This is a genomic window from Hymenobacter montanus, from assembly GCF_014699115.1.
Taxonomy (GTDB): Bacteria; Bacteroidota; Bacteroidia; order Cytophagales; family Hymenobacteraceae; genus Hymenobacter; species Hymenobacter montanus.
In genome coordinates this window covers 115,343-173,013 of the sequence record NZ_JACXAD010000002.1, presented here as the reverse complement: position 1 = coordinate 173,013, position 57,671 = coordinate 115,343, and the positions used below count along the sequence as shown (strand labels likewise).

The window sequence follows — 57,671 nt, the reverse complement described above, 5'->3', positions numbered from 1 at the left end:
AGAGCTATTTCTTCCTGCTCCGACGCGGGTGGCGCCTTTTGCGGTATTTCCGTTGGTTGGGGCTTTTCGGCCGGTGCGGGGCTGGTGGCTGCCGCAGCTTGAGCCTGCATGGGGCCCGTACCATTAAGCAGCCAGGGCATTGATAGGTCTGGCATTGCCGCCAAGATGCGCTGTACTACATCCAGGCTGGGCTTGTTTCGGCCCGACAGGATATGGCTTACGATAGGGCGGGCTACACCAATAGCATCAGCAAACTGGGTAGGAGTAAGTTGCCGGGTTTCCAGCAGCATCCGAATACGCTCAACCATTGTCTTGAATTAGGTAACAAATGTACCAGGAATACTTGAATCAGGCACGTAGTGGGCAAAGAAGCAGAATTTATAATTGTTCATAAGCTATCAAACCCTACATCAACGAAGAACAATTGTTAATAGAAATGTTATCCTCCAAAAGGTTCCTCTTGATACATTTGTAATTACATTTGTATCGTAACACTTAGGCAAGCACACAAAAAGCGCCCACGCCCGGCCGCTTGTGGGCAGCCGGGCGTGGGCGCTTTAGTTTCTTTATCCGGTCTCACCAGCCCCGGGAGGCCGTAAACATTATAAGCGCTACTGAGGACTTAGCGGGCTTAATCGAAGAGCTCCTGGGCCAGATTTTTGTCGTGGCCATATATATCATCCCGGAAATGGGGGTGGCCATCAGCATCGGCCCAGGCCGTAAAATAGACCAGATACACCGGTAACTTGGGCTTGAGCGGGATGTATTTTTCCCGTCGGGTGGCGATGGTATCCAGGATGGTTTGCTGGTCCCACTCGGGCTTATCGCGTAGCAAGTAGGTAGCCAGCTTCAGCGGGTTTTGCACCCGCACACAGCCGTGGCTGAAGCTGCGCTGGCTCTGGGAGAAGAGCTGGCGGTGCGGCGTATCGTGTAGGTAAATGTCGTTCGAGTTGGGGAAGATGAATTTTATGTCGCCCAAATCGTTGTTGGGGCCCGGCCGGCGCCGCACGGTGTACTTGAAATTTTCCGGGGTTATTCCGGCCCAATCAATGGAGGCCGGGTCCACGACTACCGCCTTTTTACCGTAACCTTTGACGACCTCCATATCCAGGCGGTCAAGGTAGTGAGGGTTGGCAATTAGCCGGTCCTTCAGCTCATTTTCGATGATGCTGAAGGGCACGTTCCAATAAGGCGCCAGCACCACGTACTCCATTTCGTCGCTGAAAACCGGCGTCTCGTGCAGGGCCTTGCCCACAATCACGGGCATGTTGAACGCCTCTTTCCCGTTCTCGACTACGTGCAGCGTATACTCCGGAATGTTTACCAACAGGTAGTTCAGCTCGAAACGCTTAGGGAGCCAGCGCCAGCGCTCCATGTTCAGAATGATCTGGTCGATGCGCGCACCGATGGGCACGTTCAGTTGGCGCAGGGTTTCGCCGCTCACCACGCCATCGGGCCGCAAGCCGGCGTCGCGCTGGAAGGCTTTCACCGCGCTTACTAATTCGGGGTCGTACACCTCCCCCACGGCGGGCGGGGCGGCTCCCTGCCCGGGGCCGCCGCGCAACGAGACGGGGGTGGCCGCCGGCGCGCTGGGCGGCGGGCTGCCCGGACTGCCCGCGCCGCCCAGCAGCCGCTGGCGCAAAGCCGGCACGGCCGCGGAGGTTTGCCCGGGCCGTAATTTTAAGTTTGTGGGCAACAGCGGCCAGCCCCCCGCCTGCTCCTGGGCACGGTAGGCAGCCAGCGCCTTCCGCAGTTGGTCGTACTCGGGGTGCAGGGGGGCGAACTCATAGTAGTTATAGCGGCTTTTGCGCTCCCCCAGGAAGGTCAGCAGGGCCTTGTGCAGCTTAATCTTGTTGGGCTTCACCTGCCACGCCGTGTTTTTGGAGTCACGCGGGTTAGCTACCCCCCGGTAATAATCGGAGGCCCACTTCAGGTAAGTACCGGTCAGGGCAACATCAATCTTCCGCTCCAGGGCGTTGCGGCGCGTGGAGTCGTCCCGCGCCTTTTCCAGCTCGGCGAACAAAGTCTTAAAATCCTTAACCTGGTAGTCTTTAGGATCAAGCCCTTCATCCCGGGCTTTAAGAACAATGTTCTGTAAGGTTTGGGCCTGGGGCACCGGCTGATGGTTTTTAAACCACCCCAACCGGAACTGCCGCTCGCGGTAAAACCGGCGCGCTGGCAGCAGTTGCGGCTTAAAAGCCGGCTCGGCCCGGAAGGTGTTGATGAGGTAGGTGCTGTCGACCCGCGGCGGCTGGTCGACCGCCGTGGCGGTTGAATCAGCCCCGTTACGCCCCTGATCGGCCCCACAGGACGCCAGCGTGACGCAGCTGAGCATGCCAGCCAGCCACACCCCTAGCAATGAAGCAAATCGAAATAAAAAGGACATTGATTACGAAAGAAGACCTCCATCCAATTAAACGGCCGCGGGCAAACACCGACAGCCGGGCGTTGTACTGCCAAGCGTGAAGTGGGGTTGCACCGGGCCACCCGCAGGCGGTCCGGCTGCAAAGTACGCCACTACCAGGCAGAACCGGTGCCGGCAAGGGCAGCCGTCAGGTCTGCTTTGTACCTTTCTGGCTCGGGCCCACCCATATTCGGGCACCAATTGTTGAGCCCAGGCACTTATTTTCAAGAAAAATAACGGCCAGCATGGGGGCATTGATCACAAGTAGTTAGGAAGTTACGGCCTACTCCTGCCTCATTCGCTCCCTCACCATCGTGGATATGGGCGCGTCGAGCACGGACGGACTCCCGTCTCCCGTCGTCGGTGTTTTTTCGCCTTGCCTAACCTTCTGCCCTCTCCGCTCTTTCACCTTTCTGATTCGTTCGCCCATGTCCTCCCCTATTCCCTCGGCAATCGCCTTGCCCGCCGACCCACATAGCTACGCCGGTACCAGCCCGGTCCGGGTGCGGCACCTGGCCCTCGACCTCACCGTTGACTTAGCACACCGTACCCTGGCCGGGAGTGCCACCTGGCACCTGGCCAATCCGGAGGCGGCCAGCGAAGCCGTGTTCGATACCCGCGACCTGACTATTGAGCTGGTGGAGAAATTGGACAAGGATGGCACGGTCACTCACACCACCTATTCGCTGGATGCACCCGATGCTCTGTTGGGCCAGGCCCTGCGCGTGCCCCTGACGGCCGAGACCAAGGCCCTGTGCATTCACTACCGTACCGCGCCCACGGCCGCCGCCCTGCAATGGCTGGTGCCCGCCCAGACCACGGGCTCGCAGCCGTTCTTATTCACGCAGTCGCAAGCCATTCTGGCCCGCACCTGGCTGCCCTGCCAGGACTCGCCCGGCATTCGCTTCACCTACGAGGCCAGGGTGCGCGTGCCGGCCCAATTGCTGGCGCTGATGAGCGCCGAGAACCCGCGGGAGCGAAACGCCAGCGGCGAGTACCACTTCCGCATGGCCCAACCCATCCCGGCCTACCTCATGGCCCTGGCAGTGGGCGACCTGGCCTTCGCTCCGCTCAGCGACCGCACCGGCATTTACGCCGAGCCAGCCACCCTACCCACGGCCACCCACGAGTTCGCCGACCTGGAAAACATGGTGGGCGCCGCCGAGCAACTGTACGGCCCCTACCGCTGGGAGCGGTATGATTTGCTGGTGCTGCCCCCCAGCTTTCCCTTTGGCGGTATGGAAAACCCTCGATTAACATTTGTAACACCTACTATCCTGGCTGGTGACCGCAGCCTGACCAGCTTGGTGGCTCATGAGCTGGCCCACTCGTGGTCGGGCAACCTAGTTACAAATGGAACGTGGAACGATTTCTGGCTCAACGAAGGATTTACCGTGTATTTCGAGCGGCGCATCATGGAACATTTGTATGGCCGCGAGTATGCCGACATGCTGCAGGTTTTAGGGCGGGATGCCCTGCAAGCCACCATCGCGGAGCTTGGAGCCGCCAGCCCCGACACCCACCTGCGGCTGCGGCTAGCCGGCCGCGACCCCGATGAGGGCCTCACGGAAATTGCCTACGAAAAAGGATGCTCGCTCCTACTCACCCTGGAGGACCTGGTGGGCCGGCCGCGCCTCGACACCTTCATTAAGGAGTACTTCGCCCACTTCAGCTTTCAGGCCATGGACACGGCAACGTTCCTGGACTATCTCCGCACCACCCTGCTGGATGAAGCGCCCGGACGGGAAGCCCGCCTGCAACTCACCTCCTGGATCGATGGCCCCGGCTTACCGCCGAACGCTCCACGGGTCAGCGCCCGGCGCTTCGCAGCCGTTGACCAAGCCTTGGCCCGACTGCAGGCCGGCACCGCGCCGGCGGACCTCCGGCCGGCCACCGCCGAGTGGAGCAGCCACGAATGGGTGCACTTCCTGCACGGCCTCCCGCCTACCCTATCGGCGACGGAGCTGCAAGCAGTAGATGCCGCATTCCACTTTACGGATTCGGGCAACGCCGAAATTTTGGCCGCCTGGTTTCCGCACACGGTGCGAGCGGGCTACCAGGCCGCGGACCCAGCGCTGGAACATTTTTTGCGCCACGTGGGGCGACGTAAATTCCTGGTGCCGCTGTACCGGTCTTTGCTGGCCACGCCCGAAGGCCAAGCCCGCGCGCGCGCCATTTACACCGCGGCGCGGCCGAACTATCATTCGGTGACCACCGGCACGCTCGATGCGCTACTAGCCTCATAAACCTATCGGACCCGAACTTTGTCCTCGGTTCGTTCTACTTCCCGCTTCCGCCCTGCCCCGGTTCCACCTGTCTTGCATCTCCCAGTTAGCTTAATCATCCATTGAAAACCATCATCCCGCTCGGTAAGCTCATCGCCGTGGGCGGCAACGAGGACAAGGGCACCTACCCCAACCCTCGCACCCGCCGCAAGTACTACCTCAACTTTTTTGAGTTAGGCATTCTGAAACGCATTGTGCTGGAGTCGGGCAAGGCCGATCCGCGCATTGAGGTTGTTACCACCGCCTCCATGATTCCGGAAGAGGTCGGGCCTATCTATACGGGTTCGTTCGCCATGCTGAATTGCCTGAACGTGGGCATCATGGACATTCGAACGCCCGAGGACGCCCGCCAGCCCGAGTACCTGGAGCGCCTGCTGGCCGCCGACGTGGTCATGTTTTCGGGGGGTAACCAGTCGCGGCTGCGCGAAATGTTTGGCGAAACCGACTTCCTCGATCGGCTGATTCAGCGCTACTACGCCGAGCCGAACTTCGTGATTGCCGGCACCAGCGCCGGGGCCATGGCTATGTCGCAGCACATGATCCGGGGTGGCTCCGTGCCGGACGCCCTGCTGAAGGGAGCCGTGAAAATGGGGGCCGGCCTGGGCCTGCTGCCAGCCGCCATTGTCGATTCGCACTTTGTGAAGCGCGGCCGGTTTGGCCGGCTGATTGAAGCGGTGGCGCTGTACCCCAAGCTCATCGGCATTGGCCTGGGCGAAGACACGGGCGTGCTCATCACCGAGGGCAACTGGGTCGAAACCATTGGCTCCAACCTGGTTATCATCCTGGATGGGCACAACATCCAGCACAACAATGCCGCCGCGGCCAAGAAAGGGACGGTGCTGTCGATTGAAAACGTAACCATGCACGTGCTGGCCAAGGGCAACGTGTACGACATGCGGGAGCGAAAATTCTACGCCAGCAAAAATGCCCTGGCTACCCGCGTACCCGCCCCCGCTCCCCTCGACGTCGATTCGGCAGTTAGGTAAACCTGGCGGCCGCTTCAGCTGATTTCAGCCGGCGGATTAGCCCACAATTAGCCTCACAAGCCCGCTCATTATATTAGATGAGCGGGCTTTTTTGTGCCTCCATGAATGGTTTATATTTAAGGAGTGCCTTCTCGACAAAAGGCGAAATTTTCTCGGAGTCGACTATACTATGGGCTAAGCCGTGAAGAGAGTTCCCCTACCCGACTAGGCGCAGCTCGCCGGCTGGCCCGGCGTGGCGCGAGGCAGCCGCTGATGTGCCAGGATTGGTTCTAAGGAGTGTGGTACCATGAAGCCTCACGGACGATTATATCCGCGGGCCTCCGGTTCGGGGCTCCGCTTCGGGCTTGACTGCTGTGCTGGACCCAAATTCACCGCACTGCTCTGTTCGTACCCCACCTCGGTCCTGACCACCTTCCTCCTTATTTATAGATGGCCACTACCGCTTGGCCTCCTTCGATGCGGCTGGCCCGGTACATGCCTTCCGAATTGAACGGCAAGGCCACGTGGCCGGCCGCGTCCACGGCAATCAGGCCGCCTTCGCCGCCGGCCGGCGCCAGCTTGTCGTGCACCACTATCCGGCAGGCTTCTGCCAACGATAGCCCCCGGTACTCCATCAGGCAGGTGATGTCGTAGGCCGCCACGGCCCGGATAAAATACTCGCCGTGCCCGGTGCAGCTGATGGCGCACCGGTCGTCGGCCCAGGTGCCGGCCCCGATCAGGGGGGTGTCGCCGATGCGGCTGTAGCGCTTGTTGGTCATGCCCCCAGTGCTGGTGGCGGCGGCCAGGTGGCCGTGCTGGTCGCGGGCCACGGCCCCCACGGTGCCTTTTTTCCAGTTAGGGTCGGGCGCGGCGGTAAACTTATCCGGTTCATCGAGCGGGGCCGTGGCGGGCAGGTCGGGCACGGCCCCGGGCTGGGCCTGGCTGTGGTCGAGGCGCATGCGGCCTTCGCGCAGGGCCTCCTGCAATTGGTTGAAGCGGTGCTGCGTGAAGAAGTATTCGGGCGGCTGCAACGGCAGGCCGTGCTCGCGGGCCAGCTCGTCGGCGCCCGGATAGGCCAGCAGCACGTGCTCGGTTTGCTCCATTACCAGGCGGGCGGCGCGGATGGGGTTTTGCACCTGCCGCACCCCGGCGACGGCCCCGACCAGGCGGGTGTGCCCGGCCATGATGGCCGCGTCCATCTCGTGGTGGCCCTCGTGGGTGAACACGGCGCCGCGGCCAGCATTAAACAAGGGGCAGTCTTCGAGGTTGCGCACGGCGGCCTCCACAGCGTCGAGGGCGGCCCCGCCCTGTTGCAAAATGCCGTAGCCGGTAGCCAGGGCCGCTTCCAAGGCAGCGCGGTAGTCGCGTTCGGCGTCAGGGGTAAGCGAGGCGCGGGCAATGGTGCCGGCCCCGCCGTGAATTGCGAGAGCGAACATTAAAGAATAAAAAGTGGGGAAATATGCCCCCAAAGGTAGCCGGTGGGAACGGCCAGCCGATGGCTAATGTTTTTTTTCGTAGGTTTGATGTTCAAGTTTTAAAATTCCCAAACACCTTACATTTATGGCATACGACGTAACCGGCCGGCTGCACGAAATATTTGACGAACAGCAGGTAAGCGAGAAATTCCGCAAGCGTGAGTTCGTACTCGAAGTTCAAGATGGCCAGTATCCCGAGCATATCAAGTTTCAAATGGTTCAGGATAAGACGACTCTCATTGACCCCTACAAAATGGGTGATGAGGTGAAGGTCACCTTCAACCTGCGCGGTCGTGGCTTCAACAAAAACGGCCAGATGCTGTATTTCACCAACCTGGAAGCCTGGAAGATCGAGCCGGCCGCGGGCGGCAACGCCGGCAACAGCTACGGCGGCGGTCAGCAGGCGGCCCCCCGCCCGGCCGCCCAGAACCAGAATCCTACCTTGCGGGCTCAGCCTTCGGTGGCCCCCATCGCCAGCGACGACGACAACGACCTACCCTTCTAGCTTCTAGCCAGTGGCTTCTAGCCAGCGCCGAGGCTACCAGGTAAGTAACCCAAGCAGCCCAGAAAATGCCGCCCCTGAATACAAGGGCGGCATTTTTTGTGTGGCCAATACGTATAGTAGGTCATGGACTTACACAAGCTAATTGCGCGGGGCGAAGGCGAAGAGCTGGAGTTCAAGCAAAGAACCACCCACCCGCACCGGATTTCGCGCACCCTGGTGTCGTTGGCCAACACCCGGGGCGGCCAAGTGCTGGTGGGGGTCGACGATACCGGCCGGGTAGTGGGCGTGCGCGACGCCGAAGAAGAGCTGTTCGTGCTACGCGAAGCCGCCCAGCATTACATCGAGCCGCCCCTCACCGCCCTACGTTTCCGGGAGCTGGAAGAAGATGGCCGCACCGTGCTGGTCGTGACGGTGCCCGAAAGTTTCAACAAGCCCCACCGGGCCCAGGTGGCGCCCGGCGACTGGCGCGGCTACGTGCGCGTGCGCGATGCCAGCGTGCAAACCAGTGGCCTCACCGAGAAAGTGCTCGAGCGCCAGCAGCCCGAGTCACGCTTCGAAAAAATCCCCCTCAACAAGCAGGAGCTGGCCGTGCTCGAACACCTGAAAAAGCATCCGCGCATTACCCTGGCCCAGTACATGAGGCTCGTGAATTTCGGCAAGCGCCGGGCTTTCCAAACCTTAATCAAATTGGTGCTACACGGCTACATTCGCCACCACGACAAGGAAAAAGAACCTTACTATACACTCTGAACCACGGACCACGGATTCGCTCGGATTTTTCGGATTGCACGGATTTTGGACCACGGATTCGCCCGGATTTTTCGGATTACACGGATTTTGTGGACGATAGCAGTCTACCTCTTTCTTTAAATTTATTCAAAGGAAAAAGCCACTCGTTGAGTGGCTTTTTCCTTTGTGCCCTCGGCGAGCATAAGCTAATAGGTACTATCGCGCCGTTCACAAAATCCGTGCAATCCGAAAAATCCGGGCGAATCCGTGGTCCAGAATCCGTGCAATCCGAAAAATCCGAGCGAATCCGTGGTCCCTATTCCTGCTTGCGGGCGCGGGCTATTTTCTTTTCTTCTTTTTCCGCTTTTTTCTCCTTCATGGATTTAACGGGCTCTTTCTTTTTCTCTTTACGGGCGTCTTGTGCTTTAGCCATGGTTGAAAAGAAGGTTAGGTGACGAGGGTCTGAGAGGTAGCCTGAAGTACGGGCTGGGTGGTGAAAGACCCAACGCGCGGGCGGGCCGACATGGTATGTGGGGCGAAGGTAGAAATTTTGCCGTACCTCTACAAAATGGGCAGATACCGCTCGCGCAGAAGGTTGAGGTGGTGCAGCTCGTGGCCGGGCACCATGTAGACTAGGGCGCGCACCGTGGCGGGGCCGCCATTAGCGGTGCCTCTACGATCGAGCTGTTCCTCCGTGAAGCTGTCGAACAGGGCCAGGGTGGCGGCGCGGGTGGCGTCGTACTCGGTCAGCAGGCTGGCCAGGGGGCGCGCATTGGCGTTGCTGTTGGCGACGTAATCGTCTTGGTCGAATCCTGGCAGGTCCTGACCGTCGCCGCGGGCGAAGCGCATGGCGCGGTAAGCAAATACGCGCTCGGTATCAATTTGGTGGGCGAGCATTTCCTTGAGCGACCATTTGCCTGCCGCGTACCCTTTTTCGGTCTGGGCTTCGCTTAGGTTGGCAAGCTGGGTGTGCAGCTCCGGGCCTATCGCGCGCAACACGTCCCGCGGGTCGGCATTGGCTGGTACCAGGTTGATGTAAGTGGCGGCGTACGGTAGGAAATCTCCTTCCGTGGGGCGGGCAGTGGACATGCTAGTCGTGGTGATGGTTGAAGTAAGGGTAAGGTCAGCGGAAGCCGGGGCGGGTGGCGTCGGCGCGGCTCCCGGCAATAGCAGTGGGGTGGCCGCCGCCGTGGTTTCGGCGGCAGGCACGATGGACGGGGTTAAAGCAGCGTCGAACTGCAGGCGCACCACGGGCAGGGGCTTCGGCAAGGCGGCCACAGTTGCCTCCGGCCCAAACGCCCAAACCAGGAAGTCGGGCAGGACCCGTCCCCAGGTATCGGGATGGTGCCGCCCTCCTTCTACGTGCACGTAGCGAATGGTTTCCGCGGCATTCATCCCGCTCTTGATAAGCTCTTCAACCAGGTCGAGGCAGTCCTCAATGGAATCGATGACGCCGTTCCCGTTGCGGTCGTTGTGCTCGTCGAGAGTGCCGGTTTGCAGCCAGAATCGGTGGCTGGGGTGGGGCTGGCCGGCCCGTATAAGGCCGTGCATGATGCGGTCGGCGGGCGTATAGCCGGCTCCCAGGGCCCGGTGTCGCCACCAGAACGAGCCCGAAAATACCCCCGCCCGCGCAAACACCTCCGGATGGTGCCAAACCAAATCGAACGCCGACAAGCCCCCGAGGGAAAACCCCGCCATGACGGCGGCGGCCGGGTCGGGCGAGGCCTGGTGGTTGGCTTGCGCATAGGGCAGCAATTCCTGCAGCACAAATTGCGCGTACGCCCCCGCCAGGCTGCCGCGGCCATTGAAATCGGGGTAGGCCGCGGTGCCGTATTCCTGCAGCCGCCGCTCGTTGGCGTGCATGGCAACGACGAGGAAAGGCCGCACGGCCTGCCGGGCGTAAAGGGAATTGAGCGTGGCGGGCAGCTGCAAGCGTTCCAGGTCCTGGCCATCGTTGAGGTACAGAACCGGGTATGGGCCACTCGCTTCGTCCCCGGCCGGGGGCCGGAGGATGCTCAGCTCCACGTCGCGCTCCAAGAAGCTGGAAGTCAGTACTTCGCGCAAAATTCGGGGACCGGCGGAAGCAGTAGGGGTACTCAGGGTATTGGGAAGCATTAAACAAAGTAACGCAGCCCACCTGAGTTAAGACCAAAAATCTAAATAAAACGGTTTGTCCGCTACTCGTCCGTTATTTTTCACTAGTTTTCCGCACAGCTTGAAAAAGTTCCCTCTTTCCACCTCTTTTCTTTCCCATTCGTGCAGGAACAACATCGCCGCTTTTACTCCCATCACCTGGGCCAAGACATTGACATGCTGGTATTTGGCACCTGGGGCTACCCAGTCGTTATTTTTCCTACTTCGGGCGGCCACGACAACGAGGCCCGCGACTTCAAGCTCATCGAGGCGGCCCGGCCGCTGGTGGAGGCGGGCCGGGTGAAGCTTTTTTGCATCGACAGCATCGACCAGCACTCGTGGTACGCCAAGCACCTGCACCCCGCCATTCGGGTGAGCAACCACGTGCTCTACGACCAGTTTCTGAGCGATGAGCTGGTGCCCATGCTCCAGCGGGAGTGCAACGTCGACAAGATTGGCGTGAGCGGCTGCAGCTTCGGGGGCTATCAAGCCCTGAATTTTGCCTTCCGCCACCCTAACCAGGTGGCGCACCTTTTCACCATGGGTGCGGCCTTCGACATCCGCCAGTTTGTCGACGGCTACCACGACGACAACGTGTACTTCAACAACCCGCCCGAATACCTGCCCGGCGCCCACAGCGAGCATTTTCACTGGATGAACATCATTCTGGGGACGGCCGAACACGACTTTTGCAAAGAGTCGACCTTTGAGATTGCGCGCATTCTCAGCGCCAAGGGCATTCGCTATACCTTGGATGTGAAGCCTTTTGGCAATCACGACTGGCCGGTGTGGCGCGAAATGTTCCCGCAGTACCTGAATACCATTTAATCCTCGATGCTCCGCCCTTGGCGGCATTACAACCCAATGCTGAGCTCCCGAACCAACTCCTCATTTCTAGCTAACCACCTCTCAACTACCAAAATCAACTACCAAACTTCCGAGCAACCTTCACTTATTCTGCTCTAATACCCCAAACCATGAAAAAAATCGGTATTCTTTTCGGACAGGAAAACACGTTCCCCCAAGCCTTCATCGACCGCGTGAATGCAAAAGCCCCGGCTGACATTCGCGCCGAATTCGTGAAAATTGAGCAGGTCGAACAACACGTCGCCCCCGACTACGCCGTCATCATCGACCGGATTTCGCAGGATGTGCCCTTCTACCGCGCCTACCTCAAAAACGCCGCGTTGATGGGTACCGCCGTTATCAACAACCCCTTCTGGTGGTCGGCCGACGAGAAGTTCTTCAACAACGCCCTGGCCGTACGCCTGGGGGTGCCCGTGCCCAAAACCCTGCTGCTGCCCAGCAAGGAGCGCCCCACCGACACCAGCGAGCGGAGCTTTCGCAACCTGGCCATGATGGACTGGGAGGCGGCTTTCCAGCACATTGGCTTCCCCGCCTACATGAAGCCCCACTCCGGCGGCGGCTGGAAAAGCGTGTATAAGCTGCACTCGCCCGAAGATTTCTTCCGGGCTTACGACGAGACCGGCCAGCTGGTGATGCTCTTCCAGGAAGCCGTGGACTTCACCGACTACTTCCGGTGCTACTGCATCGGCGGCAAAGAGGTGCTCATCATGCCCTACGAGCCCCGCAACGAGCCGCACCTGCGCTACGCCACCGAAATGAAAACCACTGGCCCGGCCGGCGAGAAGCTACTTGCCACCATGAAAGAATACGTGCTCAAGCTCAACGAGGGCCTGGGCTATGACTTCAATACGGTGGAGTTTGCCGTGCGCGACGGTATTCCGCTGGCCATCGACTTCGGCAACCCGGCTCCCGATGCCGATATCAACTCGGTGGGTGAGAAAAACTTCGAGTGGGTGGTAGAAGCCGCCGCCAACATGGCTATTGAGCGGGCCCAGGCCCAGCGGCCCGGCCAGGACAACCTGACCTGGGGCACCTTCGTGCACCCGCACCGCGCCGCCGCGCACGAGACCCACTTTACCGTGGCTCAGTCGACTTCGGCCAAGAAGCCCGCTGCTACCAAGGCGGCTCCTAAAGCAGCTGATAAGCCCGCCCCTGCGAAGCCGGCGGCAAAGGCTGCCGCTCCCGCGGCGCCGGCCAAGGCGCCGGCCGCTAAGAAGCCGGTCGCCAAGAAGGCCGAGTAGTTTGCCGTAGTTGCTTCCCAGGTTGGGCCCGACGTGCTGCTTAGCGCGCCGGGCCCACTAGGTCCATCCTTTATTTTAGTTTTCCTTCGTCAGCTATGGCCATGCCCGCGTTTACCCTCGGCATCGAGGAAGAATTTCAGACCATTGACCCCGGAACCCGGGAACTGCGCTCGCACCTCTCGCAAATCGTAGAGAACGGCAAAATTACCCTGCACGAGCAGGTGAAGGCCGAGATGCACGAAGCCGTAGTGGAAGTGGGCACCAATATCTGCCAGAATATTGACCAGGCCCGGACCGAGGTGCTGCACCTGCGCCGCCAGGTAATCGAGCTGGCCGATAAGCAGGGCCTCCGGATTGGGGCCGCCGGCACCCACCCTTTCTCGCGGTGGCAAGACCAGCCCATCACGCCCGACGTTCGCTACGACAAAATCGTGGAAGAGCTCCAGGAAGCGGCGCGCTCCAACCTTGTGTTTGGCATGCACGTGCACGTTGGCATCGAGAACCGCGACATTGGCGTGTACATGATGAATGCCCTGCGGTATTTCCTGCCGCACTTATTTGCGCTCAGCACCAACTCGCCTTTTTGGGAAGGCCGCGAAACCGGGTATAAATCGTTTCGCACCAAGGTGTTTGAGCGGTTTCCGCGGACCGGCATTCCCGGCTATTTCCACAGCGCCAGCGACTACGACGAATTTATTGCGCTGCTGATCAAGACGGGGTGCATCGACAACGGCAAAAAAATCTGGTGGGATGTCCGCCTCCACCCCTTCTTCGACACCATCGAATACCGCATTTGCGACATGATGCTGCGGGCCGACGAAACCATCGCGGTAGCGGCCGTGATGCAGGCGCTGGTGGCCAAAATATACAAGCTTAAATCCCAGAACCTCAACTTTCGCTTGTATCGTAGCGCCCTGATCAAAGAGAACAAATGGCGCGCCGCCCGTTACGGCCTCGACGGCAGCATGATTGACTTCGGCATTCAGCAGGAAGTACCCACCCGCCGGCTCATCCTCGAGCTGCTCGATTTCGTCGACGACGTCGTCGACGATTTAGGCAGCCGGCACGAGGTGGAATACGTACTAAAAATGATGGAGATGGGTACCGGCGCCGACCGCCAGCTCAAGGTCTTCCGTGAAACCGGCGACCTGACGAAAGTGGTCGATTTTATTATCGGCGAAACTGCTTACGGACTGTAAAATAATAAATCACTTTACCTTTGCACCTGCAACGCCTGCCTCTCGGTTGGCGTTGCTTCTTTTTTGGACCGATTTTGGCGCGAGCTACGGCTTAGCTTATTTTTATTGCCGGCCCGTGGGGCCGCTTATTTTCTGGTTTATGGAGGCTGTTCGCATTGCCATTTTGGATATGTACAACAACGCGCCCAACGAAGGCATGCGCTGTATTCGGCAACTGCTGAGCCGCGGCGCAACGGAGGCGGGGGTGCCTTTTCAGGTCGACACCTTTAACGTGCGGGCCGAGGATGCTTTGCCCGGCCTCGAGTACGACCTCTACGTTTCCTCGGGGGGCCCCGGTATCCCGCTGGCTTCGGACGAAGCCTGGGAGCCTCGTTACTTCGACTTTATCGATTCGCTGCTGGCCTACAACCGGCAGCACGACCTAAAAAAGCACTTGCTGCTGATTTGCCACTCGTTTCAACTGGTGAGCCGGCATTTGGGCCTGGGTCAGGTGAGCCGCCGGAAATCCACTTCTTTTGGAGTGCTGCCGGTCCACCTCACCACTGAAGGCTTGGCCGACCCCCTTCTGCACGGCTTGCCCGACCCCTTCTTTATTGTCGACTCGCGCGATTATCAGCTCACGCACCTCAACCACACCCGCATGGAGGAATTCGGCGCCAAAGTGCTGTGCCTGGAAAAGGAGCGCCCCCACGTGCCTCTCGAACGCGCGGTGATGGCCATCCGCTTTACCCCGGAAGTGTTCGGCACGCAGTTTCACCCCGAAGCCGACGGCGAAGGCATGCTCCGCTACATGCTGACGGACGAACGCAAGCAGCAGGTAATCACGGCGTACGGCGCGGCTAAATACGAGGAAATGGTGCACCTGCTGGCCAACCCCGACACCATCGAGCGGACTGAATCCGTCATCGTGCCCACTTTCATCCGCCGGGCTCTGGCTCAGTTAGGCCAGCTCTCCGTTGCCTGAGCAACCGCGTTCATCTAAGCAACCCTGCGAATAATTAGGGGCGCGGCTTGGACAAGCGTCGCCGGCCTCCTTTCCAACGGTTCTCTCTCATAAGCTCTTCACCCTTATCTACTTGGGTTTCGTCGGCCCATTCCCTTCTATGATTCCCGAACTACGTCACACGTACAATGCCGCGTTCAGCAACGAGCGTTATCAGGAGATGCTGGCCGCCATTGAGCAGCAACTACCGGGGCAGCTGGATTTCCGATTAGCCGAAACGCCCGTGTTTATCCCGGCCGTATTGCGCGACAAACTAATCCGGGCGGGGAAGAGCATCGTGGATGTTATCCAGCAAGATAATTTCACGCAACTAACGGAAGCCGCCATTCCGCCCGGGCAGCGCGTGCCGGGCGCGGAAGGACGACCGGAGTTTTTGACATTTGATTTTGCCGTTTGCCGCGATAGCAACGGGGAGCTGGAGCCGCAGCTGATTGAGATGCAGGGCTTCCCCTCACTTTACGCTTTCCAATCCTGGCTCCCCGAAGTTTTCAGGCAGCATTTTCCCATTCCCGATACCGTTTCGGCATTCCTGGAAACCCCATCCGCAGCGGACTACCGGGCCGAGATGCGCCAGCTCTTACTCGGCGGCGAAGCTCCCGAGAACGTGATTTTACTGGAGCTTTTCCCGGAGCGGCAAAAGACCCGAATTGATTTTGCCCTGACCAAAAAACTCTGGGACATCGAGGCGGTTTGTCTGACTAAAGTGCGTAAAAACGGGCGCCAATTATTTTATGAAAAAGAGGGCCGCCAGATACCCATCAAGCGCATTTACAACCGGGTTATCTTCGACGAATTAGCGCGCTACCCGGACTTGCCGGGCGAGTTTCGGCTGACCGACGACGTCGACGTTACCTGGGTAGGCCACCCCAATTGGTTTTTCCGCGTGAGTAAGTTCACGCTGCCCTTGCTCAGCGGGCCGTTTGTGCCGCCCAGCTATTTCTTACACGAGCTGGCCACCTACCCCGCCGACTTAGAAAACTACGTTCTCAAGCCCCTGTTTTCGTTTGCCGGCGCGGGCGTACGCCTCCACGTGACCACCGCCGACCTCGAGGCGCTGCCCGATAAGCACCACTACTTATTGCAACGCAAAGTGCAGTACGAACCCGTGGTGCAGTCGCCCGATGGCTTGGTGAAGTGCGAAATACGCCTGCTTTACATCTGGCCGCCCAGCCAAGCACGGCCGCGCCTGCTTTGTGGCCTGAGCCGGCTGAGCCGCGGAGAGATGATTGGCGTTGATTTCAACAAGAACAAAGACTGGGTGGGGGGAACCACGCCGCTATTTGAGCGATAAGCGTCTCCCTACCCTTGTCCAAAGGGGCTAACTTCGAGGCGCGAAAAGTGCAGGGGCACAGCCGATGTGAGTGCATACAGGCACATCCCTGGACTTTTTCCGCACTGTGGCGCTATTTCAGGCGCCGGTGCTAGTACTCGATTCCCCAGCCCAGAGCCACCTTGGGTTGCTCTAACCAGGTCTACTTCCTGCCAGAGCATTGCTGCGGCGGGCTGTAATCAGTGCCGCCGGGGCGGGTAGGCGTGAGCTATCAGCGGCCCAGGTAAGCTTCCGTACCCTTCACCACTACTGGGCTGACTACCTAAAACTGACTGTATTCCTCTACGGTGACCGTCGGCTTGCTCGTGCCCAAATTTAATTTACCTCAGCAACTAACCAGTTCTTAACTTTTAAAATGATGGCTATCCGACCGTACAAGACCTTAAGCTTGCTGGTGGTGCTCAGCGGTTGGTGGGCGCTGCTGCCCCGAGAAGCGCAGGCCCAAAGCGCTCCGCCCGCAGCCCGGCACGCGACTGTTTTCGACCTGACGGGGGCCGTTGGCCCCACCCTGAATTACGCCTCGGCGGCGGCCTGGCGGCTTTGGGGATTAGACACGGGCGGCCGGTTTGAGGTGGGCGCGGGCTTACGAGCCTCCTATTTTTTTAACGATGGCTACGATCTGGACCGGCAAACCGGCCCCGGCGACCCCACCATTAACGTACCGACCCCGCGCCTTTATTCCCTCAACGCGGCCTTTCACCTGCGGGCGCGGGTGGCTGGTCCCGTGCGCCTGGGCTTCAACCTCGACGCGGCCGGCCTGAGCTTCGGCCCCGAGCGCAGCATCCCGGCGGCCCCCGGGCAGGTGCGCCCCACCCGCGGCAACCTGCTGCTGGGTGGCAGCCGCGACCGGGGCTCGCTCAACTCCGAGTTTTACCTGGCCGTGGCCCTGGCCCAGGGCGTGGGCCTGCGCGCGGGCTGGAGCCATATCGTGACTGGCTACGAGAGCGACGCCAGCACCTACCGCCGCTTCCGCAACCTGGCGGCTCTGGGAGTGAGCTACTCGTTGCGCTAGCCCTACCACCACCGGGGAAGTAACAATTACGCGGCGCCTGGCTCCAGAGGCCTTATAAGTTATTGTGGCGATAATTATCTAACTCATAGCAGGTACCATCCAAAAAATAAGGTATACCTTACTTCCTCGGGTGGCCGCTTATCGAAGCCTCTCTACCGCTTCGCGGCAACTACCCTGACGAAGCGGAAGCAGTGGAGAGGCTTCGGCTGCGTTTGGCAGGACGGCTTTGACAGATACAGGTATCTTTCGGGTAGGCCCTTAGGGCCCAGTGAGGTTGGTTCCGGCTATGGCAATTTTTCTCCTACTTCTTCCTTTCCCGCTTATGTCCTTCCTTCGCCCTTTGGCTGCCAAAGCCGCGCTGCTGCTCGTCCCCGCCGCCGGGCTGCTCACCAGCAGTTGGAACCTCGACCCCGGCTACACCATCAAATTTGCGGGCACCAAGGCTGAGGGCACGTTCACGGGACTAACCGGCAACGTTGCCTACGACCCCACCGACCTAGCCAGCGCCACGATGCGCGTGGCGGTGGACGCGACGACTATTAAGACGGGTAACTCACTAAAAGACAAGCATGCTCGCGGCGAGAGCTGGTTCGACGTGGCGAAGTATCCGAACATTTACTTCCAGTCCACGGCGTTTGCCCGCGCCGGCAGCGGCTACGTGGTGCGCGGCGAACTGACCCTGCACGGCGTAAAAAAACTGGTGGCCATTCCATTTCAGTTCAGCCAACAGGGGAGCAAGGGCGTCTTCACCGGCCAGTTTAAGGTGAACCGCAAAGACTTCGGCATCAACGGCAACGCCTTTGGCTTCGTCGTTGGCGAAGAGATTGACGTGACGCTGCGGGTGCCGGTAAGCCGCTAAAGCAACGGCTCTTTGCGTACTTTGCGCCCATCCGACGCAACGTTAAGTCCGCCGGGCTGGACGTGCTCCAGGCTGCCCAGTCGCTAAACAACGCGGGGCGGTACTTACGCGTAAAGCCCGACTTATTACTCTTCAGCCCCTCGTCCATGTCCTCTCTCGCCGAAAAAGGCCTTAAGCTGTCTAAGAACGCCCTGTTCTCCCTTTTTGTGGGCCGCGCGACCAAGTTGCTCGGGCGGCCTTTCAAGGTTATCACCGTGCTGAACGAAGCGGCTGACAAGCTGGCCGACAAAAAGAGCGAAACTAATAAGTTCAAGCAGCTTTTTGAGGTGGCCCTCACCCTGGTGCGGCTGGTGCGCAGCTTCGTTCGGGGCGAGTACCGCGATATTTCTACCAGCACCGTCGTGTCGGGGCTGGCGGTGTTGCTCTACGTGCTTTCGCCCCTCGACTTAGTTCCCGATTTTATTCCAGTACTCGGCTTCCTGGATGATTTGAGCCTCGTGAGCTGGTTCGTCGGCAAGTTCCAGACCGAAATCACCCGGTTTCGGGCCTGGGAGCAAAACGGCGGCCCGGTAAGCAGCGCCACGGACGAGCCCGACGCCGCAGCCCGGCCCGCGGTGGGCGATGTCAGCCAGCCTAGTGTCGCCGAGCTGGGTCATTCTTAGCAGGAGTAGCACAAGTGGCAGTGGGGAGCATTGGTGGCGCGGCGCTCGCGCCACCCTGCTTCGGACCAGGCCCGCGCCGCCGCGAAATGAACTGGCCGCACTCCGACAACACGCGCCAACTCTACCTTTAACCAGCGTTATTCTTTATCTTTAGTTGCCTCTGTATTGCCTTGCCTCTATGCCTACGTATATCGTCACCCTCCGCCTACCCGAAGCCTACGATGATGAGTTTATTGCCCTCATACCCCGCCACCGGGATTTTATTAACCGCCTACTAAACGAGAAAATTGTTGAATTCTACGCCATCAACCGCAGCCGGAGCCGGGGCTGGATAACCATGAACGGAGACGACGAGGCGGCAGTGCAGGCCGTGGTGGAGCAATTTCCGCTCTACCACTACCTGCATGACGTGGAAATTAATGAGCTCTTCATTTTTGATAGCACCGCTTCGCGCTTCCCGCACATAAGCCCGAACTGACTGGTTGCGGGCCACAATAGCTAATACGTTACAAACTACGGCTTAGCCTTCGATATTATACCTATGGTAGCGTTGCTTGCCTCCTTCCCCTCCCCTTTCCGAATCATTTGGCCCGTGGGCGCGCTGGCTTTGTTAGCCGCCACGGCTCCGCCGACGACTCCCATCACCACCGAACAACTCATTAGCCGGCTCAGCACGGCCATCACCAACCTGAAAACCCTGCGCTGCACGGTAAAGGCCCAAGAGCGGGTGGGCAACAAAATCAACCAGGCGCGCAGCATCATGAAGCTCACCTACAACCCCTTGCGGATCTACATCAAGAACCAAAAGGGAGTCGAGGTGCTGTGGCTCGCGGGCCAGAATGGGGGCGACGCGTGGGTGTACCCGGCCAGCTTTCCCTACATAACGCTGAGCTTGGCCCCCAATGGCAAGCTCATGCGCAGCAACCAGCACCATACGGTCCTGCAGGCCGGCTTCGGCACCATCTCCGATTTGCTGCGCAGCACCGGGCTGCGGCAGGATAACGCCTACAGCCGCTCGTTCCGCTACACCGGCGACACCACCTTACAAGGCCGCACCAGCCACGTGCTGCGGTCCGATTTTCCGCAGTTCCGGTACGTAAGCTACAAAGCCGGTAAGAACGAAACCATCGCCAGCGTGGCCGAAAGATTCGGGTGCGGTGAGTTTCGCATCTTCGAACGCAACGGCTTGAGCGTGGGCGAAACCATTCCGGAGGGCAAGGTGCTGCAAGTACCCAACGCCTACGGGCGCTACACCGTCGTATGCATCGACCCCAAAACCTACCTGCCAATGCTGGTACAGGTTAACGACGACAAGGGCCTATTCGAAAAATTTGAATTTTTCGACGTAGTTCCCAATCAGCCCATCCCCCTCGCCGAGTTCACCAAAGACTACAAGGACTACAAACTCTGACCACGGACCACGGATTCGCGCGGATTTTTCGGATTACACGGATTTTGTGGACGGCGTGATAGTACCCTGTTAGCACATGCTCGCTGAGGGCACAAATGAAAAGCCACTCAACGAGTGGCTTTTCATTTGATTAAAATAAATTAAGGAAAGAGGCAGGCTACTGTCGTCCACAAAATCCGTGTAATCCGAAAAATCCGCGCGAATCCGTGGTCCGTGGTTCAGCGGCGCATGGTTTTTTCGATTTGGTCCCACATTTCGGGCGTGAGCATTTCCAGCTTGTTGAACTCGCCGGCTCCGTTTAGCCACTCGCCGCCGTCGATGGTCACGACCTCCCCGTTGACGTACGACGAAAAATCAGAGACCAGATAGGCCGCCAGATTGGCTAGTTCCTGAAACTGCCCAACCCGCTTAAGTGGCACGTTCGCGGCGGGATCCAGCTTGCTGGCCACGGGCTCGGGGAAGAGCCGGCTCCAGGCACCCTCCGTCGGGAATGGGCCCGGCGCGATGGCATTCGAACGAATGCCGTATTTGGCCCACTCCACCGCCAGTGAGCGGGTAATCGCCAGTACCCCCGCCTTAGCGGCGGCCGAGGGCACCACGTACGCCGACCCCACAGAGGCATACGTGGTCACGATGTTGAGAATGGTGCCCGGCTTTTTGTCGGCAATCCAGCGCTTGCCCACCGCCAGGGTGCAGTTATAGGAGCCACGCAGCACAATGTCTACAATCACGTCGAAGGCCTTGGACGACAACCGCTCCGTGGGACTAATGAAGTTGCCGGCCGCATTGTTGAGCAACACGTCGACTGCGCCAAACTCCTGAATGGTTTGTTCGAGCATGGCTTCGACCTGGTCGTATTTCCGGACATCGCAAGCAATAGCCAGCACTTTACCACCCGTCTGCTGACGCAGCTCATCGGCCGTTTTTTCCAGTACCTCGAGCTTGCGGCTGGTTATGGTTACGTTGGCCCCCAGTTGCAGAAAGTAGGTGGTCATGGCCCGGCCCAGGCCAGTACCGCCCCCGGTCACGATGATGGTTTTGCCCGCCAGCGCGTTGTCGCGCAGCATGGGTTGGGTGAAAGAAGTCGTCATGCGAAATTTGACTGTAGAAGTGGAAAGCGCGGCTTAATCCGCGCCCCGAAGGTACACTTCCGTCGGCCCGATTGCTGACTGCCCCAAGCTGGTTGCGCGGATTGTTCGTTTTGGTTGCGAACCACCAATGAGACGGCGCTACAAAGTCCTATAATTGGATACTTCCTCGTTCGCTAAAGCCCCCGGTTTTGGGCTGCGGAATAGGTTACCCAATTTATTCGCACCTTCGTGCTAATTAAGCAGACAAACGCATTGATTTTACATGACTAGTTCCATCACCGGGGGCTCCACGAGCGCTGCTTCGGGAGCGGAACCCTTAACCGTATTAATACTTGGCTGTGGGTGGCTGGGCATGGCCTTGGCGCGCTCGTTGGTAGCCGCGGGGCACCGCGTACTGGGCACCACCACCTCGCCCGAAAACCTGCCCGCCCTGACGGCCGCGGGCATTGAGCCTTATCTCTTGCGCCTCGGAGCAGATTTTAGCACGGCGTCCGACGAATTGCTACAGCAACTGCTGCGCATTGCCGATGTGCTGGTGCTGAACGTGCCACCCCGGGCCGCCGCTACCGGGGCTTACCCTAACCTGTTGCGGCCCGTGCACCGGGCCGTAGCCGCCGCCGGCACCCCGCATGTGCTCTTCGTGAGCTCCACCAGCGTGTACCCCAACGAGCCCCGCCTGATGCGCGAAACCGATGCCGTGAGCACGCGCGACGCGGCCTCCGACGTGCTCCGGGCCGAGGGGCATTTCGTGCCCCGCTACGGGCAGTGGAAAAGCACCGTAGTGCGCCTGGGCGGCCTTATTGGCCCCGACCGGGCCCCGGGCCGCTTCCTAGCGGGCCGCCGCGAGCTGGCCCAAGGCAATGCCCCCGTCAACCTGGTACACCTGACCGACGTGGTGGGCGTGCTGTTGGCCATTATCGAGCACAACGCGTGGGGGTACACCCTGAACGTATGCGCCGAGCAACACCCGCTGCGACGCGACTTTTACCCGACAGCGGCGCAGCACCTCGGCCTGGAGCCGCCCACGTTCAAGGACGAACCCGGGGTCAGTGGCAAAACCATCGACAGCAGCTTGGTGCGCAGCATCCTACCTTACCAATTTCAGCACGACGACGTGTTAGCCGCCCTGGCGCACTGCTAAGCCATCGGCGGCCCCCGGCGGCCGTACCTTTGCCGGGTGAAAACTGATGCAACTCAACCCCTGGTGGCCGTGCTCGGCGGCGGGGCGGCCGGTTTTTTCGGCGCGATTAGCTGTGCCGAGGCCAACCCGCGTGTTCAGGTTGTTTTAGTGGAGAAGACGGGCAAGCTGCTCAGCAAAGTTCGAGTTTCGGGGGGTGGGCGCTGCAACGTAACGCACGCCTGCGATACCCCGTCTCAGCTGGTAGCTCACTACCCGCGCGGCAGCAAGCACCTGAAAGCGGCATTTCAGCAATTTGGAGTGGCCGAAACCATTGCCTGGTTTGCCCGGCGCGGCGTGCCGCTCAAGACCGAGGCCGACGGCCGCATGTTTCCCACCACCGACTCCAGCGAAACCATTGCCCGGGCCTTGGAAGACGCTGCCCGGCAAGCCGGCGTTCGCATCCTGCTCAACACCAGTGCCGACGAGGTTCAGCCGGAACCCACCGGGGGCTTTATCCTGAAGCTCAGCGGCAGCGGCGCGGCGGCCCTGGGCAGCACGCTGCACGCCTCCGGCCTCCTGGTTGCGACCGGCGGTAACCCCAAGAGTGCCAATTATGACTGGCTGCGCGCCCTGGGCCACACCATTGCCGAGCCGGTACCTTCGCTTTTCACCTTCAACGTTCCCGATTCGCCTTTGAGCGAGCTGATGGGCGTGAGCGTGCCCCACGCCCGCGTAGTGCTGGCCGGCGAAAAGCTTCAGTACGAAGGCCCCTTGCTGGTGACCCACTGGGGCGTGAGCGGCCCGGCCGTCCTCAAACTCTCGGCCTGGGGTGCCCGGCGGCTCAATGAGCTCGGCTACGTGGGCACGGCCCTCATTAATTGGACTCCCAGCTTTACCGAAGAAACCCTGCGGCCCTGGCTGCAGCAGTTTCGCCAGGAGAACGGCAAGAAAACAGTGGCTTCCAACCCCCAGTTTGGCCTGCCCCAACGCCTGTGGCGCAACCTGACCGAACAAGCCGGCATCGCCCCGGAAATGCGGTGGAGCGACTTGCCGGCCAAATCGCAAAACCGCCTGCTGGAGCTGCTGCTGCGCAGCCCCCTGGCCGTCCGCGGTAAAACCACCTACAAAGAAGAGTTTGTAACCTGCGGTGGCATTTCCCTGGCGGAAGTCGACCTGAAAACCATGCAGAGCCGCCGCGTGCCCGGCTTATACTTTGCCGGCGAAGTGCTCGACATCGACGGTATCACGGGCGGCTTCAACTTCCAAGCCGCCTGGACCACCGGCTTTCTGGCGGGTCGGGCGCTGGCGGCGAGTAATGAACGCTGAGCCTTTTTGGCTATTAATACCTAGAGCCGTTTTTGCATTAGGAGAAAGGAATTAAAAATGAAGAATTAAAAATCAGCTGGTCCATTTTTTAATTCTTCATTTTTAATTTTTAATTCCTAAAAAACGGTACACGGAGTTGAGAACCGCTCTGACTATTTATTGCCCACTGCTCTGCAAGGACCGCCGCTGTAACCTTCGCCCGGTTGAGGCAGTAAAGGGGATACATTATTTTCATTCTTACTTATCCCTTTCCCAATGGAAGTCAAAGCCACCACCGCCCTGCTCAACGAACTAGTCGAGACCCTCAAGGATGGCCAGAAAGGCTACGCCGACGCCATGACCGACGTTGAAGACGCTACGCTGAAAGACACCTTCAAAAAATACGCCGTTCAGCGCGCTGGCTTTATCACTGAAATCGAGGACCAGATGTTTAAGCTGGACCTCAAGCCGGATGAGAGCAGCTCTATCACCGGCACGGTACACCGCGCCTGGATTGACTTGAAATCGGCCCTCACCAGCAAAGACAACAAGGCCGTCCTCAACGAGTGCGAGCGCGGCGAAGACTACGCGGTGAAAGCCTACCAAACCGCGCTGAAAGCCCAGGACCTGCCCAGCGCCCTGAAATCGGTAATCGAGAAGCAGTACCAAGGCGTGCAGGAGGCCCACAACACCATCCGCTCCTTGCGCGACTCGTCCAAGTAAAGCCCCGACTACTCTTCGTTTCGCTAATTCCTAATTAGCACAAAAAAGCCGCTCAATTGAGCGGCTTTTTTGTGGTTAGCTGTTTATAGTTTTTCAGCTTACGGCAATTCAACGGGTGAATCCGAGTTCCTGCTGTTTATTCATCAAAGCTTTCGTTGCGGGGCGTCCGGGGCGTTTCGTACTCACGCGGGGTGCCGTAGCTGGGCTTGCTGCCATAGCCGGGCTTGCTGCCGTAGCTGCCGCGGTTGCCGTAGCTCGGCTTGTTGCCGTAGCCGCTGCCGCCTTCCCGGTTGCCGTAGGACGGTTTGTTACCATAGCTGCTGCCTCCGCCGTCGCGGTTGCCTTTGTAGCCGCCCTCGCGGCGCTCGCCGCCGCCGTAGCTGCTACCGCCGCGGTTGCCTTTGTAGCCCCCGCCGAAACCGCCTTCGCGGCGCTCACCGCCGCTGAAAGGACGCCGCTCACGGTCGCCACCGAAGCCGCCGGGCCCGCCGCCGGAGCGGCTGAAGCCTTCCTCCTTAGCCGCTCCCTCCTGCACCGGCGTGGCAATGCTGAAGCTAACCGGCGTACCCTGGATGCTGGTACGGCCCAGCTTACTTACAATCTCGTCGGCGTAGTCCGACGGGACTTCCACGAAGCTGAACTTGTCGTAGAGCGCGATGTCGCCCACTTTAGAACCGGTCAGGTTGGTTGATTCGGCAATCAGGTCCACGATGTCGCGGGGGTGAATCCGGTCCTTCTTGCCCATCGTGACGAACAGGCGAGTGAAGCCGGGCCGGGCGGTACCGGCCGCCTTGCTGGCGTCGAGGCTCTGCTGGGCGCTCTTGTCCTCCTTCATCGTCATCTTCAGCAGCGCGGCGGCGATGTCGAGCGAGGTGATTTCATCGCCCTGGTCGAGCAGGCGCTGCACGCGGCCCACGTACTTGTCGAGGTTGCCCTTCTCGATAATTTCCTTGATTTGATTCAGGAACAGGGTGGTTTTTACTTCCGACACGTCGGCAAACGACGGCACCTGCTCCAGCTTAATCTGCGCCTTGGTGAAGCGCATGATGTCGCGCAGCTTGTAGATGTCGCGGCCGCTCACGAACGTGAAGGCCTTGCCCGACTTGCCCGCCCGGCCCGTGCGGCCGATGCGGTGCACGTAGTATTCTTCGTCGGCGGGCAGGTCGTAGTTGATAACGGCTTCCACGTTATCTACGTCGATGCCACGGGCGGCCACGTCGGTTGCCACCAGTACCTCGAGAGTCGACTTGCGGAATTTATCCAGCGTGTTCTGGCGCTGCTGCTGGCCCATGTCGCCGTGCAGGCCCTCGGCGAAATAGCCTTTAGCTTGCAGGTCGGCCACGATTTCGTCCACCATGCGCTTGGTGTTCGCGAACACGATGGTCGACTTCAGGTTATACATGTCGAGCAAGCGGGTCAGCACGTCCTTTTTCTGGGGACCGCGCACCTCGAAGTAGCTCTGCTCGATGTTGGTCACCGTCATGGTCTGATGGTTCACCTTGACAATCTGCGGGTCGCGCTGATATTTCTTGGTGAGCTCCATGATGGGCTTGCTCATCGTGGCCGAGAAGAATACCGTCTGGCGCTCATTCGGCATTTTGCTCAGAATAAACTCGATGTCGTCGCGGAAGCCCATGTCGAGCATTTCGTCGGCTTCATCCAGAATAATCTTGGTGGTGTTCTCAAGCTTGAGCGTGCCCCGCTCGATGTGGTCCATCACCCGGCCAGGGGTACCGATAACAATCTGTACGCCCCGCTCGAGGGCGCGGAGCTGCCGTTCGTAGGGGCTGCCGCCGTAAATGGGTACCACCATCAGGCCACGCTTGTATTTGCCGAGCTTCTGGATTTCGCCCGAAACCTGCACCGCGAGTTCGCGGGTGGGGCATAACACCAATACTTGTACATCGCGGCTGTTAGCATCTACGCCTTCGATGGCAGGGATGGAGAACGCCGCCGTTTTGCCGGTACCCGTCTGGGCCTGGCCAATAACGTCGCGGCCGGAGAGCAGCATGGGGATGGCCGCCGACTGAATGGCCGAGGCTTCTTCGTAGCCCATCTCGGTGATGGCGCGTTGTACTTCCTCAGAGAGGTTTAGTTCGTCGAAACGAACCACAATTTTTTCAGCTTCCATGAATGTGGAATAGATAAAGGGATAAGAGACTCGCTCCGAAAACAGCCGTACTCAGCGACGTTTCCCCTCCTTCTACCTTGTCACAATCAGGCGGGAAAAACAACCAAAAAACTATGCGGCCAATGCGTTATTGCCTCTCTCAGGCTTGCGCGGACTTAGGGCCGTCCTCAAATGCGGGTGCAAAGGTACCGGTTATATTTTGCAAAAGCTAGGATTGGTCTAAAAAAACATCCTGTCGCGGGAGAACGCCACACTGAGCGAACATCCTAAGAGACCGTCCTGCTGAGCTTGCCGAAGTATCTCGCCTGTGGCAGTAACTCAATCATTCAACGATACACGCGAGGTGTTGGCCGACGGCGATCTTGGGTTCGGCTGCGCGGACGCCAAATGAGTATGACGTTCGGGAGTAACTCAATCGTTCAACGATGCAGCGAGATGCTTCGGCAAGCTCAGCAGGACGGTCTGGAGTAAGTGAATCGTTTAATCATACGGGCGCGATGCTTGCCGACGGCGACCTTCGGCTCGGCTGCGCGGGCACCAGAGGAGCATGACGTTTGGGAATATCCGACCGTCTGGCGTAAGCCTGGGCGACCACCATTGCGGCTGAAGCAAAAAAAAGCCCGCCAAAGGCGGGCTTCCTTGTTACAAAGCTAAAGCGGAACTAAACCAGCGATACTTTTACAGCGTTCGGGCCTTTTTTGCCTTGGGCTACTTCAAATTGAACTTTGTCGTTTTCGCGAATCGAGCTTACTTGCAGGTCGCTGATGTGTACGAAAATGTCTTCGCCAGTTTCGTCGTTTTTGATGAAACCAAAGCCTTTGGTCTCATTAAAGAATTTTACCGTTCCGGTGGGCATGGTGGTTGGTTGTGGAGTTTCCCTAAGTTTTTGGGCCACCGTGGCTTGGTTTCTTAGGTTGCGTCAAAGATAGGCAGAATTTCTAGACCACCAAGTCGGGCCTTATTTTTTTCCACCGGTGCCGACCTTTGCCCGCTCCCCCGTTGTTGAGCACTCATGGCTGATGTTCCCGCGCATTCTTTCTCCCACGAATTTCCAGTACCGGAAAGTGCCATCGACGCGCTGGGCCACGCCAACAACGTGGAATACGTACGCTGGGTGCAGGATGTAGCCGGGGCGCACTGGCTGAGCATCTGCCCGGCCGAAGCGCGCGAACGGTGCGTGTGGGTGGTGCGCGAACACCGGATCCGCTATAAGCAACCGGCTTACGCGGGCGAAAAGCTTCGGGCCACTACCTGGGTGGGCGAGACCAGCGGCGCTACCTCGCTGCGCCTCACCCACATCACCCGCGTGAGCGACAAGGTACTGCTGTGCGAAGCGGAAACAACCTGGGTGCTGCTCGACCCGCAGAGCGGGCGGCCGGTACGGGTGACGGCGGAGATGGTGGAATGGCTGAGAGCGACGATTTGAATTTTGAGGATGGCATTTCTATCAATTGTCAGGTGACTACAAGTCTAATCAACAGGAATCCATTAATCTGTTTCGGGCGTCCAAGACTTGAGGGCAGGTGTTTGACTGTTTATGGATGTAGTAAGAGGTATTCACAGAGAAGGTCAAGAGGGATATAAAATCTACTCCGATGCCTTTGATGTAAGCAATGAGGAAATAAATGCTTGTCTGGAATACTGCGCAAGTCTGGAATGTAAGAAGAAAGTGGATGGAGACAGATTCTGCGACTGCTGCGTATTAGATGAGGAACCAGGAATTGATTACAATGACATTGCTGAAATCACACTTTCCGCTGGCAGCACCGTGGTACAGCTTGGCCTCAATAGCGTATTCTTAGGAAGCCTCGATGAGTATTGGGAATCTGAAGAAAAAATAAAGGGCTGGTTAATCGCCCAAGAAATCATATTCGGAAATCTTGATAAGTTCAAATAAAATACTTCATCGTGGTGCTTGAAATAAGTATCAGAATCAATTTGTAATTGACTTAAATGCCTCCCTCCTTCCGCATTTACTCCTCCTCTGCCGGCTCGGGCAAAACGTATCAACTAACGAAAGAATACCTGCTGCTGGCCCTGGGGGCCGACGACCCGGCGTATTTCAAACGCCTGCTGGCCATTACCTTCACCAACGATGCGGCGGGGGAAATGAAGGAGCGAATTGTAGGGGCGTTGCGGCGGTTTGCGTACCCGAAAAATGGCCCCGTAGACCAGCTCCTGGCGGAAGTGGCGGCGGAGCTGGGCAAAAGCGGGCACCTGCCCCCGCACGCTCGCACGGCCGAGGAGCAGCAGCGGGAAGTGCAACGGCGGGCGGCGGCTACCTTTCGGCTGGTGCTGTACCACTACGCCGATTTTGCGGTGAGCACGATTGACTCGTTCGTGCAGCGCATTGTGACGGCGTTTACGCGGGAGCTGGGCTTACCGGCCACGTTTGAGGTGGAGCTGGATACCGACAGCGTGCTGCAAAGCGCCGTGGCCACCCTGCTCGACAAGGTGAACCGCGACCCGAACAGCCGGCTGCTGTCGCAAACGCTGGCCGAGTACGCGCTGGGGCAGGCCGAAGAAGGCAAAAGCTGGAGCCGGCTGCCCGAAGAGCTGGCCAGCTTCGGCAAGGTGCTGTTTAATGAGACGGTGCAGGAGGCCGTGGCGCAGTTGGGAAAGCTGACCTTGGCCGATTTCCGGCGGCTGGATAAGCAGATTCAGGCGAAGCGCACGGAAATTGAGGCAGCTTTTGTCCAAACCCAAGAAGTGGCGGCGGCCGTGCTGGCGGCCGCCGACGCCACGGAGGCTGACTTTTTTCAGGGCAAGCGCGGCATTTTTGGCTACGTGCAAAAAGGCACGGATTTATTGGCGCCCGATGCCGGGCCTAACAGCTACGTGCAAGCCACTCTGATTGACGATAAATGGTACAGTGGCAAAATCAAAACCGCCGCCGATAAAGCCCGGATTGACGCGGTGAAAGAGCCGTTGCGCGAGGTAACGGCAGCCATTGACCGGTTGCGGACTAACTACCTGCCCGACTATTTACTGCTCGCGGCCATGCAGCCGTATTTATTTCATGCTTCGCTGCTGAGTGAGTTAAATAAATTGGTGGAGCAAATCAGCCAGGAGCGCAACGTGGTGCTGATTTCGGAATTTAACCGGCGCATTGCCAGCATCGTGCTTACGGAGCCGGTGCCCTTTTTGTACGAGCGACTGGGCGAGCGGTACGAGCACATTCTGATTGACGAATTTCAGGATACCTCCGTGCTGCAGTGGAACAACTTGCTGCCGCTGGTGGAAAATACCTTGGCCAACGGGCACTCCAGCCTGGCGGTGGGCGATGCCAAGCAGGCCATTTACCGCTGGCGCGGCGGGGAGATGGAACAGATTCTGCGCTTGCACCAGGGCAACACGCAGGCCTTGGTGGCCCGGGCGCGCGACGAGGACATGCGGGAGCTGCTGCGGCTGCGCTACGAGACGCTGACCCCGGCGTTGGAGGCCCAGGCGCTGCAAGTAAATTATCGGTCGGCGCGGGAGATTGTCGATTTCAACAACGCCTTTTTCGCGGCCGTGAGTGGCCGACACTCGGCCCTGGGCCTGGTGACGGGCATTTATGACGACAAGTTTGGGCAGGAGGTGCCGGGGGAAACAATTAAAAATGAAAAATTAAAAATTAAAAGTCTTGACCAGACGGAAGGCTGGGAAGCTCAATCTTCTGGTTCTTCCTCTCCAATCCACGCGGCTGGCCACGTGGAGTTGCTGTTCACTCAAAAAGACGCTCCTGCGCTCCGCTATGACCCCGGCGCGGGCACCTACACCCAGGAGCCCCTGCCGGGCCACGCGCCCGAAGCAGTGCTGAACTACGACGAGAGCACTTGCTACCTGACCCTGCGGCTGGTAGAGCAAGCCTTGCGCGACGGCTACGTCCTGAGGGATATTGCCGTGCTTTGCCGCACCCGCTACGCCAGTAAAATCATTGCCAAGTTCCTGAAAGAGCGAGGCTACGCCATTATCTCGGCCGACTCGCTGGCGCTGGAATTCGCGGAGGTGGTAAACTTGCTGGTGAGCATCCTGCGGGTGCTGCACCAGCCGGCCGACACGCTGGCCCGCGCCGAGGCCCTGCTGCTGCTCGACAAAGTGGTGCGCGGGGTGGCGCCCACTCCGGCCCGCGCCCGGCACATTGCCGAAATAGCCAACGAGCGCCACGGCAAGTCGTTTTTTGATGAACTCCGGGCCCTGGGTTACGACGTGCGGGAGGAAGAAACCGGCAACCTGGGCCTCTACGAACTGGCTGAGCGGCTGCTGAATCTGTTTAACCTCTTAGGCCGCAATGGGGAAAGTGACTACCTGTTCCGCTTCCTGGATTTGACACTGGAATACAGCCTGAAATTTGGCAACAACCTGGGCAACTTTCTCACGCACTGGGAAGAGCGCAAGGGCCGCATCAGCATCAACGCGCCGGGCGGGCGCGACGCTATTACCATCACCACGGTGCACAAGGCCAAAGGCCTGGCGTACGGAGTGGTTATCGTACCATTTGCCGACTGGAGCCTGGAGCCCCACCGCGGCACCCTGCTCTGGGGTCATTTGGAAGCTTCGGAAAAGCCCTTCGACACCATGCCCGACGTGGCGGTAGTCGGCTTGAGCAAGGGCATTCAGCAAACGGCATTGGCGCGGCAATACGAGGAGGAAAGGGAGAAAACCTTCCTCGAAGGGCTCAATACGCTGTACGTAGCCTTTACCCGGCCGCGCCACCGCCTGTACGTCATCAGCAAACGGCCGGAGGAAAAGAAAACGGGCAAGGGCGGCGAAGACCTTGAGCCAGCGGCCCCCTCAGCCCCGGCGCGCAACGTGGCCAGCTTGCTGCACGGCTACCTGCTGGGCCGCGGCGACTGGAACGCCGAGCAGGTGTCGTACGTGCTATCGAGGGGAACTCCCGCCCCGCCAAGCACCAACAACCAAGCACCAACAACCAACAGCTACGCTCTCACCAACCTGGCGGCGGCGCCCTGGGAAGACCGACTAAAGCTGCGCCGCCACGCCACGACGCTGTTTGATTTTGATGAGCAGAAGGCCCAAGGCGAGTGGGACCGCAAGCTGCACTACGCCCTGCGCCGCCTGCTGACCGCCGCCGACGTGGGCCGGGTGGCCAGCCAACTCGTGGCCGAAGGCATTCTGAGCGCCCGCGAGCGCCCGGCGCTGGTGGAAAGCCTCGAAAAGCTGGTGAGCAACCCGCAGCTGGCGCCCTACTTCGCCCCGCACCTGAGCGTGGAGACGGAGCGCGAAATCCTGGTCGGCGGCGTGCGGCTCCGCGACTACAAGCCCGACCGCGTGGTGCTGGCGCCGTCTTTGGAGATAACCGACCGCACCGGGGGCCGGGTCACGCTGCTCGACTTCCGGCTGCCGGCACCGCAGGAGAAGCACAAGCGGCTGCTGCGCAATTACGCGACGCTTTTTGAGCAACTGGGGTACGCGGAAGTACGCGGGGTTATCTATTATTTTGGAACGGGAGAGGTAGTGGAGGCCTGAGAAATTGATTGAAAATGTAATTGATGATCAAACACGCCTCTCTGCTTTGTGAGCAGACTTTTAAACTACGCTGAGCGAAAGTGGACCCAAACCAAGCATCTTTTCAAAGAAGCAGTTTACCCACGTTTCGCCACTTCGATCTTCGGAAGTAGCCAATGCCACAAACAGCCTCAGCTAGATGCTTCCAGCACAGGCACCACGGATGGCACAGTGCCGGCGGGATGGGTGCTGAGCAGCATTGGTAGCATTCTGCCTATTGGCCCTTAGCTGGCTCCGGGGCGATGCGGGTGGGCGTTTGCCGGCCGGCGACCATCCCTCGGGCGCTTTGCGCAATGGCTTGAATCACGGCCCGCATGTTGGTTAGATTCAGGCTTTCCACTTCATCATCGACCGAGTGGTAGAGCTTATCAGTCGGAATTTGGTCGGTACTGATGGTGTGAGCCGGAACGCCGAGCTTGGCCAGGGTGGCGTTGTCGGAACGATAAAAGAGATTTTGCTCGGGGTACGGGTCGGGCTCGAACCGGAATTTGCTGCCCATCAGGTTCGCTTGGAGGAGCGGGCCAAAATTCGATTTGTCAAACCCGGTAATGAACGCGGTATTGGGGCCAAATTTGGCCACCTTCCCAATCATTTCGATGTTGAACATGGCCACTACCTGCTCGGGCTGGAGGCCCTGCGAGAAGTAGCGGGCGCCAAAGCCGCCGACTTCCTCAGCGGCAAAGGCCACGAAAATGAGCGGACGGGCGTTGTCGTTCTTCTTCTGAAAATATTCGGCCAGCGCTACCACGGCGGTGGTGCCGCTGGCGTCGTCGTCGGCCCCGTTGGCAATAGAGTCCCCGTTGATGGCGGGCTTTACCACGCCCAAATGGTCGTAATGGCCTGAGAACACAATGTTTTCGCGGGCTCGGGCCGGGTCGTGGCCGGGCAGCAGGCCCACCACGTTGCGCAGCTCGATGGGGCGCACGGTGGCGCTGGTGCTGATGCGGTAGGTAAGCGTGGCGGATGCCGGGGCCAGCACGAATACTGTGGAATAAGGCCCCGGCTTGTCCATGCTCGTGGTGCCGTGGCGCAATTCGCTGGCGACCCGGCCAAACATTTTGGCCTGCGAGGTGTCGACCAGTACCAGGGTGTTGGCTTTGGGGGCAAATAACTCACGATTGAACTTGCGCTGCTCCGCCGCGCCCGGCCCAATGGTTATGACGGTGGCCCGCTGGGCGTCCTCACTCGTCCAGGTCAGGGTGGGCTGAGCTGACAGGGCTACGGCCTGGTCCGGGGCCACGGCTTGCCCGTTGAGCACCACGCTGATGGGGCCCGGCTGGGTTTGATAGGCTGTGAACACTTGCTCAAAACCCGACGCGCCCGGCAAGGGCCGGAGGCCAATCCGCCGAAACTCGCCGGCCAGAAACTGCGCTGCTTTCAGTCCCCCGGGCTGGCCGGTGCCCCGCCCCTGCATGTCGTCGGCCGCCAGGGCGCGCACGACGCGGGTAACTGTGGCCGACGATACTTGCGGAGCCGCCGAGGCTTTGGCGGCTTTGCGCGTCTGGGCCGGGGCCATGAACACGGCCAGCACGCAGACGAACGTAAGAAAAGCTGATTTCATAGGTTGAAGTAAAGACGTTACGAGTAGTTATAGCAGTTTTCAGCTCCGTGTACCGGGCGCAGGCAGGAAAACCTCCCGGGACCCCTACAGGGCGAACCCTCCCGGGTACGACCCCGGTTCGCGGGAGGCGCGAAGCCCCAGCAGAGGGGAGCCTGACGGCGGGTACACGGACCAGGAAACGGCTCTAGTAGCTTCCCGAATGCCAATCGGATGCTACCAGCGAGGACGGGCGGGATGGGCGCAAAGCAGCTAATTTACCCCAAAATCAAAGGAGTGGGCTTTCAGCCATACCGGCGCCGGGCTGATGCAAGCAATCAGGAGACCTTTGGGTGCGCGTCCAACTGGGAGAAAACGGTTTCGGGAGGCTGGGAATCAAAGTACAGCTTACTACATCTCAGATTTTTCCCTATTGCTTGGTCAGCCACCCGTTGGCGTCGAGCCAGTTCTGCAGGCGGTCCAGCCACTGGTCTTTGGTGGTTTTGTTTTGCAGGCCAAAGCCGTGGCCGCCGTGAGGGTACAAGTGCATTTCGGCGGGCACGCCATGATGGAGGCAAGCCTGGTAAAAGACAATGCTGTTCTGTACGGACACCACCTTATCGTCCTGGGCGTGGACCAGGAAGATCGGGGGCGTCTGGGCCGTCACCTGCTTTTCGTTGGAATATTGCCGCACTTCCTCCGCCGAAGGAGTTTTGCCCAGCAGGTGCTCACGCGAGCCGGCGTGCTGCAAACTGTCGCTGAAGCTGATAACCGGGTAGATCAGCACTGAAAAGGCCGGGCGTACCGAAACGGGGTCGGAGTTCCCCCCGAGCGGACGAGCAAACCGCGTGGCCGCCGCAGCCGCCAAATGGCCACCCGCCGAAAAGCCCATTACCCCAATTCTTTCGGGGTTAAGGCTGTATTTCGCGGCTTGCTGACGCACTAGGCGCAGGGCCTGCTGGACATCGAGCAGCGGGGCCGTGCTGGGGTCGGGCTGGCTCTGCTCGTTAGGCAGGCGGTACTTTAGCACAAAAGCCGTGATGCCCATTTGATTGAGGCGCCGGGCTACTTCGCTACCTTCGTTATCAATAGACAAGCACGCATAGCCACCGCCGGGGCAAATAATGACAGCCGTGCCATTGGCCATGCTGGGCGCCGGCAAAAAGGCGGTAAGGCTGGGCTGCACCACGTTAGCAATAATCACTCCCCCATTGGGCGGCGTGTTGCTGGTTTCCGTTAGCTCGCTGGGCTTGGCATTGGGGATAATACCGGTATAGAGCGGAAAGGTTTGCTGGGCGGGAGCGGAGCAAGCGGCTCCCCAAACCAGACTCGGGACCAAAAGCAGTTGGAGTATTTTCATAAGTCTGGCGTTGGTACGCCTGGTTGAAGCGGCCGGATAGTTTGGCGCCATGTAGCCGGCAACAATGTTCAAATATGGCGTGAATATCGCTCAAAATGCAAGCAAAAGGAATCACGCTACGCCACCTGGAAACCGCCATGATGGGGTTCCGATATCATTCTATCGGGAACCCCACCCCCGACCCCTCCCCGCCGGGGAGGGGTGCGTTCTGACGGGTTTTGTTCTGCTGGCCCTGCCTTCTTCCCAGGGGAGAGGCTGGGGGTGAGGTGCTTGGGCTAGTGACCTAAAAGTTGTGCTAGTCCAGCGTCAGCACCAAGTCGTCGGCTTGGACCCGGCTGCCTTCGGCCAGGACGACGGCGGCCACGGTCAGGTCTTGGGGGGCGGTGATGGTGGTTTCCATTTTCATGGCTTCGATGACGAACAGCGGGGTGTTTTTGGGGGCGGCCTGGCCTGGCTTCACCAGTACTTTGCTGAGCATCCCTTGCAGGGGCGCCCCCAGGTGGCGGGGGTTGCCGCGGTCGGCTTTGGCGTTGCTGACTTTGGTGACGGCAACGGACTGGTCGCGCACTTGCAGGTTGCGCGTCTGGCCGTTGAGCGTGAAGAAGATGGTACGCTGGCCTTCTTCGTTAAGAGTGCCGACCGATTCCAGACGCACGATAACCGACTTGCCCCGGGCAATTTCGATGATGGTTTCTTCGCCGGGCTGCAGGCCGTAGAAGAACACGGAAGTCGGCACCTTGCTCACGTTGCCGTACTTCAGGCGATGCGCCCAGTACTCTTCGAACACCTTCGGGTAGAGGAGCGACGACAGCAGGTCGGTGAACTTCGCGCCGGGAAACTTCTCCTGGAAGGCCGTCCATTCCCGCTCAAAGTCTATGGGCGCCAGGTGTTCGTTGGGGCGGTCGGTAAAGGGCGCTTCGTCCTTGAGAATCAGCTTTTGCAGCTCGGCGGGCCAGCCGCCCTCGGGCTGGCCGATGTCGCCGCGGAACAGCTCGCGCACCGATTCGGGGAAGTTCAGGGTTTCGCCCTTCTGCAGGACGTCGGCGGGAGCCAGGCTGTTAGACACCATGAAGAGGGCCATGTCGCCGACCACCTTGCTGCTGGGCGTGACCTTCACGATGTCGCCAAACAGGTCGTTGACATCGGCAAAGCGCTGCTTCACTTCCTCAAATTTATCGAGCAAGCCCAGCGAGGCGGCCTGGGGGCGCAGGTTGGAGTACTGCCCCCCCGGGATTTCGTGCTGAAACACCTCCGACGTGCCCGCTTTCAGGCCGGACTCGAACGGGTAGTACATTTCGCGCACCGCCTCCCAGTAGTTGCTGAACTCGTTGAGGGAAGCCTGGTTGAACTCGCGGTGGCGGGGCGTGTGGCGCAGCATTTCCACGATGGCATTGAAGTTGGGCTGCGAGGTGAGGCCGGAGAGGGCCCCCAGGGCCACGTCGATTACGTTGACGCCCGCCTCCACGGCCTTGGCGTAGGTGGCGGCCTGCAGCGACGACGTGTCGTGGGTGTGCAGGTGGATGGGTAGCTTCACGGTATCGCGCAGGCCGGTAATAAGCTCGGTGGCGGCGTAGGGCTTCAGCAGCCCGGCCATGTCCTTGATGCAGAGGATGTGGGCTCCCGCGTCTTCGAGCTGCTTCGCCAGCTTCAGGTAGTAGGCCAGGTTGTATTTAGAGCGGCGGGGGTCGAGGATGTCGCCGGTGTAGCAGATGCACGCCTCGGCCAGCCGGTCGGTTTTGTCGCGCACGAACCCAATGCAGGCTTCCATGCCCTTGAGCCAGTTCAGCGAATCGAAAATGCGGAACACGTCGACGCCCGTTTCGGCGGCCTGCTGCACGAAGCGCTCGGTCAGGTTATCGGGGTAAGCCTTGTAGCCTACGCCGTTGGCCCCGCGGATGAGCATTTGCAGGAGGATGTTGGGCACGGCCTCGCGCAGCCGGGCCAGCCGCTCCCAGGGGTCTTCGTGCAGGAAGCGCAGGGCCACGTCGAAGGTGGCGCCGCCCCAGACTTCGAGCGAGAAGATTTGGGGGTGCTGCCGGGCGTAGGCGCCGGCGACCTTGAGCATGTCCCAGGTGCGCATGCGGGTGGCCAGCAGGCTCTGGTGGGCATCGCGCAGGGTGGTGTCGGTGTAATGAATCAGGGGCTCATCGCGCAGCCAGTGCGCGAAGCCCGTGGGGCCAAGCTCCTGAAGCTTTTGCCGGGTGCCGGGGGCGGGAGCAGCGTGGTCGGCCAGGGGCAGTTGCGGGCGACGCGGGCGGTGGCGCGGGTCGAGCAGGTTTTTGACGTCGGGGTTGCCGTTCACCACCACCTCACCAATGAAGCTGAGCAGGCGCGTGGCGCGGTCCTGCCGGGTTTCGAACTGGAATAGCTCGGGGTGATCTTTGATGAAGTCGACGGTGGCCCGCCCCTGCTGAAATTCTTCGTGGCCGACGATGTTCTTCAGGAACTGGATGTTGGTTTGCACGCCGCGCACCCGGAACTCGTCCAGGCTGCGCAGCATTTTCTGGGCCGCGCCGTACAGGGTGGGCGCATGGGCCGACACCTTCACCAGCATTGAGTCGAAGAATGGCGACACCACCACGCCCTGGTACACCGAGCCCTCGTCGAGCCGGATGCCGAAGCCCCCGGCCGCGCGGTAGGCCACGATGGTGCCGTAGTCGGGCTTGAAGTCGTTTTCGGGGTTTTCGGTGGTGATGCGGCACTGGATGGCGAAGCCCGTCCGTAGCGGCACCACTTCGGCCCCGAGGCCAATCTCCGGGTCGCTGAGCTTGCTGCCGGCGGCGATAAAAATCTGGGTCTTGATTAAATCCACCCCCGTAATCATCTCGGTCACGGTGTGCTCAACCTGAATACGGGGGTTGACTTCGATGAAGTAAATCCGGTCCTGCTCGGGGTTGACCAGGAACTCGACGGTGCCCACGTTGTCGTAGCCCACAGCCCGGCCAATGCGCAGGGCGTATTCGTACAGGAGGTGGCGCTGGTGGTCGGGCAGGCTCAGGGCCGGAGCTACCTCCACTACTTTCTGGAAGCGCCGCTGCACCGAGCAGTCGCGCTCGTACAGGTGGACGAGGTTGCCGTAGTGGTCGCCCACGAGCTGCACCTCGATGTGCTTGGGCCGCTCCACAAACTTTTCCAGGAACACGGTATCGTCGCCGAAGGCGTTCAGGGCCTCGTTGCGGGCCTCAAAAAAGCCTTTCTCCAGCTGCTCATCGTCGCGGATAACCCGCATGCCGCGCCCGCCGCCGCCGCTGGCCGCCTTCAGCATCACTGGGTAGCCGATGCGGTTGGCCTCGACTTTGGCGGTTTCGATATCGACTAGGTCGGCCTCACTGCTTTCGATCTGGGGCACCTGGCACTGCTGGGCTACTTCCTTGGCCCGCACTTTGTCGCCGAGGGCTTCCATCACCTCGGGCCGGGGACCGATGAACACGATGCCCTCCTCGGCGCAGCGGCGCGAGAGGGTGGCGTTTTCGCTCAGGAAGCCGTAGCCGGGGTGAATAGCGTTGGCGCCGTTTTCCTTGGCCACCCGCAGCAGGCCTTCGATGTCGAGGTAGGGCTTGAGCGGCTCGTCGTCGCGACCGATCTGATAGGCTTCGTCGGCCTTGTAGCGGTGCAGCGAGTAGCGGTCTTCGTAGGTGTACACGGCCACCGTGGGAATGTTGAGCTCGGTGGCGGCCCGCATGACGCGGATGGCAATTTCACCGCGGTTAGCGACCAGAAGTTTGATTATGTTCATAGAGTAAGGGTGGGATAGGCGCGCTGGCGGCGAAGCTACGCGAAAGGCGGCAGAATAAGCCCCGGCCCTTTCACCAGCCCGCAGAGGGCACCAGTACCCACTGCCTCCAGGTAAACGTTAAGCGTCGGGCGGGTACTGTATGGCCCAAGCGATGCGGGTGGCTGGGCTAAGCACCGGTAAAATTCTATTATTTATATATTTTTACATTAAGCATCCCATTATTCGCCCTTCCTTTCTACCCTACCCCGCTTCCACCTAATGGCCTCCTTCTCCGCCGAGCTGCGCGTGGCCGGCCACGTCTTCCCCATCCAGCACTGCACCTACGAGGCCACGCAGGCCACCGACACCCGCGGGCGGGTGGTGAGCAAGGTGCGCCGCACGTCGGCCGAGTTCGTATTCGACGTGCCCGACGGCTCCTTTCTGGTCGACTGGGCCAACAACCCGGCCAAGCGCCTGCCGGCCGAATCCGTGTTCTTCGACGAGCAGCGCCGCCCGATCGAAACGCTGAGTTTCGGGGCCGCCTACTGCGTGGGCTACCAGGAGTTCTTCGCCAGCGGTGACGCTGCAGGCGGGGCCTACCAGTGCCGAGTAACCCTCTCCGACCCCGACGGCTGGCACTGGCGACCCGGCGGCCCCCGGCCACCCCGCAGGCGCTCTTGCAAAATCCGTTTGGGCTCCCCCAGCCGCCCCCGCCCCCGGTGCTGCCCCCGGGTTACTCCTCCGTTGCCGTATTTCCTGGGGCATCTCTGCCCCATGGCAAACCTTCCTACTCTGGCGGGGTTAGCAAAACATTCGTACCGCTTAGCTTTTCCTGCATGGATTTTACCGACAAAAACATTCTGCTTATTGGCGCCTCGTCGGGCATTGGGCTGGCCACGGCGCAGCTGCTGAGCAAGCTCAACGTGAACCTGTTTACTGCCTCGCGCCACCTCTCGCCGGAGCTGGCAGCGCTGGGCACCTCGCACCTGACCTACGACGCCACCCAGCCGGTGGGCTCAGCTTTCGAGGCGCTGCCCGACGTGCTTCACGGCGTGGCCTACTTTCCGGGCAGCATCAAGCTGCGGCCGTTCGAGCGCATCCCGACTGAGGATTTTCAGACTGATTTTGACCTCAACGTGCTGGGCGCAGTGCGGGTGCTGCAAGCTACCATCAAGCGGCTAAAAAAAGCCGATGCAGGGGCCTCAGTGGTGCTTTTCAGTACCGTGGCGGCCGAAACGGGCATGAGCTTTCACGCTAGCATCGCCACCGCGAAGGCGGCTGTTGAAGGGCTCACCCGGGCCCTGGCAGCCGAGTACGCTGCCAGCGGCGTGCGCGTGAATTGCATTGCCCCCTCCCTTACCAATACGCCCCTGGCCGCGGCCCTGCTTAACTCCCCCGAAAAGGCCGAGGCCGGCGCCAAGCGTCACCCCTTGCAGCGGATCGGCCAGCCCACGGACTTGGCGTACACGGCCGCCTTCCTGCTTTCTGACCACAGCTCCTTCGTGACTGGGCAGGTGCTGGCCGTGGATGGAGGCATGGGCAAATTGAAATAGCGTTTTAATTACCCCTGGCCAAACTGGCGGCAGTCTTTTTAAGGAGCATAGCGACTAAGACTGCTAGCTACGGGCACGGATGCAGTCTCCAGACTGCCATGTTTATGTCCATTCAACGGTTAACGCGGCAGTCTGGAGACTGCATCCGTACTCGTGGCTGGCAGTCATGCTGTCTGCGACAGCTTAAGACTGCCGCCAGCAAACAGATGCTAAACAACTTCTGACACCTATCATGAAAATCTGTCTGTTCTGGCACCGGCGCGACCTGCGCTTCCACGACAATGCGGGGCTGGCTGCCGCCCTGGCTAGCCAGTTGCCCGTGGTGCCGCTCTTTATTTACGACCGGGACATTCTGGACCATCTACCGAACAAAGCCGATGCCCGGCTCACCTTCATCTTCGATGAAGTGGAACGGCTGGCCAGGGCAACCGAAGCGGCAGGCGGCACTTTCCTGGCGCGCTACGGCAAACCGCTGGAGGTGCTGGCAGCTTTACTACAAGAATTCGACGTGGCTGCCGTATACACCAACGAGGATTATGAGCCCTACGCCACCGCGCGCGACACCGCCGTGGGCCAGCTGCTGCACCAGCACGGCGTTGACTTCCGCCGGTACAAGGACCAGGTCATCTTCGCCAAGGACGAGATAATGACTAAATCGGGTACGGTGCCCAAGGTTTTTGGAGCCTACCACAAAAGCTTCCTGGCCAAGCTGACCGACGACTTACTGCAGCCCTACGGCTCGGCCCGCGATTTTACGGCCCGCCACCTGCACCGCCTCGACCCCGAAAAGGCGGGCCCGCGCCCCACTTTAGCGAGCATGGGCTTCGAGCGACGGGAACAGTACGTGCCCACCGCCGACCTGCCCGACCAGGACGTGGTGCGCAACTACCACAAAACCCGCAACACGCCCGCCCTGCAAAACGGTACCACGCGCATTTCGGTGCAGCTGCGCTTCGGCACCCTCAGCGTGCGGCAGGTGATGCAGCAGGCCAAAGCCCTGAACCCGAAGCTGCTGGCCGAAATTATCTGGCGCGACTTCTTCATGATGCTGCTCTGGCATTACCCCAACACCGCCAGCGAGGCCTACGACCCTAAGATGCGGAATGTGCCCTACCGCAACAACGAGGACGAATACCGAGCCTGGTGCGAAGGCCGCACTGGCTACCCGCTCGTCGACGCCGGTATGCGCGAGTTGAATCAGACCGGCTACCTCCCGAACCGCGTGCGGATGACGGTGGCAGGCTTCCTGGTCAAGCACTTGTTTATCGACTGGCGCTGGGGCGAAAAATATTTTGCCGACCAGCTGCTCGATTACGAACTGGCCAACAACGTGGGCAACTGGCAGTGGATGGCCGGTACCGGCGTCGTTTCGGCGCCATGGTTTCGGGTGTACAGCCCGGAAAGCCAACTGGCGCAAGTCGACCCGGAGCTGCAATACGTGAAGCGCTGGGTGCCTGAGGTGGGCACCCCGGCCTATCCGGGCCCCATCGTGGAGCACAAGTTTGCGCGGGAGCGGGCGGTGGAGGCTATCCGAACAGCTCGCATCGCGGCTGGATAATGGATGCGGGACGCCACCTTGGCGGCACCGCTTCCGCAGATACGCTGCGTTTGTATGGATTGCTAAACCGCCGCGGGATGACACCTTGGCAACACTGCTGCTCCGCCAAGTATCAGCCCCGGCCCGCCAAAGGAGGTGCCCCGCCTGCTTGGCGGAGCGTTTTACAAAAGGTGGCGGCTCCTTTCCCCGAACCTACCGCCTGGCACGGCGGTTATCACTACATGGAAAAAGACCGCATCAAACAAGCTTATCTCGACTTCGTGCTCAACGAAGGCCGCCCGCCACAATCGGTGTTCAAGCTTACCCAACAGCTGGGCATTGCCGAGCAGGAGTTCTATAAGCTCTACGCTAATTTTGAGTCGATTGAGCGCGAGCTGTGGGCTGACTTTGGCCGGCAGGCGCGCGAAGCCGCCGCTACCGAGCCGGTGTGGGAAGGCTACGGCAGCCGCGAGAAGTTGCTGGCGTTTTATTACACGCTGCTCGAAATTCTTAAGCAGAACCGCTCCTACGCCCTCATGAGCCTACGCCGCTCCCTCCACCGCGTGCCGGCCCTCACCCCGCAGGTGCTCGATGATTTTCGGCAGGACTTCGAACGGTTCGTGGGCGACTTGCTGGCCGCCGGCCGGGTGAGCGGGGAAATTGCCAACCGCCCGCTGGTGCAGGAGGGCTACCCGCGTTTTTTCTGGCAGCAGGCTCTGTTCGTGCTGGGCTTTTTTGCCAAGGACGACACCGTAAACTTCGAGCGCACCGACGCCGCCGTCGAAAAAGCCGTAACCTTAAGCTTCGATCTGGTTGGCCGCAACACCCTGGACTCGGCCGTGGATTTCGTACGGTTTCTGGTGGGTAAGTAAGCTCCGACTATAGTCTAGAGCACCGCCCGCTGAACTACTCTCCTCTCCCACCCAATCTTTTTTAACCATACTCCAACCCTGGGTTGGAGGTACGGCATGTCTGACGAACCCCAAACTTCCCTGCCGACCACGAAAGTGGCCCGCGCGGCCCGCTTTGCCAAAACCGGCTTCAACGTCGGCGCCAACTACGTGAAGCACTACGCTAAGCGGGCCGTGGGAGCCGAATCAACCACTGCAGACTTGCACGCGGCCAACGCCGCCGAGCTTTACGGCACCCTGAGCGAGATGAAAGGCTCGGTGCTGAAAGTAGCCCAGATGCTGGCTATGGAGAAAAACATGCTGCCTACGGCCTACGCCGAGCAGTTTGCCAAGGCGCAGTACCAAACGCCGCCGCTGTCGGGCCCGCTGGTGGTGAAGGCCTTCCGCGACGCTTTCGGCCAGTCGCCGTTTCAGCTCTTTGATGAGTTTGAGGCCGAAGCCCGCCAGGCCGCCAGCATTGGGCAGGTACACTTCGCGCGTAAAGACGGTAAAGATCTGGCCGTGAAGGTGCAATACCCCGGAGTGGCGGCCAGCATCAAGTCGGATATCAACCTCGTGAAACCTATTGCCCTGCGCGTTATGGGGCTGAGCGAAGCCCAGGTCCGCCCCTACTTAGCGGAAGTAGAAACGCGACTGCTGGAAGAAACTAACTACGAGCTGGAGCTACGCCGCGGCCAGGAAATAGCGGCTCGCTGCCAAGGCCTGGCACATTTGGAATTTCCCGCCTATTACCCCGCGTACTCTACTGCCCGCATCCTGACTATGGACTGGCTGCCGGGCCAGCACCTGAAGGAATTTCTGGCTACCGACCCCGCCCAGGAAGTGCGCAATCAACTAGGCCAGGCGCTGTGGGACTTCTACCAGTTTCAATTCAACACGCTGCACCAGCTACATGCCGACCCGCACCCGGGCAATTTTCTGCTGCGCACCGAACACGGCGGCACCCTGGGCGTGCTCGATTTTGGCTGCGTTAAGGAGGTGCCGACGGAGGTGTACCGGCTGTTTACGGCCCTGCTAGCCCCGGAAACCATTGCCGATGAAACTCGCCTGGCGGCGCTGCTCACCGAAGCCGGCGTGCTGCGCGCCACCGATGCCCCGACCCTCCGGGCTCTGTACCTGCGCACTCTGCAGGTATCGTTGGAGCTGGTAGGCCGCCCCTTCCGGCAAGCTACGTTCGACTTTGGCGACCCGGCCTACCTGGCCGCGCTCTACGCCTTGGGCGACGACATGATGGCCGACCCCGAGCTGCGCAAGCAGCGCGAGCCACGCGGCTCCGAGCATTTCATCTACCTCAACCGGACCTATGTAGGCCTGTTCGCCCTGCTCACGGAATTAGGCGCTATAGTACGAACTGGGCAATAGCACGGCCCCCTTTGTAACCAGCTACTGAATGAATGGTAGTGACTTTTCTTATTGCTTCACGAGTCGGTGCGCAATGGGCACGCCATCTACGTTCAGAACTATTTTAATAAATCTGAATACTAATTAGGCAAGGTTATATTTTCTAACAGATCTGACGAAATCAAAAATATGTAACAAGCAATTGATTTCTTGCGAAGAGCCAAGGTGGGCCTGGCAGCAACTTTTGCCACCACGGCTGATTTCATGCCCATAGATTTTCAAGGGGAAGCCGGCAGGAGCGTTATTGAGCAGGTAGTGCATAAAACATTTCTGGCAGTGGATAAGCAGGGTACTGAAGCCGTAGTGGTCATGGCCCTATACGGGTTACTGCTCCCGGCCACCGCGTTACGATAAAGGCCAACTCGCCCTTTTTCTATGCCATTGTCGATGATCACAGTAGGAACCTGCTTTTTGCGGAAACTGTCAGCGGCCTAGCGTAACTGCCTTGCCGGGCGCAGATTCCTTGTACTCACTCTATATCTACTTTTGGGCAACTATACTCATCACCTTGCCCCTTGCAATGTCTTCTCTCTCCCCGGTGCAGGCCAGTGCTTCCCGAACGGCCCAAACTACCTTCAGTCTGGCCCTGGTCCGTCGGGTGGCGCAACTCTCTGATAACTCTACTGTGGTGCTGTCCCCCTTAGGCATCCTGGCGGCATTGGCCCTGGTCATGAGTGGGGCGGGCGGGGCAACCCAGGCGGCCTTGGCCGAAACCCTTTTTGGCAGCTCTCAGGATTCTGCCGCTTCGGCGACCGGCTTTGCGGACCAGTTGCGACAGCTCCTCCAGCCGGATAGTCCGGAGGACGGGAACCCGATACTCCACCTGGCTACTGGTATGTGGATGGACCACAGCTTCGCGCTGGCGCCCGCCTTCGCCAATCAGGCCCGCACGCTTTACCAAGCGGAGGTAGCCAGGCTGCCCTTGGCCGGCCCAGACGCGGCCTCCACCATTAACTCCTGGGTGCAGCAGCACACCGCAGGGCTTATTGCTGAGATAGTGTCAGCCGAAGTGCTGGCGGCTCCGCTACTCAAGGTCGTGCTGGTGAACGCGGTGTATTTCCAGGCCCGCTGGGCGAGTGAATTCGATCCAGGTGACACCCAACCTGGCTTGTTTAGACGGGCCGATGGTACAGCACAGCCGGCTGACCTGATGCGCCAAGTCAGCCGAGAAATTGGCTACCTGGCTGGTGATGGCTGGCAGGCCGTGCGACTTCGTTACGACGGCTACCCCAGCGACTTTTCCATGCTCGTGTTTGTGCCGGACGAGCCCAGTGGCCTGCCCGCTTTTTTGACCACTCTCAATGCCACTAGCTGGGATTCTTGGCACGCGGCCCTCAAGTATCCGGCTCAGCAATTGGAAGTCGAATTGACTCTGCCCCGCTTTCGAATAGAATGGAACGGCGACCTGGCACCCTACCTTCAGCAGATGGGCCTGACCGCCCCTTTCGCGCCCACGGCTGATTTTACCGCTATGGGTTTCCAAGCGGGCGGGGGTGCTATCGAGCAGGTAATACATAAAACGTTTCTGGCAGTGGATGAGCAGGGCACTGAGGCCGCAGCGGTGACCGCCATAATGTGGATGGGCTCGGCTAGTGATACTGCTCCTCTTCGCCGCGTTACGGTCAAAGCGGACTCGCCCTTTTTCTATGCCATTGTCGATGATCAGAGCGGGAGCCTGCTTTTTGCGGGAACCGTCGGCGACCTAACGTAATTGCCTTGCTGGCAGGCGGCGAGTCAACTACTTCCCGTACTTTGGTGCCCGGCTACCTCTGACTTCTTATTTTAGCTGGTATGGACATTCAAGCGGAACTACTGCGGGAGCACTCGGCCCGGCAAACGCGCCGGCTGACTGACTATGCCTGCTCGCACCCCCGTTGCTTCGCCGCCTTGCTCAAGGTGTTTTGGTACGGCACCACCCGGGAGCGGCAACTGGCGGCTGATGTGTTGGGCTGGGTTGGTGAGCGGCGGCCCCAGTGGTTGGTGCCGCATTTGGCCGGCTTGCTGGCGGCTACGCAAGCCGGCGCCGAACAGCACCCGGCGGTACGCCGGGGCGTGGCCCGCGCGCTGCAGTTTGTGACGGTGCCCGAGGAATGGCAAGCCGCCGCCTTTGATACCTGCCTGGACCTGCTGCTAGCCCCGGCCGAGCCCGTGGCCGTCAAAGTTTATGCCCTGACCGCGGCGGCCCGACTGGCGGCGCCCTATCCGGAGCTAGCGGCCGAAGTAGTGGAGGCAACCGAGAAAGCCTTGAGTGCCAGCAGTTCGGCGGCGCTGCACCACCGGGCAGCGCAAGAATTGCCGAAACTACGCCTCGCCCAGCGGGAAGTTTTGCCAGGTTAGCTGTTGACGTTGCTCATTCATTTCCCTTTTTCTGTCCTTCATGAAAAAACTTTTCACCCTTACTGCTGCGCTATTTAGTCTTACGTTCTCGGCCACGGCCCAGAAAATGGCGAGCTGCTGCGCCCGGCCCGCCGGTCATTCGTCGGCTTCGGCCACCGAGGCGTTTGCTATGCTCGCGACCAACAAAGACTTCTCGGGCGGCCACGACGCTCCCCTGCCCTACACCTACGCTGGCGAAGGCCAGAACATCGAGTTCAAAACCGCCGACGGTACGCCGGGCCGCGGCTTCGAGATTAAGAGCGCCACGCCCAGCAATCAGTACTTGTTCGTCATTCACGAGTGGTGGGGGCTGAACGATTACATCCGGAAAGAGGCCGCCACTTTCGCCCGCGAGCTGCCCGGCGTCAACGTCATTGCCGTGGATTTGTACGACGGCAAAGTGGCCACCACGCCCGAAGAGGCCGGCAAGTACATGGGCGAAGTGAAAACCGAGCGCGCCGCGGCCATCCTCAAAGGGGCTCAGCAGTACGCGGGGCCGAAGGCAAAGTTCGCCAGCATCGGCTGGTGCTTCGGCGGCGGCTGGAGCCTGCAGGAAGCCCTGCTCGGCGGCAAGCAAACCGTGGGCTGCGTGATGTACTACGGCATGCCCGAGAAGGATGTCGCTAAGCTCAAAACCCTGAACACCGACGTACTGGGCATCTTCGCCAGCCAGGACAAATGGATTAACCCCGAGGTTGTGGGCCAGTTTAAGAAGGACATGGCTGCGGCCGGCAAGAAAGTAACCATTGAGACCTACGAGGCCGACCACGCTTTCGCCAACCCTTCGAACCCCAAGTTCAACCAGGAGTACGCCACCAAGGCGCACGCCCGGGCCCTGGCCTACCTGCGCGGTAAATTCAAGGTGAAAGCCTAAGCCGGATGGGATGAATACCAGAAAGCCTTCCCCGCCGGGAAGGCTTTTTTTTATTGCTAACTTGTTAGCCGCTAGCGCCTCCTTCCTCTGCTTCACCTCCTCACTCCTTCCACCATGGCCCCACTTGCTGCCCTCCTCGTCGAATACGGCGAAAGCCACCAGAATCCTACTAATAAGCTGGTACACTGGGTTTGCGTGCCGCTAATCATGTTCTCGCTGCTGGGTTTGCTGTGGTCGGTGCCCGTACCGGGGGCCATCCAAAGCATCAGCCCCTGGCTGAATTGGGGTACCCTGATAATGGCGCTGACGCTCGTGTACTACGTGCGCCTGAGCGGGCGGCTGGCCCTGGGCATGGTGCTGGTGTGGCTGGCCATGGCCCTGGCCCTGCGCATAGTGGTGGGGGCCACCGCCTTGCCACTATGGGCCATTTGCCTCATCATTTTCGCCCTGGCCTGGGTCGGGCAGTTCTGGGGCCATCAGGTGGAAGGCAAAAAGCCCAGCTTCCTCAAAGACCTGCAGTTTCTGCTGATTGGCCCGCTGTGGCTGCTGCACTTTGTGTACCGGCGCCTTGGCTGGCGGTATTAACCGGACCGGGTTACGGGCTGCGTCCGGCCGACTCCGTAACCAGGGCGGAATACACTGCTTGGACTATCGCTCATCCATCGGCTCGTAATTCATGCGGAGGGCCCCTGTGTCGCCCGTCACGGTTAGGTCTAGGTTGGCCAGGGTGGAGCTGGAGTTGAGCAGCACCGCGGTAGAGCCCGCGGCAAAACGGATGACGCCTCGCTGACCCGGCTGGAGGGTAGCCTTACCGAAAATGCCGCCGGCCCGGGGGCGCTCCTTGATTTCTACGGCGACCTTGCCTTTATTTTTTGCCACTACTTTAAATGCCCCGCGCTGGCCTCCCCCGAGCAAAAACTGTTTGCCGGGCTCAATAGATAAATCGGAATGAAGGTGCCCGGAAAGACCACCCGACACGACCGGCCCGGCTAGCAATACGGCGGCCAATACGGCCACCGAAGCAGCCAAAGTGGTCTTACTAAATAGCCTCTGCCGCACGCCGGGCAGCCAGGTCCGGAGGCGATTGCGGAACCAGCCATCGACCGACCAGCGGCTTGCTCCCATCGCCAGCAACAGCACCAAGCCCCCGAATAGCTCCTGCTGCAAGTGCATGCCCCCGAAGAATGCCGACCCGACCTGCTTGGTAAGCCAATCGGAGGCTTCCAGCGTGGGCCAGCCGGCTTCGACTGTAAGTACACCCAAGTGCAGGCAAAAGGCAAGTAGTCCCAGAGTGACGGTGGCGCGCCAAGTAGTTAGGGCGGTGGAAGTAATCGCGTTTTTCATGAAGTAAGACGGCCGGGGCCATTGGTGAAACGATGCCCAAAAGTCCCCTTACGAAGCCGCCATAGCGCTTCATATTACGACTTGGGCCGTCTCAGCTTATGATTTGAGCCGACTCACTTCCCCAGGGGTACGTCCGGTGAGCTTTTTAAACACCCGGTTAAAGGTGGACTTCGAATTAAAGCCGCATTCTAACGCGATGCCTACCAACGAGTAATGGCTCAGGTAAGGGTCTTGTAGCTTACGCTCGGCCTCAGCGACGCGGTAGCTATTCACAAAATCATTAAAATTCTGTCCACAGCCGGTATTGATGACGTGCGAAAGCAGGGAAGTATTGGTGCGAAGGCGGTGCGCCAGCTCCGACAGGGTCAGCTCAGGCTCTAACCAGGGCTGCTCTTCCTCCATTAAGCGCAACAGTTTTTCGCGCCAAGGCTGCAACTCCGGCGCCAGTATAGTCGCCGAGGCCCGCGTTTCCAATACGTTGATGCCGCTGCCTGCCGGCATTGCGAATGGAATCTCCTCCACGGGAGGGTCCCCCGCTGCTACCGGGGTAAGCGGTGGGCGGTTGAGCAGCGAGGGCGCTTCCGACTCGGCCTCAAATCGCAAGGGTACTATTGCCGCATAGTTGGCCTGCAGGCCGATCACACTGAGGTAATAAATCAGGACGCCATTGGCCAGGTAAGCATACCAGGAATCGCCGTAGCCCAAGGGCCCAACGAGGGCATCGAGCGCAACGAGCCCCAACCATACCAGCAGAGCCAACAGGGCCGCCAGTAACAAATCGCGCAAGCCCCGAAACCGGAGGCGAGTCGTGTCCGAAAAATGGTCGTCGAGGTAGCGGCGGTAGCGGCGGTAGCGGCGCAGGGTAGCAAGGCCGTAGCCCAGCATGGAGGCGTAGCCGATTAGTTCGTTTAGCGCGTTCAGCTCATCCAAAAAGGCTGCGCCACGGCCCTTAGTGCCAAAATGATACGGCAGGGCCTGGCCGAGCAGTTTATGCCCCCAGGCGATATCATAGACGGCCATGGCCACGTGCGCCCCCACGTACACCAGCCACGGCGCCAAGTGCCACCAGTGCCGCCGCAGCCCGAAGGCCTGGTTGGTTAAACTGCGGAAGTAGAGGTAAAATACCGGCCCCCAGGCGAGCCAAGGCCGCCACGGCACGTAGAACATGAGCGTGGAATAGTGGTCGTGGCTGTCGTACCACCCGGCAAATCCGAGCATCCACTGCGCCACCGGTAACACGTTGAGCAGCAGCAGCAGGCCCAGCAGGCCATCGGCTAGCGTACCCGTGCGGATCGCTCGTATCAGCAAATGGCCCGCCAGCACCAACCCTGGCACGACGAACGGCAGCAACAACGCGCTTTGGGGCCTGAACTCAAATAGCACGGTGCGAAGCTACGAACGCTAGCTATTCGCCCCGGGCCGGCCAGCAAGCCCGCTTACGTCGCCTTACGCGACGGCCAGCAAGCCGGCCAGCTCGGCCACGCAATCCGTCAGCTGCTCCCAGGCGGGCAGCATGAAATACTGGTTTTGGTAGCGCGTGCCCGTTACCGGCGTGTGCAGCACCGTAGCCAGGTCGAATACCGGCCGGGGAGTGTTCTCGTTCACGCAGTGGTGTATTTCGCCGGCTGAGGAAAGCAGGCCCGCGCCGTACAAGCGCGGCTGGCCTTCGTGCTGCACCAGGCCAAACTCGGCAGTGAAGAAATACAGTGCCCACAACTGTTCCCGGGCTGCTGAGCCCACTGGCTGCGCCTGGTAGGCCTGGCCCAGCGCGTGCAGAAAATTAGCCAGTCCTTCGTCGAGCAGCATGGGCACGTGCCCAAACAAATCATGAAACAAGTCGGGCTCGGGGCTGAAGTCGAACGCCCGCATGGGCCGGATGCGGGTCACAACCGGAAACTGACGCTCGGCCAGCCGGGCAAAAAACGCGGCGGGCTCGAACGGCCGGCCGACGGGCGCCAATTGCCACCCGCTGTATTTCGACACGTTGGCGCTCAGCTCGTCAATGTCCGGGATGGCTTCCCGACGGAATCCCAACCGAGCCAGGGCCTGGCTGAAGGCCGGAGCCGCCCGCCGGTGCAGCAGCGCGGTTTGGCGGTCAAACAGAATCTTCCAAATCAAGTGGTCCTGGCCTGTAGCGTTCGCAGGGTCGAGCTTAGTAAACATCGTAATAGGGCAAAAAAAAGGCCCGACATCCTGGTGGATTCGGGCCTTTGAAGGTTGCTAGTGAAGAGGGGGCTTCATGCCTTGTTCTTCCTTAACGCCAATTGCAGCCCAGGCTTGCCCGATTTGGGGCAAGTAATTAGGGTATTGACACAATTGACGAATTGGGAGCGCATGAGTGGGACGAATTTAGGAATTGCTTCCGAATAACCAAGCATCTGCCCGATTAAAAAATCATGAAGCTCCGCGGTTAGAGCGGGCTACTCCAGCTCCCCACGCAGCGCAAACACCCGCCGCAGGTTCCGAATCAACCTGGCCGATTCGTCGAAATTCAGGGTCTGCTGGCCATCCGAAGCTGCTGTTTCGGGCGTTTCGTGCGTCTCATACACGATGCCGTCGGCCCCGGCGAGCACGGCGGCCAGGGCCATGGGCGGCACGTAGTCGCGCAAGCCGATGCCGTGCGAGGGGTCCACGATAACGGGCAAGTGGCTTTTTTCCTTGAGGATGGGCACGGCGTTCAAATCCAGGGTGTTGCGGCTGGCCGTTTCGAACGTGCGGATGCCCCGCTCGCACAGAATCAGCTTTTCGTTGCCACCCGAGAATACGTACTCGGCCGACGACAGCAGCTCCTCAATGGTGCCGGAAATGCCGCGCTTGAGCAGCACGGGCTTGTCGACGCTGCCCAAGGCGTCGAGCAAGTTGAAGTTCTGGGTGTTGCGCGCGCCCACCTGGAACACGTCGACGTAGTCGTGCATCTCCTCCACCTGCGACACTTGCATAACCTCGGTCACGATCTTGATGCCGCGCGCCTGGGCCATACCATGGAATAGCTTCAGCCCCTCCATGCCCAGGCCGCGGAATGAGTAGGGCGACGAGCGGGGCTTAAACACGCCGCCGCGCATCAGGCGCACGCCGTGGTCCGTGAGGTGGGCCATCACCTTTTCCATCTGGGCCTCGCTCTCGATGCTGCACGGGCCGGCGCACAGTGCCAGCGTGCCTTCCCCGATGGTCACGCCGTCGCCCAGGTCGAGCACGGTGGGCTGCACGCGCCATTTGCGGCTCACCAGCTTATAGTCGTCGGACACGTGGTGCACGTCGCGCACGCCGGGCAGCTGGCCGATGGTGCGGATGTCGAGGTCCTTCTTCCCAATGGCCACCAGGTAGTGGGCATGCTGGGTGGTGACTTCGGTGGTTTTGTAGCCCTGTTGCTTCAGGTGCTCGGTAATGACCGGCACCACGGCTGCTTTTTCAAGTTGAATTATCACGGAGGTAAGGGATTGCGCTAGAAGTAGGGATAAAAGGCTGGGCTCCGGTGCAAGACCGTCGGCCAAAGGCTCGCTGTTCGGCTAAAAGCTTATCAGACTGAGCGGGCTACCGGACTCTTGATGCCCCGGACAAACCGGGCCGCGGTAGCCGGCGCATCTTCGGCGTCTTGCAGCGCCCGGATGAGGGCGGAGCCGATAATGGCCCCCTCGGCGTGCTCACAGGCGCGGTCGAAACCCATTTTATCGGCAATGCCAAAGCCGATGAGCCGCGGGTTTTTCAGGTTCAGGGCCGCAATGCGCTCAAAGTACTGCTGCTGCGCCTCCGCATCGGGCAGCGTGGTGCCGCCGGTGGTGCCGGGGCCCGATACCAGGTAGAGAAAAGCATCTGATAACGCATCGAGCCGGCGAATTCGGGCTTCCGAGGTTTGGGGGGTGACGAGGAATACGGCTTTCAACCCGTATTGCTGGAATAGCGGGTGGTACCTTTCCTCGTACTCATCCAGCGGCAGATCGGGCAGAATCAGGCCGTCGACTCCCACGGCTGCCGCTTGCCGCAGAAAGGCTTCCACGCCGAATTGCAGCACAGGGTTAAGGTAGCCCATGAGCAGCACCGGGGTTTCGGGCACCACGGCGCGCAGCTCGCGCAGTTGCTCGAAAAGCACGGGTAGGTTCATGCCATTGGCTAGAGCTGCTGAGCTGCTACGCTGAATAACCGGGCCATCGGCCAGGGGGTCGGAGAACGGCATGCCGATTTCGAGGATGTCGGCCCCGGCTTCGACTAGTGCTTTGGCGAGCGGTAGGGTGTCGGGCAGGCGGGGGTAGCCGGCGGTGAAGTACACGTTGAGCAGGTTTTGCTTGCTGGCGAAGGCGTTTTTGATTCGGTTGTTCATGTTTTTTATGGTTTTTTCACCGCAGAAGGCGCAGAGGGTTTCGCAGAAGGGACGCAGAGGACGTTCTTCTGCGTCCCTTCTGCGAAACCCTCTGCGTCCTCTGCGGTGAAAAAAAATCAAACCAGCTTATCCAAGTTCTTCAAATAGGTTTCCAAGTCCTTATCCCCCCGCCCAGAGAGATTCACCACCACCACGTCGTCGCAACCAGCCCCCAGCTGCCCCAGCGCCGCCAAAGCGTGGGCCGTTTCCAGCGCCGGAATAATGCCTTCCAACCGGCTGAGTTCGCTTACCGCTTGCAGCGCCTCCTCATCGGTAATAGCAATAAACTCAGCCCGCCCCGACGCCCCCAAGTGAGCGTGCAAGGGCCCGATGCCCGGATAATCGAGCCCGGCGCTCAGCGAGTACGGCTCGGTAATCTGGCCGTGCTCGTCCTGCATCAGCAGCGTGCGGCTGCCGTGGATGATGCCCGGCGTGCCCAGCACCGACGTGGCCGCCGAATGTCCGGAGGCAATACCGTGCCCGGCGGCCTCCACGGCAATGAGTCGCACCGACGGCTCGTCGAGGAAATGATAGAACGCCCCCGCCGCGTTGGAGCCGCCACCCACGCAGGCCACCACAAAATGGGGCAGCTCAGAACCGGTTTTCTCCAGCAGTTGGGCCCGCATTTCTGCGCTGATAACGGCCTGTAGCCGCGCTACCAGGTCCGGATACGGGTGCGGCCCCACCACCGAGCCGATGATGTAGTGCGTATCCACGGGGTTGGCAATCCAGTCGCGGATGGCTTCGTTGGTGGCATCTTTCAGGGTTTGGCTGCCGCTGGTCACGGCCCGCACTTCGGCCCCGAGCAGGCGCATGCGGGCCACGTTGGGGCTTTGGCGCTCGATGTCGGTGGCGCCCATGTACACCACGCACGGCAAGCCCACCAGGGCGCACACCGTGGCCGTGGCCACCCCGTGCTGGCCGGCCCCGGTTTCGGCGATGATGCGCTTCTTGCCCAGCCGCTGGGCCAGCAAAATCTGTCCGACCGTGTTGTTAATCTTGTGAGCGCCGGTGTGGCAAAGGTCCTCGCGCTTCAGAAAGATGCGGGCTCCATAGCGCTCCGACAAGCGCCGGGCCTCGAACAAGGGCGTGGGCCGGCCCACGTAGTCGCGCAGCAGGTGCTGCAAGTCGAGTTGGAAATCGGGGTCAGCCAGGATGTCCAGGTAGCTGGTGCGCAGCTCCTCCACGTTGGGGTAGAGCATTTCGGGGATGAAGGCCCCCCCAAATTCGCCGTAGTAGCCGCGGGCCGTAGGTTGCTGATAAGAAGATGGAGTCATAAGTTATGATTACTTGATAGTTAGTACCTAATGCCGACGGCGGGGTAGCTCAGCTCGGCCGGACGTTCTTTTTATGGGTTTACCGGGGGCCGCAGGACCGCCAGCAGCTGCCTTACTTTTCCCACATCTTTCACTCCCGGCGCGGTTTCAAAGCCGCTGTTCAAATCGACGCCGGCCAGGCCCGGCAGGCGCAGGGCCGCCAGCTCGGCGGCATGCTCCGGGCCCAGGCCCCCGGCCAGGAAATAGGGCACGGGCAGGTGGTAGCGCTTCAACAAATTCCAGTCGAAAATCGCCCCATTGCCGCCGGGGGCTAAGCCTTTGGTATCGAAGAGGAAGAAGCCGCAATGCGGCACGTAAGGCTGCAAGGCCACGAAATCCACGGCGTTGCCCACCGCGAAAGCCTTCATCACCAGCAGACCGGCCGCGCTTAGTTCTTCGCACTGCGCCGGGGTTTCCTGGCCGTGCAGTTGCACGGCACCCAGGCCGAAGCGTTGAGCGGTGGTCAGCATGTTGCCGGTGGTTTCATTGACGAAGACGCCCACCTTCCCGATCGTTGGCGGCAGCTTTTGCACCAGCTCGGGAGCCAGCGCCTCGCCCACAAAGCGGGGCGAAGCCGCCGCGAAGATGAAGCCCAGAAAATCGGGCGCCAGGGCGGCCACGCCGGCCAAAGCCCCAGCGTCGCGCATGCCGCATACTTTCACGAGCAGCCGCGCCGGCGGGCCGCCCGCGCCGGGCCAGCCGGCCGCTAGGGCAACTTCAACGGGTAAGGGGCGGGACGTTTTCACGGGCAGCATCAGGCCACGACGGCCGTTTTGGATAAGGCGGCAATTTCCTGCACCAGGGCCGCGCAGGCGCGCTCGGGCCGGGCGTGGCGCATGAAGGCCTCGCCGAGCAGAAAGCCCCGGTAGCCGGCTTCGCGCAGTTGCTTAATAGTCGCCGCCGTAGAGATGCCGCTTTCCGAAACCTTCACCAGATCACTTGGAATAGCTGCCGCCAGCTCCAGAGAAGTGTCCAGGCTCCAGCTGAAATCGTGCAGGTTGCGGTTGTTCACCCCCACCAGGTCCACAGCCTCCACCTGGACGGAGCGGGCCAGCTCGGCCGCGTTGTGCACTTCCAGCAGCACTTCCAAGCCCAGCGACCGGGCCAGACGGCCCAGTACGCCGATTTCCTCCGGCGTGAGCACGGCGGCGATGAGTAGCACGGCATCGGCTCCCACGCTTTTCGCTTCGAGAATCTGGTACTCATCCACCACGAAATCCTTGCGCAGGATGGGGCAGAAATTAAAGCGGCGCGCCGTGGTTAAGTCTTCGTTTTTGCCCCCGAAAAACTCGGTATCGGTAAGGATGGACAGGGCTGCGGCGCCGGCTTGCATATAGCCCAACGTGGTGCGCTCCACCGGGGCGTACTGATTAATCCACCCTTTCGAGGGCGACTTGCGCTTGAACTCGGCAATGAGGCCGCTGCCGTGCGGGCGCAGCAGGTACTGCCGCAACGACAGCGGCTGCGACTTAAAGTACAAACTGCTCTCCAGCAGCTTGACGGGTACCAGCTCGCGGCGGGCGGCCACCTCTTTCCGCTTGTGCGCGATGATGGTTTGGAGAATGGTGGACATGAGGAACAGGAATAAGCGGTAAAGGATGAGCGGTTTGGCAGAAGCTGAGAAAGGCGGGGCCGATGACCAGGCCCAGGCCGGGGCCTATTTCTCGTGGGCCCTTCCTCATTCAGGGTAGTTGCAGCATGGTTTCGAAGGCCCGCTTCGCCGCGCCCGAATCCAGGGATTCGCGGCTGCGAGCCAGGGCTTCGTCCCACCCCAGGCCCGGACGGGCACACTGCAGGGCCAGGGCGGCGTTGGCCGTCACCACGTTGCGCTGGGCGGGAGTGCTGGTGCCGTCCAATATTTGCTTGAACAGCCCGGCGGCCGCCGCTACCGTGCTGCCCCCGGCCAGGTCGGCGGCGGCGCAGGTGGCGAGGCCCAGCGTTTCAGCCGTCAGCAGGCGTTCCCCCTCAAACGAAGAAACCACCTTGGCCGGCCCGGTGAGGGCCAGCTCGTCGTAGCCGTCCAGGGCGTGCACCACCGCGTAGCGGATGCCGGTGGGCTGCATCAGGTAGTGGTAGATGCGCTGCAGTTCGAGGTTGAATACCCCCAGCAGTTGGAACCCCGGCCGGGCCGGATTCACCAGCGGGCCCAGGATGTTGAAGAACGTGCGCAGGCCTAACTCGCGGCGCACGGGCCCGGCGTGGCGCATGGCCGGGTGGAAAGCCGGGGCGTGCAAAAAGCAGATGCCCGCCCGGTCGAGCTGCCGCCGCAGCTGGTCGGAGCTCGCCTCAAAGTCGTAGCCGAAATGGGCGAGCACGTTGGAGGCACCCGACACCGACGACACCCCGAAGTTGCCGTGCTTGGCCACGCGCACCCCCGCCCCGGCCACCACGAAGCACGCCAGGGTGGAAATGTTGAGCGTGTTTTTACCGTCGCCGCCGGTACCCACGATGTCGAGCACCTCGGTGGTGCCCAGCGCCGGGTCGCGGCTCAAGTCGAGCAGGGCCTGCCGGAAGCCGGCCAACTCCGCCACGGTGATGGGCCGCATGCGGTACACGGCCAAAAAAGCCGCCGTTTCGGCCGGGTTGGCTCCCCCCTCGCCCAGCTGGCGCATGGCAGCGTGGGCCTCGGCGTGCGTCAGGGGCTGGTGGTCAAAAAGCTTGGTGAGAATCTGTTTCAACATCGAGGGGTAGCGCGGAGCCTTCACTCCGTATCATAAGAACAACTGTAATTCAGGGGGTTTGCAACACTCGAGCGACTTCGTCCTGCCGGGTGCAAAGGCTCCGCGCTACATCAACCAATTTTCCAGCATTTTGGCCCCGTGCTCGGTAAGAATACTTTCGGGATGAAACTGCACGCCCCGCACGTCGAACTGCCGGTGGCGAAAAGCCAGTACCTCGCCGGTGGCATCCCGCGCCGTGGTTTCCAGCTCGGCGGGCATGGTTTCGGGCCGCACCGCCCAGGAGTGGTAGCGGCCTACCTGAAACCGGGGCGGCAAGCCCGCGAACAAGCGCTCCCCGGGCACCGTTACCTCGGCTTCGTTGGCCACCCCGTGCAGCACCGCGGGCAGGTTGTAGAGCGTGGCGCCGAAGCTTTCGGCCAGGCCCTGATGGCCCAGGCACACGCCCAGAATGCGCTTGGTGGGCGCGTATTGCTCGATGATTTGCGGCATCAGGCCCGCTTCGGCCGGAATGCCCGGGCCCGGTGACAGCAGAACCGCATCGTAAGCGGCCACGGCCTCGAGCGGCAGCTGGTCGTTGCGGATCACGGCGAGGCCGGCGCCGTGGCCGAGCTCGCGCAGCAGGTGCACCAAGTTATAGGTGAAGGAATCGTAGTTATCGAGAACGAGAATTTTCATTGGGTTTAACGCTTAACTATGAGCAGTAGACCAAACACTCTAACCAACACTCGTGGCCGCCCGCAGGGCCTCCCGC

Annotated in this window: 49 protein-coding genes and 1 pseudogene (1 of these 50 cut by a window edge); 29 read left to right on the top strand and 21 right to left on the bottom strand. The window is 60.4% G+C overall.

Features of this window, described 5'->3' with window-relative positions; translation table 11 throughout:
- Positions 1-140: 140 nt before the first annotated feature.
- Positions 141-290: pseudogene (locus tag IC235_RS22725) on the bottom strand (helix-turn-helix domain-containing protein); the annotation flags it as partial.
- 341 nt (positions 291-631) lie between these two features.
- Positions 632-2,386, bottom strand: coding sequence for a L,D-transpeptidase family protein (locus IC235_RS02465; RefSeq protein WP_191003578.1), 1,755 nt, complete (start codon positions 2,384-2,386; stop codon positions 632-634).
- A 446-nt stretch (positions 2,387-2,832) separates the two neighbouring features.
- Between IC235_RS02465 and IC235_RS02460 the strand changes: the two genes are divergently transcribed.
- On the top strand, positions 2,833-4,650 hold the full coding sequence (locus tag IC235_RS02460; protein WP_191003577.1) for a M1 family metallopeptidase: 1,818 nt from the start codon (positions 2,833-2,835) through the stop codon (positions 4,648-4,650).
- A gap of 101 nt (positions 4,651-4,751) precedes the next feature.
- Complete coding sequence (locus IC235_RS02455; RefSeq protein WP_191003576.1) at positions 4,752-5,675, top strand: cyanophycinase; 924 nt, start codon at positions 4,752-4,754, stop codon at positions 5,673-5,675.
- Between the two features lie 419 nt (positions 5,676-6,094).
- Here IC235_RS02455 and IC235_RS02450 read toward each other — a convergent pair whose 3' ends face one another.
- On the bottom strand, positions 6,095-7,090 hold the full coding sequence (locus IC235_RS02450; protein ID WP_191003575.1) for an isoaspartyl peptidase/L-asparaginase family protein: 996 nt from the start codon (positions 7,088-7,090) through the stop codon (positions 6,095-6,097).
- Positions 7,091-7,214: 124 nt separating this feature from the next.
- On the opposite strand from IC235_RS02450, the gene IC235_RS02445 reads away from it, so the two are divergent.
- Positions 7,215-7,634 carry a DUF3127 domain-containing protein gene (locus IC235_RS02445; RefSeq protein ID WP_191003574.1) on the top strand — a complete coding sequence of 140 codons (420 nt, stop codon included), beginning with the start codon at positions 7,215-7,217 and terminating at the stop codon, positions 7,632-7,634.
- Between the two features lie 123 nt (positions 7,635-7,757).
- On the top strand, positions 7,758-8,384 hold the full coding sequence (locus IC235_RS02440; RefSeq protein WP_191003573.1) for an AlbA family DNA-binding domain-containing protein: 627 nt from the start codon (positions 7,758-7,760) through the stop codon (positions 8,382-8,384).
- A gap of 540 nt (positions 8,385-8,924) precedes the next feature.
- On the opposite strand, the gene IC235_RS21940 is transcribed toward IC235_RS02440, so the two are convergent.
- Positions 8,925-10,478: an alpha/beta hydrolase-fold protein gene (locus IC235_RS21940; RefSeq protein ID WP_223847038.1), complete on the bottom strand. Its 1,554-nt coding sequence runs from the start codon at positions 10,476-10,478 to the stop codon at positions 8,925-8,927.
- A 141-nt stretch (positions 10,479-10,619) separates the two neighbouring features.
- Between IC235_RS21940 and IC235_RS02425 the strand changes: the two genes are divergently transcribed.
- The 10 genes from IC235_RS02425 to IC235_RS02380 all read left to right on the top strand — a co-directional run bounded on the left by IC235_RS02425 (position 10,620) and on the right by IC235_RS02380 (position 20,080).
- The gene (locus IC235_RS02425) at positions 10,620-11,324 is read left to right on the top strand and encodes an alpha/beta fold hydrolase (RefSeq protein ID WP_191003572.1); all 705 of its coding nucleotides are present in this window, start codon (positions 10,620-10,622) and stop codon (positions 11,322-11,324) included.
- A gap of 149 nt (positions 11,325-11,473) precedes the next feature.
- Positions 11,474-12,604: an ATP-grasp domain-containing protein gene (locus tag IC235_RS02420; protein WP_191003571.1), complete on the top strand. Its 1,131-nt coding sequence runs from the start codon at positions 11,474-11,476 to the stop codon at positions 12,602-12,604.
- 101 nt (positions 12,605-12,705) lie between these two features.
- Positions 12,706-13,803 carry a carboxylate-amine ligase gene (locus IC235_RS02415; protein ID WP_191003570.1) on the top strand — a complete coding sequence of 366 codons (1,098 nt, stop codon included), beginning with the start codon at positions 12,706-12,708 and terminating at the stop codon, positions 13,801-13,803.
- Between the two features lie 139 nt (positions 13,804-13,942).
- Complete coding sequence (locus IC235_RS02410; protein ID WP_191003569.1) at positions 13,943-14,767, top strand: type 1 glutamine amidotransferase; 825 nt, start codon at positions 13,943-13,945, stop codon at positions 14,765-14,767.
- Positions 14,768-14,906: 139 nt separating this feature from the next.
- A complete protein-coding gene (locus IC235_RS02405) occupies positions 14,907-16,097 on the top strand; it encodes a hypothetical protein (protein ID WP_191003568.1) in 1,191 nt (396 codons plus the stop codon).
- Between the two features lie 394 nt (positions 16,098-16,491).
- Positions 16,492-17,148 (top strand): hypothetical protein, encoded by a 657-nt coding sequence (locus IC235_RS02400; protein ID WP_191003567.1) that lies wholly within the window; start codon positions 16,492-16,494, stop codon positions 17,146-17,148.
- A 322-nt stretch (positions 17,149-17,470) separates the two neighbouring features.
- Complete coding sequence (locus tag IC235_RS02395; protein ID WP_191003566.1) at positions 17,471-18,007, top strand: YceI family protein; 537 nt, start codon at positions 17,471-17,473, stop codon at positions 18,005-18,007.
- A 146-nt stretch (positions 18,008-18,153) separates the two neighbouring features.
- Positions 18,154-18,669 (top strand): YkvA family protein, encoded by a 516-nt coding sequence (locus tag IC235_RS02390; RefSeq protein ID WP_191003565.1) that lies wholly within the window; start codon positions 18,154-18,156, stop codon positions 18,667-18,669.
- Positions 18,670-18,847: 178 nt separating this feature from the next.
- Entirely contained in the window at positions 18,848-19,147 is a 300-nt protein-coding gene (locus IC235_RS02385; RefSeq protein WP_191003564.1) for a hypothetical protein, read from the top strand.
- 63 nt (positions 19,148-19,210) lie between these two features.
- The gene (locus IC235_RS02380; RefSeq protein ID WP_191003563.1) at positions 19,211-20,080 is read left to right on the top strand and encodes a DUF1571 domain-containing protein; all 870 of its coding nucleotides are present in this window, start codon (positions 19,211-19,213) and stop codon (positions 20,078-20,080) included.
- 218 nt (positions 20,081-20,298) lie between these two features.
- Here IC235_RS02380 and IC235_RS02375 read toward each other — a convergent pair whose 3' ends face one another.
- The gene (locus IC235_RS02375) at positions 20,299-21,171 is read right to left on the bottom strand and encodes an SDR family oxidoreductase (protein ID WP_223847037.1); all 873 of its coding nucleotides are present in this window, start codon (positions 21,169-21,171) and stop codon (positions 20,299-20,301) included.
- Positions 21,172-21,433: 262 nt separating this feature from the next.
- On the opposite strand from IC235_RS02375, the gene IC235_RS02370 reads away from it, so the two are divergent.
- The 3 genes from IC235_RS02370 (at position 21,434) to IC235_RS02360 (ending at position 24,319) form a co-directional block, all read left to right on the top strand.
- Positions 21,434-22,312 (top strand): NAD(P)-binding domain-containing protein, encoded by an 879-nt coding sequence (locus tag IC235_RS02370; RefSeq protein WP_191003562.1) that lies wholly within the window; start codon positions 21,434-21,436, stop codon positions 22,310-22,312.
- A gap of 36 nt (positions 22,313-22,348) precedes the next feature.
- Entirely contained in the window at positions 22,349-23,617 is a 1,269-nt protein-coding gene (locus IC235_RS02365) for a BaiN/RdsA family NAD(P)/FAD-dependent oxidoreductase (RefSeq protein ID WP_317173517.1), read from the top strand.
- Between the two features lie 255 nt (positions 23,618-23,872).
- Positions 23,873-24,319, top strand: a complete 447-nt coding sequence (locus IC235_RS02360; protein WP_191003561.1) for a PA2169 family four-helix-bundle protein — start codon at positions 23,873-23,875, stop codon at positions 24,317-24,319.
- Between the two features lie 136 nt (positions 24,320-24,455).
- On the opposite strand, the gene IC235_RS02355 is transcribed toward IC235_RS02360, so the two are convergent.
- Both IC235_RS02355 and IC235_RS02350 read right to left on the bottom strand, forming a co-directional pair.
- Entirely contained in the window at positions 24,456-26,450 is a 1,995-nt protein-coding gene (locus IC235_RS02355; RefSeq protein ID WP_191003560.1) for a DEAD/DEAH box helicase, read from the bottom strand.
- Between the two features lie 661 nt (positions 26,451-27,111).
- On the bottom strand, positions 27,112-27,306 hold the full coding sequence (locus tag IC235_RS02350; RefSeq protein ID WP_035564390.1) for a cold-shock protein: 195 nt from the start codon (positions 27,304-27,306) through the stop codon (positions 27,112-27,114).
- A gap of 156 nt (positions 27,307-27,462) precedes the next feature.
- Between IC235_RS02350 and IC235_RS02345 the strand changes: the two genes are divergently transcribed.
- The 3 genes from IC235_RS02345 (at position 27,463) to IC235_RS02335 (ending at position 31,922) form a co-directional block, all read left to right on the top strand.
- Complete coding sequence (locus IC235_RS02345; protein WP_191003559.1) at positions 27,463-27,876, top strand: acyl-CoA thioesterase; 414 nt, start codon at positions 27,463-27,465, stop codon at positions 27,874-27,876.
- 111 nt (positions 27,877-27,987) lie between these two features.
- Positions 27,988-28,347, top strand: coding sequence for a hypothetical protein (locus IC235_RS02340; RefSeq protein WP_191003558.1), 360 nt, complete (start codon positions 27,988-27,990; stop codon positions 28,345-28,347).
- A 56-nt stretch (positions 28,348-28,403) separates the two neighbouring features.
- Positions 28,404-31,922 (top strand): UvrD-helicase domain-containing protein, encoded by a 3,519-nt coding sequence (locus IC235_RS02335; protein WP_191003557.1) that lies wholly within the window; start codon positions 28,404-28,406, stop codon positions 31,920-31,922.
- Between the two features lie 253 nt (positions 31,923-32,175).
- Here the strand turns inward: IC235_RS02335 and IC235_RS02330 are convergent, their stop codons facing one another.
- From IC235_RS02330 to IC235_RS02320, 3 genes are all read right to left on the bottom strand, one after another.
- On the bottom strand, positions 32,176-33,522 hold the full coding sequence (locus tag IC235_RS02330) for a M20/M25/M40 family metallo-hydrolase (protein WP_191003556.1): 1,347 nt from the start codon (positions 33,520-33,522) through the stop codon (positions 32,176-32,178).
- A gap of 406 nt (positions 33,523-33,928) precedes the next feature.
- The gene (locus tag IC235_RS02325) at positions 33,929-34,858 is read right to left on the bottom strand and encodes an alpha/beta hydrolase (RefSeq protein WP_191003555.1); all 930 of its coding nucleotides are present in this window, start codon (positions 34,856-34,858) and stop codon (positions 33,929-33,931) included.
- 295 nt (positions 34,859-35,153) lie between these two features.
- Positions 35,154-38,594 (bottom strand): pyruvate carboxylase, encoded by a 3,441-nt coding sequence (locus IC235_RS02320; protein ID WP_191003554.1) that lies wholly within the window; start codon positions 38,592-38,594, stop codon positions 35,154-35,156.
- Between the two features lie 258 nt (positions 38,595-38,852).
- Between IC235_RS02320 and tssD the strand changes: the two genes are divergently transcribed.
- From tssD to IC235_RS02270, 9 genes are all read left to right on the top strand, one after another.
- Positions 38,853-39,485, top strand: a complete 633-nt coding sequence (gene tssD / locus IC235_RS02315) for a type VI secretion system tube protein TssD (protein ID WP_191003553.1) — start codon at positions 38,853-38,855, stop codon at positions 39,483-39,485.
- On the top strand, positions 39,410-40,126 hold the full coding sequence (locus IC235_RS02310) for an SDR family NAD(P)-dependent oxidoreductase (RefSeq protein WP_191003552.1): 717 nt from the start codon (positions 39,410-39,412) through the stop codon (positions 40,124-40,126). The genes tssD and IC235_RS02310 overlap by 76 nt, the downstream gene beginning before the upstream one ends.
- Before the next feature lie 232 nt (positions 40,127-40,358).
- Positions 40,359-41,684, top strand: coding sequence for a cryptochrome/photolyase family protein (locus IC235_RS02305; RefSeq protein ID WP_191003551.1), 1,326 nt, complete (start codon positions 40,359-40,361; stop codon positions 41,682-41,684).
- A gap of 221 nt (positions 41,685-41,905) precedes the next feature.
- Positions 41,906-42,535 carry a TetR family transcriptional regulator C-terminal domain-containing protein gene (locus IC235_RS02300; protein ID WP_191003550.1) on the top strand — a complete coding sequence of 210 codons (630 nt, stop codon included), beginning with the start codon at positions 41,906-41,908 and terminating at the stop codon, positions 42,533-42,535.
- A gap of 96 nt (positions 42,536-42,631) precedes the next feature.
- A complete protein-coding gene (locus IC235_RS02295; RefSeq protein WP_191003549.1) occupies positions 42,632-43,936 on the top strand; it encodes an ABC1 kinase family protein in 1,305 nt (434 codons plus the stop codon).
- Between the two features lie 559 nt (positions 43,937-44,495).
- Positions 44,496-45,686 carry a serpin family protein gene (locus tag IC235_RS02285; RefSeq protein ID WP_191003547.1) on the top strand — a complete coding sequence of 397 codons (1,191 nt, stop codon included), beginning with the start codon at positions 44,496-44,498 and terminating at the stop codon, positions 45,684-45,686.
- 80 nt (positions 45,687-45,766) lie between these two features.
- Positions 45,767-46,312, top strand: coding sequence for a hypothetical protein (locus IC235_RS02280; RefSeq protein ID WP_191003546.1), 546 nt, complete (start codon positions 45,767-45,769; stop codon positions 46,310-46,312).
- Between the two features lie 40 nt (positions 46,313-46,352).
- Complete coding sequence (locus IC235_RS02275) at positions 46,353-47,225, top strand: dienelactone hydrolase family protein (protein ID WP_191003545.1); 873 nt, start codon at positions 46,353-46,355, stop codon at positions 47,223-47,225.
- A 114-nt stretch (positions 47,226-47,339) separates the two neighbouring features.
- Complete coding sequence (locus IC235_RS02270) at positions 47,340-47,810, top strand: Mpo1 family 2-hydroxy fatty acid dioxygenase (RefSeq protein WP_191003544.1); 471 nt, start codon at positions 47,340-47,342, stop codon at positions 47,808-47,810.
- A gap of 63 nt (positions 47,811-47,873) precedes the next feature.
- Here the strand turns inward: IC235_RS02270 and IC235_RS02265 are convergent, their stop codons facing one another.
- The 11 genes from IC235_RS02265 to IC235_RS02215 all read right to left on the bottom strand — a co-directional run.
- A complete protein-coding gene (locus IC235_RS02265) occupies positions 47,874-48,569 on the bottom strand; it encodes a hypothetical protein (RefSeq protein WP_191003543.1) in 696 nt (231 codons plus the stop codon).
- A gap of 96 nt (positions 48,570-48,665) precedes the next feature.
- Positions 48,666-49,952, bottom strand: coding sequence for a helix-turn-helix domain-containing protein (locus IC235_RS22550; RefSeq protein ID WP_191003542.1), 1,287 nt, complete (start codon positions 49,950-49,952; stop codon positions 48,666-48,668).
- Positions 49,953-50,015: 63 nt separating this feature from the next.
- Positions 50,016-50,732, bottom strand: a complete 717-nt coding sequence (locus IC235_RS02255) for a phenylalanine-4-hydroxylase (RefSeq protein WP_191003541.1) — start codon at positions 50,730-50,732, stop codon at positions 50,016-50,018.
- Between the two features lie 257 nt (positions 50,733-50,989).
- Complete coding sequence (gene aroF, locus IC235_RS02250; RefSeq protein ID WP_191003540.1) at positions 50,990-51,994, bottom strand: 3-deoxy-7-phosphoheptulonate synthase; 1,005 nt, start codon at positions 51,992-51,994, stop codon at positions 50,990-50,992.
- 92 nt (positions 51,995-52,086) lie between these two features.
- Entirely contained in the window at positions 52,087-52,884 is a 798-nt protein-coding gene (gene trpA, locus IC235_RS02245) for a tryptophan synthase subunit alpha (RefSeq protein WP_191003539.1), read from the bottom strand.
- Positions 52,885-53,000: 116 nt separating this feature from the next.
- Complete coding sequence (trpB, locus tag IC235_RS02240) at positions 53,001-54,200, bottom strand: tryptophan synthase subunit beta (RefSeq protein WP_191003538.1); 1,200 nt, start codon at positions 54,198-54,200, stop codon at positions 53,001-53,003.
- Positions 54,201-54,271: 71 nt separating this feature from the next.
- Positions 54,272-54,985, bottom strand: coding sequence for a phosphoribosylanthranilate isomerase (locus tag IC235_RS02235; RefSeq protein ID WP_317173516.1), 714 nt, complete (start codon positions 54,983-54,985; stop codon positions 54,272-54,274).
- An 8-nt stretch (positions 54,986-54,993) separates the two neighbouring features.
- Positions 54,994-55,812 carry an indole-3-glycerol phosphate synthase TrpC gene (gene trpC, locus IC235_RS02230; RefSeq protein ID WP_191003537.1) on the bottom strand — a complete coding sequence of 273 codons (819 nt, stop codon included), beginning with the start codon at positions 55,810-55,812 and terminating at the stop codon, positions 54,994-54,996.
- A gap of 109 nt (positions 55,813-55,921) precedes the next feature.
- Positions 55,922-56,920 carry an anthranilate phosphoribosyltransferase gene (trpD, locus tag IC235_RS02225; RefSeq protein WP_317173515.1) on the bottom strand — a complete coding sequence of 333 codons (999 nt, stop codon included), beginning with the start codon at positions 56,918-56,920 and terminating at the stop codon, positions 55,922-55,924.
- Positions 56,921-57,025: 105 nt separating this feature from the next.
- Entirely contained in the window at positions 57,026-57,595 is a 570-nt protein-coding gene (locus IC235_RS02220) for an anthranilate synthase component II (protein WP_191003536.1), read from the bottom strand.
- 39 nt (positions 57,596-57,634) lie between these two features.
- Positions 57,635-57,671: the 3' end of an anthranilate synthase component I family protein gene (locus IC235_RS02215; RefSeq protein ID WP_191003535.1), read on the bottom strand. 1,388 nt of this gene lie beyond the right edge of the window; only the last 37 of its 1,425 coding nucleotides appear in the window; its start codon lies beyond the right edge, outside the window; the stop codon is at positions 57,635-57,637.

What these genes read in the sequence shown, in the direction of transcription:
- IC235_RS02405 (WP_191003568.1), top strand. Translation starts at nt 14,907, where the DNA reads ATGATTCCCGAACTACGTCACACGTACAATGCCGCGTTCAGCAACGAG.
- IC235_RS02275 (WP_191003545.1), top strand. Translation starts at nt 46,353, where the DNA reads ATGAAAAAACTTTTCACCCTTACTGCTGCGCTATTTAGTCTTACGTTC.
- IC235_RS02350 (WP_035564390.1), bottom strand. Translation starts at nt 27,306, where the DNA reads ATGCCCACCGGAACGGTAAAATTCTTTAATGAGACCAAAGGCTTTGGT.
- IC235_RS02420 (WP_191003571.1), top strand. Translation starts at nt 11,474, where the DNA reads ATGAAAAAAATCGGTATTCTTTTCGGACAGGAAAACACGTTCCCCCAA.
- IC235_RS02390 (WP_191003565.1), top strand. Translation starts at nt 18,154, where the DNA reads ATGTCCTCTCTCGCCGAAAAAGGCCTTAAGCTGTCTAAGAACGCCCTG.
- IC235_RS02360 (WP_191003561.1), top strand. Translation starts at nt 23,873, where the DNA reads ATGGAAGTCAAAGCCACCACCGCCCTGCTCAACGAACTAGTCGAGACC.
- IC235_RS02450 (WP_191003575.1), bottom strand. Translation starts at nt 7,090, where the DNA reads ATGTTCGCTCTCGCAATTCACGGCGGGGCCGGCACCATTGCCCGCGCC.
- trpD (WP_317173515.1), bottom strand. Translation starts at nt 56,920, where the DNA reads ATGTTGAAACAGATTCTCACCAAGCTTTTTGACCACCAGCCCCTGACG.
- IC235_RS02330 (WP_191003556.1), bottom strand. Translation starts at nt 33,522, where the DNA reads ATGAAATCAGCTTTTCTTACGTTCGTCTGCGTGCTGGCCGTGTTCATG.
- IC235_RS02255 (WP_191003541.1), bottom strand. Translation starts at nt 50,732, where the DNA reads ATGTTTACTAAGCTCGACCCTGCGAACGCTACAGGCCAGGACCACTTG.
- tssD (WP_191003553.1), top strand. Translation starts at nt 38,853, where the DNA reads ATGGCCTCCTTCTCCGCCGAGCTGCGCGTGGCCGGCCACGTCTTCCCC.
- IC235_RS02270 (WP_191003544.1), top strand. Translation starts at nt 47,340, where the DNA reads ATGGCCCCACTTGCTGCCCTCCTCGTCGAATACGGCGAAAGCCACCAG.
- trpC (WP_191003537.1), bottom strand. Translation starts at nt 55,812, where the DNA reads ATGTCCACCATTCTCCAAACCATCATCGCGCACAAGCGGAAAGAGGTG.
- IC235_RS02375 (WP_223847037.1), bottom strand. Translation starts at nt 21,171, where the DNA reads ATGACGACTTCTTTCACCCAACCCATGCTGCGCGACAACGCGCTGGCG.
- IC235_RS02410 (WP_191003569.1), top strand. Translation starts at nt 13,943, where the DNA reads ATGGAGGCTGTTCGCATTGCCATTTTGGATATGTACAACAACGCGCCC.
- trpB (WP_191003538.1), bottom strand. Translation starts at nt 54,200, where the DNA reads ATGACTCCATCTTCTTATCAGCAACCTACGGCCCGCGGCTACTACGGC.
- IC235_RS02220 (WP_191003536.1), bottom strand. Translation starts at nt 57,595, where the DNA reads ATGAAAATTCTCGTTCTCGATAACTACGATTCCTTCACCTATAACTTG.
- IC235_RS02380 (WP_191003563.1), top strand. Translation starts at nt 19,211, where the DNA reads ATGGTAGCGTTGCTTGCCTCCTTCCCCTCCCCTTTCCGAATCATTTGG.
- IC235_RS02355 (WP_191003560.1), bottom strand. Translation starts at nt 26,450, where the DNA reads ATGGAAGCTGAAAAAATTGTGGTTCGTTTCGACGAACTAAACCTCTCT.
- IC235_RS02465 (WP_191003578.1), bottom strand. Translation starts at nt 2,386, where the DNA reads ATGTCCTTTTTATTTCGATTTGCTTCATTGCTAGGGGTGTGGCTGGCT.
- IC235_RS02285 (WP_191003547.1), top strand. Translation starts at nt 44,496, where the DNA reads ATGTCTTCTCTCTCCCCGGTGCAGGCCAGTGCTTCCCGAACGGCCCAA.
- trpA (WP_191003539.1), bottom strand. Translation starts at nt 52,884, where the DNA reads ATGAACAACCGAATCAAAAACGCCTTCGCCAGCAAGCAAAACCTGCTC.
- IC235_RS02320 (WP_191003554.1), bottom strand. Translation starts at nt 38,594, where the DNA reads ATGAACATAATCAAACTTCTGGTCGCTAACCGCGGTGAAATTGCCATC.
- IC235_RS02310 (WP_191003552.1), top strand. Translation starts at nt 39,410, where the DNA reads ATGGATTTTACCGACAAAAACATTCTGCTTATTGGCGCCTCGTCGGGC.
- IC235_RS02400 (WP_191003567.1), top strand. Translation starts at nt 16,492, where the DNA reads ATGATGGCTATCCGACCGTACAAGACCTTAAGCTTGCTGGTGGTGCTC.
- IC235_RS02295 (WP_191003549.1), top strand. Translation starts at nt 42,632, where the DNA reads ATGTCTGACGAACCCCAAACTTCCCTGCCGACCACGAAAGTGGCCCGC.
- IC235_RS02325 (WP_191003555.1), bottom strand. Translation starts at nt 34,858, where the DNA reads ATGAAAATACTCCAACTGCTTTTGGTCCCGAGTCTGGTTTGGGGAGCC.
- IC235_RS02335 (WP_191003557.1), top strand. Translation starts at nt 28,404, where the DNA reads ATGCCTCCCTCCTTCCGCATTTACTCCTCCTCTGCCGGCTCGGGCAAA.
- IC235_RS02415 (WP_191003570.1), top strand. Translation starts at nt 12,706, where the DNA reads ATGCCCGCGTTTACCCTCGGCATCGAGGAAGAATTTCAGACCATTGAC.
- IC235_RS02305 (WP_191003551.1), top strand. Translation starts at nt 40,359, where the DNA reads ATGAAAATCTGTCTGTTCTGGCACCGGCGCGACCTGCGCTTCCACGAC.
- IC235_RS02460 (WP_191003577.1), top strand. Translation starts at nt 2,833, where the DNA reads ATGTCCTCCCCTATTCCCTCGGCAATCGCCTTGCCCGCCGACCCACAT.
- IC235_RS02385 (WP_191003564.1), top strand. Translation starts at nt 18,848, where the DNA reads ATGCCTACGTATATCGTCACCCTCCGCCTACCCGAAGCCTACGATGAT.
- IC235_RS02265 (WP_191003543.1), bottom strand. Translation starts at nt 48,569, where the DNA reads ATGAAAAACGCGATTACTTCCACCGCCCTAACTACTTGGCGCGCCACC.
- IC235_RS02395 (WP_191003566.1), top strand. Translation starts at nt 17,471, where the DNA reads ATGTCCTTCCTTCGCCCTTTGGCTGCCAAAGCCGCGCTGCTGCTCGTC.
- IC235_RS02445 (WP_191003574.1), top strand. Translation starts at nt 7,215, where the DNA reads ATGGCATACGACGTAACCGGCCGGCTGCACGAAATATTTGACGAACAG.
- IC235_RS02370 (WP_191003562.1), top strand. Translation starts at nt 21,434, where the DNA reads ATGACTAGTTCCATCACCGGGGGCTCCACGAGCGCTGCTTCGGGAGCG.
- IC235_RS02340 (WP_191003558.1), top strand. Translation starts at nt 27,988, where the DNA reads ATGGATGTAGTAAGAGGTATTCACAGAGAAGGTCAAGAGGGATATAAA.
- IC235_RS02300 (WP_191003550.1), top strand. Translation starts at nt 41,906, where the DNA reads ATGGAAAAAGACCGCATCAAACAAGCTTATCTCGACTTCGTGCTCAAC.
- IC235_RS02440 (WP_191003573.1), top strand. Translation starts at nt 7,758, where the DNA reads ATGGACTTACACAAGCTAATTGCGCGGGGCGAAGGCGAAGAGCTGGAG.
- IC235_RS02345 (WP_191003559.1), top strand. Translation starts at nt 27,463, where the DNA reads ATGGCTGATGTTCCCGCGCATTCTTTCTCCCACGAATTTCCAGTACCG.
- IC235_RS02280 (WP_191003546.1), top strand. Translation starts at nt 45,767, where the DNA reads ATGGACATTCAAGCGGAACTACTGCGGGAGCACTCGGCCCGGCAAACG.
- IC235_RS21940 (WP_223847038.1), bottom strand. Translation starts at nt 10,478, where the DNA reads ATGCTTCCCAATACCCTGAGTACCCCTACTGCTTCCGCCGGTCCCCGA.